Below are 57,671 nucleotides of genomic sequence, written 5' to 3'. Positions count from 1 at the left end.
GCCTAAGCAGTTACAACGACCGGCGGGCGGCCAGCGCTGATTTGAAGGCAGCCGGGGCCTCACTGCTATTAATGCGCGAGTCCGTTTCCTTCTGCAGGTGGAACCAGACGAAGCTGACCACATCCGGCTGCGCGGCCAGATAGCTGACCAGGTCGGTGTTCCACGCTGCTTTGGAGCCCCCGGCCTCCGCGGACGCGGTCTCCGCGATAAGGGACAGGGATCCCGGGCGCTAGAGCTCGTAGCTGGGCAATTACGGGAGCGAAGAGGTCCTGCGGTGAAATCCAGCTGCTCCACGACGCAGAGGTGCCCCAGTTGTACCCGTCGAGGGCCACGATGTCCACGTAGCCGGCACCCGGGAACAGCCCGGCAAGATCAGTGGAACCGAAGTACGGAACATTGGGGCTCCACAGGACGCGTTCCTGGCGCCGGTTGCCGCGTCGAAGTCGCTCGCCGCGATCCTGTCCAGACTGTACGCAGGCTGACCGAGTCCGCCGCCCCAGGCCCACGGTTCCCACGTAACAAGCGGGACCGCGCGGCGGGCACGCACGGCGTTCATCTCAGCGATGGGCGGCGCCTGCAGGAAGTCCTTGTAGAAAAGCACGCTGGACGAACTCTCGCCCGCCAGCTGTGACACTTGGTCCAGTTCGGCACTCGCCAAGGGGCCGCCGGGAGTGGCCACGCCAAAGCGCAGCGCCGCCGTGCTGACCGGAGGGAGGGAGGGAGCAGCGGCAGTTACTTCGAACACCGAAGAAGCCTTGATGGATGACGTCTTGGCCGTGACGGTCACCGAGCCAGGGGCTGTTGACGGAATGGTGACCGAGCTAGTGAAGGCACCGGCTGGACGAAGACAAATATCAAGCCCAGTCCGACGACCAGGCCAATAAAGAGGGTCCTCAAGGTCCTGAACACAGCGGTACCCGCAATCGGCTGGTGACCGTAAAGCCACAGGTCAGTTGGGTGCCTTCAGGCACTTGTCCCGATCCTAAAGGGCAGCCGGGCTAGTCCGATCAAGATTGCCACAAATTTTTCCGGAAAACGCATTCCCAGGCCGTCCGAGCCCTACTGTAAAAGGGAAAACATTGCATCCGCACCCGCCGTCGGGGTGCGCGGGCAAAAGGGAAGGGGTGTCCGATGGATGGACAGGATGGCGCAAGCCAGCCGTACGTCGACCCCTCCGTGCTGCAGACACTCCGCTACGAGCTCGAGCCCGACGCCGAGTACTGCACCGTGTTCGTGAACAGTTACATCCAGCAGTTACCGTGGCGGCTGGACCGGCTTCGCCAGGCTGTGGAGGCCAGGGATTTGGACGCCGCCATGGATGCCGTCCTGAGCGTGAAGACTTCAAGCATGATGGTCGGCGCGGCCTACCTTGGCCGGCTCGCCGATGAGCTCGAAACGATCCTGAAGCACCTGGAGTCCCATCCGGAGGCCGCAGCTGACCAGCCGCCCAGGCTTCAGTTGGCGCTCCTGGAAAGCATGGACGCGTGCACCGATCAGACCGTGGCCGGCCTCTCAGCTGCCGCGGCGGCTTAGGCCCGGCGGCTGAAGCCGGGCGCTGGACTCAGCGTTCTGCGGGAGCCAGCCGATAGCCCACGCCGCGCACCGTCTGGAGCCAGCGCGGATTCTGCGGGCTGTCGCCCAGCTTCTTGCGAAGGTTTCCCATGTGCACTTCGACGGAGCGCTCGTCCGCTTCGGAGATGTAGCCGCCCACGTCGTACGGCTCGTCCCTCAGTCGTCTCACCAGTTCAGATTTGGTCCGCACCATGCGGCCCGCCTCAAGAAGGGCGTGCAGCAGATCGAACTCGGTGCGCGTCAGGTGCAGTTCCCGCCCATCCACAGTCACGGTCCGCGCCTCATAGCTGAACTCAAGGCCGTTGTGCGTCAGCGTCCGGCCTGCGCTGCCCGCTGCGGCAGGTGCCTTGGCACCGGCGGTGACGTCCGACGTCGAACGCGGACGCCGCATCATGGCGGCAACCCGCGCTCGCAGTTCCCGGGGACGGAAGGGCTTTGTCAGGTAGTCGTCGGCTCCCGATTCCAACCCGATGAGGGTGTCCAATTCCTCGGCCCGGGCCGTCAGCATAACGATGTAAGCGTCCGAGAATTCCCTGATCTGGCGGGCGACTTCAAAGCCGTCGATGTCGGGCAGGCCCAGGTCCAGGGTGATGACTGCCGGATAGAGCTCCTTGGCCGCGATCACGCCGGCCGCCCCGCTGCTGGCCACTTGGACATCGAACCCGGCCTGGACGAGGACCACTCGAACCAGTTCACGGATGTCGTGATCATCCTCGATTACCAGACCCACACGTGATTCACTCATCGCAGCCCCCTCAGTCCGCTTGATACCGTCAGAAGTATAGCGGTCGCCCGATATCGTGGGGGTATGCGTCCAGTAAAATGCCCGTCGATAGTCGTCCGCCGATGAGCGGGAACATCACATGGGACATCGATTCCGGGCGGTTACTGTTCTTCCGCCGGCCGTTCCACCAGTACTCGCTGCGCGGCCGGGTGGTGCTGAGCCAGATGCCGCTGTCCGTCACAGCGGCGCTCACGGCCGTCCTCATCCTGTTGTTTTTCCCGGGCACCCTTGCCAATCCCCTTTACATCGCGTTCCTGGCCACGCAGGCCTTGCTCCTGGCGCTGTGCTTTTTGGTGCCCTGGGACAGGCTGCCGTACCCCAGTTTCCTGGTGATCCCGCTGCTGGACTTCGTTTCCATCGCCTTGGGTCGGGAAGGCGGCCAGGAGAGCCTGACCGGCATCAGCTTGCTGTCCGTTTTCCCGGTCATCTGGCTATGCGCGTCAGGACTGTACCCGCGTCTCGCTTTGCTGGCGTCTTTCCTCGCTCCCCTGGCCATCATCTGGGTGCCGTTGTTTATTCGCGGCGGCGTCACCGGCCAGGATCTGGCGCGCTCCCTGCTGCTGCCGGTGATGACGCTGGGGATCGGCGTTTCAGTGAGCGTGCTGACGCTCAGCATGGTCCGCCAGCAGCGTGACGTGGAGGAAAAGGATGTTCAGCTCCGCGTCGCGCTGCAGGACAGCAAACATCAGGAGGGGCTGCTGAATTCAGTGCTCGAGACCGTGCATTTGGGTGTCCTGGCCGTGGACGCACACGGGAATGACATCCTCATGAACCGGAAACAGCGCGAAAACCACAAACTCGCCGCACCGTTGGGAAACACCGACCCGAATGAATCCCAGCTCCTCGTCTTCCAGCCCGACCGGGTCACAAAAGTTCCGGTGGACCAACGGCCTGTGCGGCGAGCAATAATGGGCGAGAATTTCACCGACAACCTGGTGTGGCTCGGCAGTGGCAGTGAACAGCGGGCCATCACCACCAGCGCACGCGCCATGAAGGACCAGGACGGCGCGTTCGCCGGCTCGGTCATCGTGTTCAGTGACGTCACCGACCTGGTCAACGCCCTGGCCGCCAAGGACGACTTCGTGTCCAATGTGTCCCACGAGTTCCGGACTCCGCTGACCTCAATCCTTGGCTATGTGGAACTGCTGCTGGACGACGATGACCGGCTGCCGGAGTCCTACCGCGAACCCCTCAACATCATTCTCCGGAACTCCCAGCGGCTGCTAGGCCTGGTGTCCGACCTGCTGACCAGCCGCAGCGGGCAGCTCATCGTTAGCCCGCAGGCCGTGGATCTGGCCGAGCTTGTCCGGGCCAGCATCAGCGCGGCGCTCCCCCGTGCCGCCGCAGCCAAGGTGCGCCTCCAGGCAGACACTCCCGAGCGGATGGACGCCCACGTGGACTCGGTCCGCATGTCACAGGTGCTGGACAATCTGGTCTCCAACGCCATCAAGTACTCGCCCGACGGCGGCCACGTCGTGGTGTCCCTCGGGGCCGAAGGCAACACGCTCGTGTGTAGGGTGAGTGACACCGGTATGGGCATGAGCGAAAAGGACCAGACCGAGGTGTTTACGAAGTTCTTCCGGACCAGCAACGTGCGGAACACATCCATCCCGGGCGTGGGGCTGGGGCTGCCCATCAGCAAGGCCATTGTTGAAGCGCACGGCGGCAGCATCCAGGTTCGGAGTGCGCCGGGTGAAGGCACCACGTTCACCGTGAAGGTGCCCATCTAGGTGCCATCCAGGAGACCAAGTGCCGTCCCGGTTTGGCGGGCGCACTCACAATCTGGCGTGAGCCCCGAACTGCTAGCCCGGTGCTACGGAGCCCGGAACTGCTCAATCAGTGTCCGGGCCATCGCCTGCGCCCTCTTGGCAGCCTCTGTATCACCCTCGGTGGCGGAGATGATGGACCCCTTCATCAGGATGTGCCATGAGCGCGAGAAATCCTCGGTGTCCCGGAGTCCGGCCTCCTCGGCAAGCTGCTGAACATGGCCGCGAATTCTGGCCAGGTAGTCAATGCTCGCCCGTCCCAGCGGATGTTGGGCGCCCATTTCCAGCAGGATGTTGATGAAGGAGCATGCCTCAAAATCGTCCCGGCGGAACCAGTCGCCGAAGACGTCGAAGATGGCCAGCAACTGTTCCTCGGGAGTTCCGCCGCGGCGGCGCGCATCCCCGACAATCAACTCCACGGTCCACATCTGATCCCGCTGCTCCAGGAAAGCAAGCACCAGTTCTTCCTTGGACGCAAAGTGCCGGTAAAAGGTTGCCTTGGCCACACCCGCCCGGCTGATCAGCTCATTTACTCCCACATCACGGATTCCCCGGCGTGCGAAAAGTTCATACGCCGTATCAACGATCCGCTGCTTCGCATCAGCGGCACTGATCGCAACCTCGCCCTCTGGGGCAGGCTGTACCGGCACAGATTCTGGCGTGGGGGTCATTACAAATAGTCTAACCCAAGGGCAGACAGACCTGTCTGTCTAAGCTAAGATTTTTACATTCCGGTCGGTCGAAGTCCCAGGCGTTTGAGCCAGAGCGCTTGTGCCATAGAAGGATGCGAGATGCCGAAGAAACTGTTGTCAGCCGTTAAATCCCACCAGAGTGACTCATGGCAGGCGCGGTCCGGGATCCATGCCGCTGGGGGCCCCGTCAGCGGGCGCGTGAATCTTGAGCCGATTCGTCACCAGTCGTGGGAAATAATCAATGCGATCCTGATGGATACCGATCCGGAAGGAACCGAAGTTCGCGATCAGCTGCGCCGTTGCCTCAATCAAAACCGGGGCAACCCTGAGAGGGCTTTGCTCATGCACCTCATGTCAATGCCGGGCCGCTCCCAGCCCGGGGTCCTTGATTAAGTCCTGCCTGACGCACCACTTCGCCCCAGGACTGCTGTGCCAGGTCAGCAACAGCTGCAAGGATGTACGACGGCGGCAGGGACAGATCAAGCGGGTACTCCACCACGTCAATGTCCGTATTGAGGATGCGGCGGAGCTTCATTTCCCCCGCACCTGCGTACACCAGCCACGCGGTTGGGACGCGCAGGGCAGTGCAGTAGGCAAGCATCTGGAAGTGGTCGGCGGACAGGGACGAGCCTTGGTCTGTGGCCGCCCGGTACTTGGTGTCGTAAACCACCACGGGGCGTCCGCCGAGCAGGTGCACCGCGTCGGGACTGACAGTGAGCCTGTCGGAGTCCCGGACGGCCTCGTTCAGGAGCGAGTTGTACTGCAGCCGCATTTCGCCGGGGTAGGCCGTCATGGCTTCGCGGAGGGCTGTCCCCACGAAGTCCTCGAACACCTGCGCCATGTCCACCACGAACGACGCCGTCTGCTGCTTCCCGTCGCCGGCCTCCGCTGAGGCGTTGCGGAGGATCACCTCGGACAGCCGTAGCACCGCGTGATACCGGAGATTCATGCGGGTAGCCCGCCACGGCGGCAGCGGAGCGCCGGACTGAAGGCGCGTGACGCCGTCGAGCTTTCCCTTCAGCTGCCGCAAGCGGCTCTGAACGTCCGGGCGCACCCGGGGAACCTGCGCCATCCGCTCAAGGGCAGCCCGCAGGATGCGGTTCTCGGCGATGTCCTCGGTGAATTCGTCGTAGGACACCTCGAGGGGGACGAGCATGCCCGGCCGGCGCGAAATCTGGTCCGAGATCCGGATCCTGCCTTTCACCGTCCGCAGGGACTCGTCAACGGTCAGGTACCCCTGCAGGACTCCACGGCTCAGGGCGCGGTCTGCCAGTTGCGCCAGCGATTCGGCCAGCGCGCTCCACAGGTCCGAGTCCTCGACGGCGGCCACCGGATCGTCACGGAAGCCCTGATTCCCGGCATAGCTGAGCAGGAACAGCAGCCGGCTTAGGCCCAGGCGGTCCTTGGGCCGGACTTCCAGCTGCACCGTGGGCGTCCGCACCGAACCCACCATGCCCACCGGCTCGATCCTGAACAGGCCCATGCCCATCGGAGACGCCCTAGCCAGGCCGCTGGCATTCACAAAGGCGGCACTGGCTACATCAAGCTTGTCCACCACGCCGCCCGACAGTTCATCCAGGATGATGTGCCGGGCGGCCTTGCCGGCGCTTGAGGGCTGCCGCGCAGGCAGCGGCGGAACGGCCATGCCGGCGGGGCGCGATCCGTCGGCGGGGCGCGACCCTTTAGCCGGACGCCCTCCTTTGGCGGGGCGCACTCCGTTGGCGGGACGGGCTCCGTTGGCTGGCCGCAATTCCTTAGCGGGAAGCAAGGCGGCCCAGCAGCTGCTCAAGCCCGAAGCGCTCCTGCAACTGGGCCCGGTTCAGCTGACCGTGGTAGTGCTCCTCAAGCAGCGGCATGAGCTCGTATTTCCAGATCCGGCGCAGGCCGGAGGGCGTCTGGGCCGCCTTCTTCATGAAGTACGACGGGCCGATCATGAGGTCCCGGTCCCACTCGTCAATCGCGTCGTTGAGGGCGTCGAGGAGGAGGGCCGGGGTGGTGTCCAGGTCCCGGGCCTGCAGGAAGCGCAGCAGGGAGCCCTTCACCGGCTCGGTCTTGGGGTGCAGCTCGATGAAGGAGAAACGCCGGCGGATGGCCGCGTCCATCATGGCGATGGACCGGTCCGCGGTGTTCATGGTGCCGATGATGTACAGGTTGTCCGGGAGGGTGAACGGCTCGTTGGGGCTGTACTGGAGGTAGATGCGGTCGTCGCGGTATTCCAGCAGGAAGTACAGCTCGCCGAAAACCTTGGCGAGGTTGGCGCGGTTCATCTCATCGATGATCAGGAAGTAGGGCTTTTTTTCGTTGCCGGGCTTGGCGGCCTCTTCCGCCAGGCGGCGCAGCGGACCGGCCACCAGTTTGAAGGAAACCTGCCCCTCGTCGGTCTTGTCCGGTCGGAACCCTTCAAAGAAGTCCTCGTAGGCGTACGACGGGTGGAACTGCACCAGCTTCACCCGCTCGTCCGTGGTGTCACCGGCGAGTTCGGCGGCCAGGTGCTTGGCGAGGTACGTCTTGCCGGTTCCGGGGGGCCCGTAGAGCACCAGTTGCCGGTTCTCTTCCAGGAGTTCGGCGATTTCCTGCAGCGGTTCCAGGTCCATGTGCAGGGACGCCGCGAACTCCTCTGTCAGCGGGCGGAACCCCTCGAGAACAGGTTCGACGACGGCGTCCGGCGCGGCGGCGTCGTCGGCCTCTGCTTCGGCTTCGGCGGGCAGCAGCGCCTGCAGCGCCTGCACCACGCGGGTGACGTCCACGATGATTCCCGGCGTGGCCAGCTGGCGCTGGACGTGGCGGGGAAGGTCAGCCATGCTGTGCGCTTCGTCGAACCAGCGGACTTTGCGGCGCATCCTGCGGTTGTCCTCGTTGTGCTCCGGCTCGCCCAGCACCCCGCCCAGGCGAACGGCGCCGGCGTGCTGGTACAGGACCAGATCGCCCGGCTTCATGACTGTAAGGAAGGCAAAAACGGCGGTCTTGCTGTCCTCGCGCTCCACGTAGCCCAGGTGCTTGTAGTCCTCGTCCACGGCGTGCTGCACCAGTCCCGCCGTGACGCCGGGAGAAAGCAGGCGGAGATGCTCGACGTCGAGCGTTACCTTCTCCTCGCCATGCCACGCGGCCAGGAGGTCCTTCACGTCGTGATGCGTGCGCAGGAGCCAGGCGCGGCGGCCCGGATCCCCCACCTTCCGCCACTGGCTCACCAGCTGGCGGGCATACCAGTCGATGCGCTGCCCGGCCTGCTTGTCCAGGTAGAGGCGGATCCGGTGGATATCAGCGGTAATTTCAGCTTCGCTGTCACCCTTGGCGCCGCCCACCAGGGAGGCGAAGGCGTCCCGGATCTCCTGCCGCTCGACGTCGGCAACCACGGGTTCGAAGTAACTGGGCCAGGCAAGGTATTCGATGCTGCGCCGGATTGCCGGCTGGTCATCCGGGGTTCCGGACGCGAGCAGATGGAAGGCGAGGGGATCCTTCAACGCCTTGGTCATGGCATTCGTGGACTGCTGGTCAACGTGCCGCACAAAGCGGCACAGCCACTTCAGGTGGTCCCAGATAGTCCAGTTGAACTCCGCCGTGCGGTCGCGGATGACCCCGTGGTCGGTCATGCCTTTGTAAAGCTCGTCAGGCAGTTCCAGCGGCGGCTCCAGCCAGGACGCGGCCTCAGCCACCCGGGCGCGCTTGACCTTCAGCGACTTGACCTCGTGCGCCAGCGGCAAGGACTGGAGGAACAGCAGCTCAACGGCCAACTGTTTGACTGCCCGGGAAGCATCCGACAGGTTCTGCCGGAGGTTGGTCATCATGGGCGCTTTGGAATCCGCCACACCCCGTTCCAGCCGTTCCAGCAGCTCCGCGGCAGCGGCGGTGGTCCACGTCTGGGTCCGCCCGTCCAGCGCCGACGGCCTCCCCTGGAGGCCGGCGCCGAGGATAAACCACGCTGCGTCCTCGATCTCCTTGGAGATACCGGGGGCGCGGGTCATGGCAGGCTTCGCGGTGGGGGTCATGCCTTCAAATTTACAGGGTAAACCTGAGCGTCAGCACCAAGAAGCCCCACCAGCTACTCACCGGTAGGGGCGGAGGGCGGTTACTTCCCGGTGGCCGGCAGGTTCTTTCGCCCGAACGCGAAATAGCTTGCCGGACCGACGAAGTTGAGCAGTGTGACCATCCGCCAGATCGCCTTGTTGCCGCGGATCTGCTCGGCCGGCCGCCGGGAAATGTCCCGCTGCGCCGCGACGAGAAGCGAAAGCTGCACGACAGCTGCCATCACGGTCCCGACCCGTGCCACCGGGGGCATTTCCTTCCAGGACTTCTTCTTTTTCCTCGTGGCCATGACTGCTGCTCCCCTGGGTTTGTTGCTTGAACGGGTGGGCCGGGTGTTCGGTTGTGATGATCATAGGTACGCGGGCCCTGCACGTAGTAGGGGCTTTAGGCTCAGGCCATGAACGGGGCCAGCCGATCCTTCTGCTCCGGCGTCAGGCGCAGCACCCTGCCGGTCGCCTCATCGACGAAGGCCAGGTGGGTGGTGGCCTTGACGCAGTCTTCCCGGGTCACGGGGTCCTGCACCAGATAGTGGATGTCGAAGCTGGCGCCTTTCACGGCACCGATCCACACGTGCACCACTGCCGGCACGTTCCGGTAGTCGATCGTCTTGACGTAGCGGATCCTGTGTTCCACCACCAACGCCATGGTGCCCTCCTCAACGTCGTTGAAGAGGGACACCTGCGGTTCGACGCCGGGCAGGCCGGCGCCGCGGGGCGGCCCGAAGGCCGCGATCCGCGCTTCCTCAAGGATCCGCACGATCTGCACATTGTTGATGTGGCCGTAGGCATCCATGTCCCCCCAGCGCATGGGCACGAGGACCTCGATGCGCCGGGGGCTTGAAGCAGCCTGGTCGCTGGAAACAGCCTGGTCGTCTGAAGCAATCCGCGCGCTCAACTGTGCACCGCCGTCGCCTCATCGGCCAGCGACTGCTCCGCGTCCTCGCCGGCGAACTGGGACATGTAGAGCCGGTAGTAGGCGCCCTGGAGTTCGAGCAGGTCGCGGTGGTTGCCCTGCTCCACGATGCGCCCGGCTTCCATCACCAGGATGGTATCGGCATCGCGGATGGTGGACAGCCGGTGCGCGATCACAAAGCTGGTGCGGTCCGTCCGAAGGGCCGCCATTGCTTTCTGCACCAGCACCTCAGTGCGCGTATCAACCGAACTGGTTGCCTCGTCCAGGATGAGCAGCGACGGGTTCGCCACAAAGGCCCGCGCGATGGTGATCAGCTGCTTCTCACCGGCACTGACATTGTTGCCTTCTTCATCGATGACGGTGTTATAGCCGTCCGGCAATGCCCGGACGAACCGGTCCACGAAGGTGGCCCGTGCCGCCTCCATGATCTGCTCCTCGGTGGCGTTGAGGTTGCCGTATTTGATGTTGTCGTAGATGCTCCCACCGAACAGCCAGGCGTCCTGCAGCACCATGCCCACCTTGGCCCGCAGTTCCGAGCGGCTCAGCCGGGTGATGTCCACACCGTCCAGCGTGATGCTTCCCGAGTTGAGCTCGTAGAACCGCATCACGAGATTCACCAGGGTGGTCTTGCCTGCGCCGGTGGGGCCGACAATTGCCACGGTATGCCCTGGCTCGGCGTTGAAGGAAAGGTCCTCGATCAGGGGCTTGTCCGCCGAGTAGCTGAAGGTCACCCGCTTGAACTCGACATGCCCGTCGGTCTTGGCCGGAAGGTGCTCGATGGCGGTCTCGGCATCCTGCTCTTCCGCATCCAGGAATTCGAAGACGCGCTCGGCCGAGGCAACACCGGACTGCAGCATGTTGGCCATGCCGGCCATCTGCCCCAGCGGTTGAGTGAATTCGCGTGAGTACTGGATGAACGCTGTGGCGTCTCCAAGGCTCATGCCGCCGGAAGCCACACGCAGTCCGCCGACCACGGCGATGCCGACGTAGCTGAGGTAGGACACGAATTGCATCACCGGCATGATCATGCCCGAGACGAACTGCGCTCCGAAGCTGGCCTTGTAGAGGGCCTCGTTCCGTTCGTCGAAGCGTGCCAGGATATCCGCATCCCGGCCGAAGACGCGCACGAGGTCGTGTCCGGCGAACGATTCCTCAATCTGGCCGTTGAGTGTGCCGGTGTTCTTCCACTGGGCGGCGAACAGCTTCTGGCTTCGCGCGCCGATGATGCCGGCGGCCACCCCGGACAGCGGAAGGGCAACCAGGGCGATGAGGGCCAGCTGCCACGACACGATGAACATCATGATGACGATGCCGATCACCGTCAGCGCGGAACTGAGCAGCTGCGCGAAGGCCTGCTGCAGCGCCTGCTGAATGTTGTCGACGTCGTTGGTGACGCGGGAAAGAGTGTCTCCGCGCTGGCGGATGTCGAAGTAGTTCAACGGCAGCCGGTTCAGCTTTTTCTCCGTGTCGTCACGCAGTTTGCGGACCACGCGCATGACCAGGACGTTCAGGACGTAGCCCTGCAGCCAGGTGAAGATGTTCGCGACGAAGTACATCACCAGCACCACGCTGATCAGGAACGACAGCTTCTGGAAGTCAATTCCCGCACCCGGAACGAGTTCCATCCGGGCGATCATGTCCGCGAAGTTGTTCTCACCCTGGGCACGCAGCCCGTCGACGAACTGGTCCTTGCTCACCCCGGCGGGCAGCTGCTTTCCTACCACTCCCCCGAAAATGACGTCCATGGCCTGCCCCAGGATCCTGGGGGCGACGACGTTAAGGACGACGGCGACCGTCACCATGGCAAGCACCAGCGCAATGCCGGCCGACTCCGGCTTCAGCAGGCCCATCAGTCGCTTCGCGGACGGCCAGAAATGCTCGGCCTTCTTCGCCGGCGCGCCGCCGAACATGTCGCCGTCGGCCTCGGTGGGTTTGTATTCCTCTTCGACGAAGTCGTCGTCGTCCGCGGTAACGGTTCCCGCGCCTGCGGTGAGTTTCTCTGCAGTGATTTTCCCGGCGGGGAGTTTTTCGTTGGTGCTCATGCCACTTCCTCCGCGGTCAGCTGGGACTCCACGATCTCCTGATACGTGCTGGAACTGAGCAGCAGTTCATCATGCGTGCCCCGGTCCACAATTCGGCCGTTGTCCAGCACCAGGATCTGGTCGGCGTCGGCAATGGTGGACACCCGCTGGCCCACGATGATGACCGTGGCATCCGCCGTCTTTGCCTTGAGCGCCCGGCGAAGACGGGCATCGGTGGCGACGTCGAGGGCCGAGAAAGAGTCGTCGAACAAGTACACCTTTGGCTGGGTGACCAAAGCTCTGGCAATGCACAGGCGCTGGCGCTGCCCGCCCGAAACGTTGGTGCCGCCCTGGGCGATCCTGGACCCGAGTCCGTTCTTCTTCTCGCGGACGAAGTCTGCGGCCTGCGCCACCGTCAGCGCTTCCCACAGTTCCTGGTCGGTGGCCTCGGTCTTGCCGAAGCGCAGGTTGTGCTCGATGGTCCCGGAGAACAGGTACGGCCGCTGCGGCACCATGGCCACCCGCCCGGTGATCTCGGAACGCTCCAGATTCGTGATGGGGACGCCGTCAAGCAGTACCTCGCCGGACGCGACGTCGTAAAGCCGCGGCAGCAGCGAGACCAGGGTGGTTTTGCCGGCGCCGGTTGAGCCGACGATGGCCACCGTCTGGCCGGGCTCGGCGGTGAAGCTGATGTTGCTCAGGACCGGCTCTTCGGCCCCCGGGTAGGCGAACGAGACATTGCGGTATTCCACGCGTCCGGTCCTTTGGGCGGGCCCCACCGGCGCCGCAGGTTCATGGATGGAGGGCTCGACGTCGAGCACTTCACCGATGCGGTCAGCGCAGACCGAGGCGCGCGGAATCATCATGGCCATGAACGTGCCCATCATGACCGCCATCAGGATTTGGAGGAGGTACTGCAGGAAAGCGGTCAAGGACCCGACCTGCATCTCCCCTGCATCCACGCGCTGGCCGCCAAACCACAGCACGGCGGCCGTGGAGACGTGGAGGATCATGCCGATGGCCGGGAACATCAGCACGAACAGCGAGCCGATCTTCAGCGAGACGTCGGTGAGTTCCCGGTTGGCCGCGCCAAAACGCTCCGTCTCGTGCGGTTCCCGGACGAAGGCCCGGACCACGCGGATGCCGATGATCTGTTCGCGGAGAACGCCGTTGATGCGGTCGATTTTCGTCTGCATGGAGCGAAAGAGCGGCATCAGCCGGACCACGAGGTATCCCACCACGGCAATGAGCACCGGAACCGAGACCCACACCAGCCAGGACAGGCTCAGGTCCTCGCGCAGAGCCATGATGATCCCGCCGATGCACATGATGGGGGTGGCCACCATGAAGTTCAGCCCCATCAGGACGAGCATCTGGACCTGCTGGACGTCGTTTGTGCCGCGCGTAATGAGCGTTGGTGCGCCAAAGACATTGACGTCCTTAGCCGAAAAGCTGGTCACTTTGCGGAAGACCCCGCGCCGCAGGTCCCTGCCGAAGGCCATGGCCGCTCTGGACCCGAAATATACCCCGGCGATGGCGGTGGCCACCTGGACCAGCGCGACCCCGAGCATGAGTCCGCCCGTTCTCCAGATGTAATCCGTGTCTCCGCGTGAAACGCCCTCGTCGATGATCTGAGCGTTCAGGCTGGGAAGGTAGAGCGCCGCGATGGTCGATGCCAGCTGGAAAAGAATGACTGCTGCGATGTACGGCAGATACGGCTTGGTGTAGCGCCGTATGAGGGTGACAAGCATGCCCGGGTGTCCTTTGGGAAGAGCGCGAAGTGAGTGCAAGAAAGTAATACCAGCGGGGGCTGACACTCTCAGCCTTCCCACTCTACGAAATCCGTTGCCTATGCGAAACAACACCGGCTAAAGATCATCCGATGGGCGTACCGGCGGCATTGGCGTGGAACCAAGGGCAATGCCGCTGCTGCCCTCCGTGCCCTGTGTTACGGATGAAACGGGTGATATCTGTCGGCACAAGTGGGCCTATCTGTGAAAAACGAGTGCCCAGTCAAGTAGCGATCACTCGCGACTACGCAGTGCCCCAGGCATAGCGTGAAGTGGTCAGTTAGTTGACAACTCTGCAGGAGAGTCGCAGATGATCTGGTTATCTTCGAACAACGGTCGGCTCCTCCATGGGCCTTCCCGCTCCCGCAGTCTGGTCAGTCCAATGAATGATCCAGATGGAGAATCCCATGAAGAGAATCCTCGCAACTGCCGGCATTGCGGGCATTGCGTTAATAGGCGTCACCGCGCCCGCAAATGCCGGCGGCCAGGGTGACAACGACGAAACCGGCGACAAAAAGGTCAGCATTTGCCACGCCACCGGATCCGAATCAAACCCCTACGTGCAAATCACCGTCAGCGAAAACTCGCTCAACGGAAACGGCCATGCCCTGCATCCTGGCGACCTGATTCCAGCACCTGCGGCCGGCTGCCCCGGCGGCGGACACGGCGGAGGCGGCGGCAAGGACGACGACGACTCGGACCACGGCGCGGACAAGATCACGATCTGCCATGCCACGGGATCTGAAACGAACCCCTACGTCGTCATCACCATTTCGGAAAAGGCTTGGTGGAACGGCCACAAGGACGGACACAACGGCCACGCCGACATCTATCCGGTCCCGGCCGGTGGTTGCTGCCCCGCAGAGGAAGAGGGAGAAGAGGAAGAACAGCCGCCGGTCGTGACCCCGCCTGAGGTGACACCGCCCGTTGTCACCCCGCCCGAGGTGACCCCGCCTGAGGTGACACCGCCCGTTGTCACCCCGCCCGAGGTGACGCCGCCAGTGGTCACGCCGCCGGTACAGGCTCCTGCCGGGGCGGCAGCAGCACCCGTCGGTGCCGCCGCAGCAACAGTACCGGTGGTCAACCGGGGATTTAACGCACAGACTGCGGCCGGAAGCCAGCCCGACGCCGGAATGCCTGCCTGGTTTGGCGGCCTGGCGGCACTGCTTGGGGCAACGGGGCTGATTGCCCTCCGGCAGCGGGGACGCCTACAGGATGCGCCCGAATCCTAGTAAGGCAGATCCTGCGGTGAGGACGGGCATCAACCGCCACGGCGCGATGCCCGTCCTCACCACCTCTCTGGAGGAGTTCCAATGTCCGTACCCGGCCACAGGCCTGCAAACAGCCCGCCCCGCGGCAGCCGGCGCGCTTCACTGAGGCGCCGGGTCCTCGGCCGGCTGTCAGCGAGACGCCGTTCGCTCAACCGTGGCGATCGGCTGCTGCTGCTGGCCGGCGTTGTCGCCTTTTTCGTTCTGACGTTCCTGCCTGGAATCGTAACTGCCGGGACCACCCCCGGCGGGCCAGGACTTCACCTGTCGGCTGCTCCTTATTCACGGGCCGCCAACCCTGCCTCACCCGGCTCCGCCGTCCCGCCTGATACGTTCCCCTGGAGCGGCAAGGCCTCAGCCACGGGGGCCGGCAAGGCAACCGCTGCCGCTGCGCCTGCACCACAGCAACCGCAGACCCTTCCCAACTATCCACCGGCCGCGGCACCCACCCGGATTGTGTACCCCGCGGCCGGGCTGGACGTCACCATCCACCCGCTCACCCCGACGTCGGAGGAACTGGAATCCCAGGCGATCGTGCCGCCAATCACGGTGGACGGCTACTGGGTAACAGACTTCGGCATGCCGGGTACCGGGTCTACCAACACGACCTACATCCTCGGCCATAGCTGGGAGGGCCGCGACGCCCCGTTCAACCGGCTCAGCGCCGCGAGCGCCCCGGGGGACGTCTTCGAAGCCACCACGGCAACGGGAACAATGCGGTACCGGGTGGACTCGGTGGACACCTACGTGAAGGCCAGCCTGAAAGACAGCCCGATCTGGACAGCAGTTCCCAACCGGCTCGTCCTGATCAGCTGCTATACGGAAGATCCGTGGGGGAAGAACGTGGTGGTGGTGGCCTCCCCGCTTCCCGATCCCTGACCTACCGGAATGCCAATAATGTAAGACGACGGCGACCGGCGGCACTCAGCCGCCGTCGCCGTCGTACGTGTTACTCCGGGACGGTTACTCCTGCGGCGCGGGCGGGGCTGCGTGGCGTCCATGCGTTGCGATGTAGTCCGCTGCCGCACGCTGCAGTTTCCGTTCCTTGGCCAGCTGCCGGCGCACGGTGGTGAGCTGCTCGCTGATGCGCGACTGTTCGGCAGCGATCTCCCGCTGCTCCGCCGTCTGCTCGTGAACGGCCCGCAGTGCTTCCGCCAGTTGAAGCTGCTGTTCTGCCAGCAGCTGCTGGGTCTGCAGCAACAGGGGCACGACGTCGGCCGCTTCAGGACGGGGGTCCGCCACCATCGTCCGGGCCTGCAACCGGGAATCGTCCTGCTCGGCACTCCGGGCATCGCCGCGATTCTCGCTGACGGCCGCGCGGGGCGGACGGGCTGCCTCGGGGAAGCGGGACTCATGGGCACGCTGCCTGCTGAGGACCTCGATGAACTCCCGGTCGAGGTCAACAATGCCGGATTCCGCCGCAGGGACTGCGCTGGGATCAGCAGGACCGGCGTCGTTCCCGGCTGCCGGCGACGCCGGCACGATGTCCACCGTGCGGCGCAGCGGCTGTTCCTTGATACAGAGCACCGCTACGAGGGCGATGATGCCGATCACCGCCGAGATCAGGAAGATCTCCGCCGTGGCGTCGCCGTAGGCAGCGCGCATGATGTCCCGGATCGGAGCCGGCATGTCCTGGAGGTCCATGCTGGCTCCCGCTGATCCCCCGGTGACCGGAATCCCGGCCGCGGCCAACCCTTCAGCGGCCAGTTCCTTGACGCGGTTGGCCAGGACGGCGCCGAGCACGGACACTCCGATGGCGCCGCCCACCGAGCGGAAGAATGCCACGGAAGCACTGGCCGTGCCGATGTCGGTGGCCCGGACTGTGTTCTGCACGGCCAGCACGAGGTTCTGCATCAGCAGGCCCAGCCCAAGGCCAAGGACGGCAGTGTATAGGCCGGTCAGCCAGAGTTCGGTGGTGTGGTCGATGGTTCCGGCGAGTCCGAGGCCGCCGATCAACAGGATGGAACCGGCAATCAGGTAGCGCTTCCACTTGCCGGTGCGGCTGATCAGCTGGCCGGACAGGACCGAACCGATGAGGTTGCCGGCGATCATGGGCAGGGTCAGGAGCCCGGCCTCGGTGGGAGTGGCGCCGCGGGCCACCTGGAAGTACTGGCCCAGAAACGCGGAGGAGCCGAACATGCCGACGCCCACTGCAACGGAGGCAAGGATGGCCAGCGCCGTGGTGCGTTCGCCGATGATCTTGAGCGGGATGATGGGCTGCTCCACCTTGGACTCCACCACTACCAGGAGGGCCAGGAGCAGCACGCCGCCGCCCACCATGGCCGCGGTCTGCCAGGACCACCAGTCGTAGTACTCCGGGTTGCCGGCGAAAGAGACCCAGATCAGCAGCAGGCTGACACCGGAAGTGAGCAGGATGGAACCGAGCCAGTCGATCTTCGCGTGGCGTTTGACGTGGGGAAGCTTCAGCGTGATCTGCAGCAGGATCAGTGCGATGACGGCCAGCGGGACGCAGACGAAGAAGGTCCAGCGCCAGCCCAGCGGGCTGTCCACGATGAAGCCGCCGAGCAGCGGTCCGCCGGCGGTGCCCACGGCCATGACGCCGCCCATGTAGCCGGAATATTTTCCGCGGTCGCGCGGCGGAATGATGGAGCCGATGATGGCCTGGGCCAGCGCGGTGAGGCCGCCCATGGCGACACCCTGAATGACGCGTGCTGTCAGCAGCAGCGGGATCGTTTCGGACAGTCCCGCCATAACGGACCCGGCCACGAAGATCACAATGCTCAGCTGGACGAGCAGCTTCTTGTCGAACAGGTCGGCCAGTTTGCCCCAGATCGGCGTGGTGGCGGCGTTGGCCAGCAGGGCGGCCGTGATGACCCAGGCGAAGTCCGTCTGGGTGCCCTTGAGCTCCGCCATGATGGTCGGCAGCGCGTTGGCCACGATCGTGCTGCTGATGATCGCCGTAAAGAATGCGGCCAGCAGGCCGGTGAGGGCCTCCATGATCTGGCGGTGGCTCATCGGGGCCTGCGGCGTGTGGGCGGATGACTGCGGTGGTGTCGTTGACAGGGCCCGGGACGGACCGGTGGCTGAAGCGTGGCTTGCCATGTGCAGCTCCTAAACGGTTGGAATGGTTTCGGTGGATCCGGCCGTCTTTGCCCGGGCTGAGTCCCTGAGGGATTCAGCAAGTTTTCTCAGGATTTTCGCGGTTTCTTCGGCGTCGTTCTGGCTCCAGTCCTGCAGGTAGCCCTGGATCGTCGCCGTGCGGTGTTGCTCTATTTCACGCAGCTTTCCAGCCCCGGCCTCGGACAATGCCACCAGCTGGGCCCGCCCGTCCTCCGGGTCAGGCCTGCGGACCACCAGGCCCTGCTCTTCAAGGTCGGCGATGTGCCTGCTCAGGACGGGCGCACTGACGCCGAGCCGGGCCGCCAGGTGCGTTGCCCGGAACTCCCCCTCGCCCACGAACCGCAGCACGCCCTGCAGCGCCACCCCGGTTTCCTGGCCTCGGATGCTGGCGACGGCGACGCAGCGGACCGCCCGCTGGAGGTCGAAGATCTGGTAAACGAGATCGGCTGCGGTCTCTGGTGCAACTGCCATGTTGGATAACTCCCTTGCTTGCCCTAGGCAACTATATCCCAAAATGGTTGCTTAGGGAAACTAAGGTGTGGTTGCGGAGGAAGTGCGCGGTTAAACGACAAGCGCGAACGGACACTTGCGGCCCTTTTGGAAAGGGGCCACAAGTGTCCGTTCGCGCTGTGTGCGTGGGGTGGTTAAACGCCCAGGTGGGTCGGGCCGAACATCTTGAGCAGGGTTTCGACGACGACGACGTTCGGGCCGTCCGCGGCGAAGCCCGCCTTCAGCGCGTCCCCCACATCCTCCGGGGACACCCGGACAGCCGGGACGCCGAACGCTTCGGCGAGCTTCACGAAGTCGGGGCGGGCCAGTTCCGTGGCGGTCGCCTTGCCGAATGCACCCACCATGTACTCGCGGAGGATGCCGTACCCGCCGTCGTCCACAATCAGCCACGTGACCGGCACATTGTGCTGCCTGGCGGTGGCCAGTTCCGAGATGGAATACATGGCCGACCCGTCACCGGAGACGGCCAGCACCCGGGCGAAACCGCCGGACGTCCCGGTGGTCTCCAGGCCCACCGCCCCGCCGATCGCTGCCGGAAAGCCGAAGCCCAGGCCGCCGGCACCCTGGGCGGAGTGGAATTGGCCCTCGCGGGCGTCCCAGCAGCTCCAGCCCCAGTACGCGGAAATCGTCATGTCCCAGTACGTCTGCATGTGCGCGGGCACGGCCTCGCGGATATCCGCCATGAACTTCAGCTCTTTGGCCAGGTCCTGCGACTCCAGCCTGGCCTTGACCTTGGCCAGGGTTTCCTTGACCAGCACTTCCGGCGAAGTGCCGTGCCAAGTGGCTTGCACTCCGGGCGGGACCAGTGCGGCGTCGAGGGCAGTGAGGGCCTGGCCGGCGTCGGCACGGATGCCCAGGCCTGGCCGGTTGGACTCCAGGACCCGGGGTTCGGCGTCGATCTGGATGATCCGGCCGCGCGGCTCGAACGTGAAGTAGTTGGACGTGACTTCGCCCAGCGAGGATCCGATCACGATGAGGACGTCCGCGTCCTCGAGCAAGTCCGTCATGTGCCGGTCCTCGATCCAGGACTGCAGGGACAGCTCGTGGTTCCACGGGAAGGCCCCGTTGCCGCCGGGCGTGCAGATCACCGGTGCCCGCAGCTTCTCCGCAATGGACAGCAGCGACTTCTCGGCCCGGCCCCGGCGCGCACCGCCGCCGGCGATGATGGCCGGACGTTCCGCCGCCGCAAGCCATTTCACGGCTTCACGAATGAGTTCCACCCGCGGCGGGTTGTCCGCCGCTTCGGCGAGGGCATCCTCCACCGGCGGGACGACAATGGGATCCAGCAGCACGTTCTGCGGGATCTCCAGCCACACGGGGCCCTGCGGGGAGGAAATCGCCTCGGTCCAGGCATCCTGGATGGCCGACGGAATGCCGGATGCATGCTGGATCAGCCGCTGGCTCTTGGTGACGTTCGCAGCCGATGCCTTCTGGTCATCGAGCTGGTGCAGCATGCCCTTGCGGCGCGCGCCCAGACCGTCCAGGGGAATCTGGCTGGCCACCACCACCATGGGGACTCCTGTGGCGTACGCTTCCTGCAGCCCCGCGAGGGAAGTCAGCGCGCCCGGCCCGGTGGACAGGAACAGCACGCCCACCTCGCCCGTGGCACGGGAATACCCGTCGGCCGCGAACGCGGAATTGTTCTCCACCCGCGAGGACACGAAGTGCAGGTTCCCGCGGCCCATGGCATCAAACAGGCCCAGCGCGTGCTGGCCCGGAATGCCAAAGACCGTCTTCGCGCCCAGCGCTTCAAGGGTTTCGACGACGAGATCCCCGCCGTTGCGCTGACCGGGGGCGGCGCCTGCTCCGGCGGGTGCCGCCGTCGCCCGATCGAAATCGGTCATGCGCTACTCCTTGCCGGCCGCCGCGAAGCCCGCCGGCTGGCGGACATCCTGGCCCAGGGCCTGGCCGGCGTAGCCGTTGGCCTTGCCGAACCTGTTGCCCTCCATCGCGGAGTCGGCCATCAGGGTGACCAGTTCATACGCAACGTGGCTGGCCGCGACGCCGGTGATTTCAGCATGGTCGTAAGCCGGCGCGACCTCGACAATGTCCGCGCCCACCAGGTTCATGCCGCGGAAGCCGCGGATGATCTCCAGCAGTTCGCGGCTGGTGATGCCGCCGGCCTCCGGAGTTCCCGTGCCCGGCGCGTGCGCAGGATCCAGGACGTCGATATCCACGGAGATGTACAGCGGGCGGTTGCCGATGCGATCGCGGACCTTGGCCACGGTTTCGAGGACGCCCTGGTAGTAGACGTCGGCGGAGGTGACGATGCCGAAGCCGAAGCGGTGGTCGTCGTCGAGGTCTTTCTTGCCGTACAGGGGGCCGCGGGTTCCGATGTGGCTGATGGCTTCGGTGTCCAGGATGCCTTCCTCGACGGCGCGGCGGAACGGGGTGCCGTGGGTGTATTCGGCTCCAAAGTACGTGTCCCAGGTGTCCAGGTGGGCATCGAAATGCAGCATGGCCACGGGTCCGCCAGCGCGCTCGGCGGCGGCCCGCAGCAGCGGCAGGGCAATGGTGTGGTCTCCGCCCAGGGTGACCAGTTTGCTGCCGCCGGCCGTCAGGTCGAGGGCGTTCTGCTGGACGGTCTCGATGGCCTCGTTGATGTTGAACGGGTTGACGGCCATGTCGCCCGCGTCCGCCACCTGGACGTTTTCGAACGGGCTGACGTCCCATGCCGGGTTGTAGGGGCGCAGCAGCCGGCTGGCCTCGCGCACATGGTTGGCGCCAAAGCGGGCACCCGGGCGGTAGGAGACGCCGGAATCGAAGGGCACTCCCACTACCGTAATGTCCGCCTTGGCCACCTGGTCCAGCCGGGGCAGCCGGGCATAGGTGGCAGCCCCGGCGTAGCGGGGAATACGGGATGAATCAATGGGGCCAAGGTTGCCGTTGGCTTCGATGCGCAGCTCTTCCAAAGGAATGCCTCTCCTTCGAGGATCGGTGGTGTGACACCCATCATACACTTCGGTTTTCCGTAGTGCATCAGATGTTTACCAAGAACCCCCGGCGGTTCCTGGGAAGGAGGCTGGCTGAAGGGTTAGTCGATGGCGGCGGAACCCCTTTCCCCGGTCCGCACCCGGACAGCATCGGAAACGGTGACGGTCCAGATCTTGCCGTCCCCGAACCGTCCGGTGCTGGCGCCGGATTCGATGGCCGCCATCACCCCGTCCATGGCGTCCTCGGTCACCAGCACTTCCAGCCGCACCTTGGGCAGAAGGTCCGAGTTGTATTCAGTGCCTCGGTAGACCTCCGGATGCCCGCGCTGCTGACCGTAGCCGCTTGCTTGACTCACGGTCATGCCACTGACTCCAAACCCTTCCAACGCAGCCCGGACAGTCTCAACCTTTTCCGGCCGGACGATCGCCGTCACGAGCTTCATGTGCGCACCCGGTCGGGCTGGCGTTCCGCGGATGCTTCCGCCGGAGCTTCGTCCGCGTGAACGCCGTCTCCGTGAACGGCCTTGCCGTGGTGTTCGCCAGGGTGGAAGCTGCCGCCCACCATCAGCAGCTCGTAGGCAGTTTCGGCATGTTCGGTGACGTCGATGCCGGAGCGCTCGTTGGCTTCGGAGACCCGCATGCCCATCGTCTTGTGGATCGCGAATCCGATCAGGGCGGTCATGATAGCGCTCCAGGCGGTGACGATCAGCGCGGTGAGGATCTGCGGCCAGAACTGCGTCAGGCCCCCGCCATAGAAAAGCCCGCCCTCGGTCTTGGCCGACGGCAGGGCGAAGAACCCGAGTGAGAGCGTCCCCCACAGGCCGCCGACGAAGTGCACGGCCACCACGTCCAGCGAGTCGTCGAGGCCGATCCTGAATTTGAGTCCTACCGCGAGCGCACACACCACTCCTGCGACGGCACCGATGAGGATGGCGCCGACGGGATCCACGAAACCGCACGCGGGCGTCACGGCAACGAGGCCTGCAACGGCGCCGGATGCTGCACCAAGGGAGGTGGCGTGGCCGTCGCGGATCCGTTCGATCAGCAGCCAGCCGAGGAGTGCGGCGCTCGTGGCCAGCAAGGTGTTGGTCCAGGCCAGGGCGGCCGTGGCGTCCGCGGCGAGTTCAGAGCCTGCGTTGAAACCGAACCAGCCGAACCACAGGAGACCGGCGCCGAGCATGACGAACGGAAGGTTGTGGGGGCGGATGTTGGGATCCTTCATGAAGCCCAGGCGCTTCCCGAGCACGACGGCGAGCATCAGTCCGGCCATGCCGGCATTCATGTGCACCACGGTGCCGCCGGCGAAGTCGAGCGCGGAGATCTTGCTCCCCACGAGGCCGGTAGCGGCGAACAGGCCGCCGCCCCACACCCAGTGCGCGATCGGGGCGTAGACAAGAGTGACCCAGAGGGCAGAGAAAAGGAGCCAGGGCCCGAACCTCACCCGCTCGGCCACAGCCCCGCTGATCAGCGCGACGGTGATGATCGCGAACGTGGCCTGGAATCCGATGAAGACCATGTCCGGGAGCCCGGGCGCCTTTCCGCCGATGCTGCTGGTCAGGCCGCTGAGTCCAAGGTTGGCAAACGGGTCCCCTACGAGGCCGGCCATGGCGTCGGGCCCGAACGCCAGCCCGTAGCCCCACAGCGCCCAGACCACGGCAACGACTCCCATGGCGCCAAAACTCATCATCATGATGTTCAGGACGGATTTCATCCGCACCAGGCCGCCGTAAAAGAAGGCCAGGCCGGGGGTCATCAGCAGCACCAGGGCGGAAGCCGCTAGCATCCAGGCCGTCGCGCCGGGATCAAGTACAGCGGGATCCACGGCCAATCCCACAGAGAGTTGAGAGATGTTCATTTCGGGAGCCTTCCTCAAAGAAGTGGCGCTCCTGGGCGCCAGTTGCGGCGAGACCATTCAAAACGACGAGACCGGGATGCTAACCCAGAATCCGAAGCTACAACCCGAGTGTTTCCACCAGCGCAGCAATATTTTTCCGGCGTGTTAAACAGCCGGGGCCGGGATGAATCCTGGGTTTCCAACAGGTTTCCGGAATGTGACGTACATCTCACCATCGAGTGATCGCGGCAACATGGGCCGTAAAGGTTTCGTTAAAGCCCGCGTTCAGGCCGGTTTGCCGGGCCTAGGCTCCCATCAGGAGCAGCTCACTCGACGTCAAACGGCCGAAGGATCGCTGCATGAAAGGATACCGTGACCACGCTGACCAGGCCGCCGGCCGACCCTTCGGACAGGTTCAACCGGGAGCCCCATCAGCTAAGGAATTGGCTGCTGGAAGGCATGCCCGAAGGATCCGGTAAACGCCAGGGCCCGCACGGCCAGCCGCGGGCGAACCACACTCCGCAGCCCTGGTGGAAGGTCATGTGCCTGACTGGTGTGGACTACTTCTCAACACTCGGGTACCAGCCGGCCATTGCCGCCCTTGCCGCCGGAATGGTCTCGCCCCTGGCCACCGTGGTCCTGGTTGTGGTGACGCTCCTCGGCGCCCTGCCTGTTTACCGCAGGGTGGCCGCGGAGAGCCCCCGCGGGGAAGGGTCGATCGCCATGCTGGAACGGCTGCTGCCGCGGTGGGGCGGCAAGCTGTTCGTCCTGGCACTGCTGGGGTTTGCCGCCACTGATTTCATGATCACCATCACCCTCTCTGCCGCTGATGCCAGTGCCCACGCCATCGAAAATCCGTTCGCGCCGGCCTTCCTGCACGGCCAGGAAATCGCCATCACGCTGGCGCTGATCGCCGGCCTGGGCATCGTCTTCCTCCGCGGGTTCAAGGAAGCCATCAACGTGGCCGTGGTCCTGGTGGCGGTGTTCCTGCTGCTCAATGCCGTAGTGGTGCTGGTGGGCCTTGGCCATGTGTTCAGCGAAGCCCACGTGGTGACGGACTGGTGGGCCGCCCTCAGCCGGCAGCACGGCAACCCGCTGGTGATGATCGGCATCGCCCTGCTCGTCTTCCCCAAACTCGCCCTGGGACTCTCCGGCTTCGAAACCGGCGTGGCAGTCATGCCGCAGATCCAGGGCAGCCCGGACGATACTGAGGCGAAGCCTGCCGGCAGGATCCGTGGTGCGCACCGGCTCCTGACAACGGCAGCCCTGATCATGAGCGCGTTCCTGATTGCGTCCAGCTTCATCACCACCTTCCTGATCCCGGCAGCCGAGTTCCAGCCCGGGGGCAAAGCCAACGGCCGTGCCCTGGCGTTCCTGGCACACCAATACCTGGGCGACGGTTTCGGGACCGTGTACGACCTAAGCACCATCGCAATCCTTTGGTTCGCCGGAGCGTCCGCCATGGCCGGGCTCCTGAATCTGGTGCCTCGCTACCTGCCGCGCTTCGGCATGGCTCCGGCCTGGACCCGAGCCGTCCGGCCGCTGGTTCTTGTGTTCACCGCCGTCGCGTTCCTCATCACGGTGGTCTTCGAGGCCGACGTCGAAGCCCAGGGCGGCGCCTACGCCACCGGCGTCCTGGTGCTGATGACATCGGCGTCCATCGCCGTCACGCTGTCAGCCCGGCGCAAGGCGCAACGTGGCCGGACGGCCGCGTTCGGGACGATCGCCGTCGTCTTTCTTTACACCACAGTGGCGAACGTGGTGGAACGTCCCGACGGCCTGAAGATCGCAGCGATGTTCATCCTTGCCATCGTGGCGGTGAGCTTCGCCTCCCGCGTCCGGCGGTCCTTCGAGCTTCGTGCCACCCACATCCGGCTGGATGAACGGGCGCTGGAGTTCATGGCAGCCAGTGACGAGGGGCCCATCCGGCTCATCGCCCACGAGCCCAAGCGCCTCAGCACCGCACGGTACCGGGCCAAACTGGAGCACTCCCAGCAGGCCAATCATCTGCCGGTGGACAGCGACGCAATCTTCATCGAGATCCTGGTGGATGACTGTTCCGACTTCGAGCAGGAACTCCTGGTCGAGGGGAAGGTCCGGCACGGCTTCCGCGTCCTTGAAATCCACAGCAACAACGTGCCGAACACCCTGGCTGCGGTTCTGCTTCACCTCAGGGATGTCACCGGGCTCATGCCGCACATCTACTTCCGCTGGACCGAAGGCAATCCGCTGACCAACCTGACCCGGTTCCTGCTGTTCGGCGAAGGCGAGATCGCCCCCGTAACCCGGGAGGTCCTGCGCGAGGCGGAGCCCGATGTCACGCGGCGGCCCTGGGTCCACGTGGGCTAAGGGCTTCCGCCAGTCGACGCCGGGCCTTGACTGTGAGTCAGCGGTGACTGTGAGTCAGCGGCTGGCGGCAGGCACCAGGACCCAAAGCACCTCGACCGGGTTGTCCGTGGGGTTGATCCAGGTGTGCGGTTCCCTGCCGGGGAACGTCACCGTGTCGCCGCTGCTGAGCTCGTATTCCTCATTGGTCAGAATCAGCCGGATGCGGCCCTTGATCACATGCAGGACGTCCACGTCGCAGTCAACGGCGTAGAGTTCAGCTTCGCCCCGACCGCGGGGTTCGATCACGGCCTGGATGATCTGGACGCGGCGTTCCGAGCGGGCGGTCAGGAGGCGCTCGATGATGCCTTCGCCGCCGAGCGAAATCCGGGGCCCCTCGTCCTTCTTGGTGAGGTGCGTTTCCGGGGCCGCAAAAAGGTCCCCGATGGAGATGGACAGCACCTGGCACAGCGTGACGAGGGACGCGACCGACGGCGAAGTCAGGTCGCGCTCCACCCGGCTCAGGAATCCTTTGGTTAGTCCGGTGGCGTCTGCCACCTGTTCAATGGTGAGCCGCTGGGACTGGCGGGCAGCGCGGATGCGCGAACCGATCGCAACTGGGATGTTGCTCGGTTCAACTGGTAGAGCCTTCATTCATGAACCTTTCGCAGCCGGCCGCACGGCCCATCGCTTGAGCCATCCTAGCGGGATACCACCTTGTGACGCCGGAAGGAACCATTGGTGACGGAGCACCTTGACTGTTACCGGTGTCACACCCTACCGTAGATGCAACAAGTGTTGTCTATTAGGCAATTCGATCAGCCCGATCAGGGACCTCCCCCTGCATCAACGCCCATTTAGCAGCGGATTTCCGGCACTGCACTGACGTCCCCGCGATCCCCGCCTTGCTGCCAACACGCTCCGAGGAGCCCATTAACATGGATGCAAACTTCGTCAACATCGCCATTGTGGTGGTGTACCTGATCGCCATGCTGGCCTTCGGCTGGTGGGGCAAATCCCGCACCAAGAACAACAGCGACTTCCTGGTAGCCGGCCGCCGGCTTGGCCCCTTCCTTTACACGGGGACCATGGCGGCTGTCGTGCTCGGCGGCGCATCAACGGTGGGCGGTGTGGGCCTTGGCTACAAGTTCGGCATCTCCGGCATGTGGCTCGTCGTCGCCATCGGAGCCGGCGTACTGCTGCTGAGCCTGCTCTTTGCCGGCACCATCCAGCGGCTGAAGATCTACACGGTCTCCCAGATGCTGAGCCTGCGCTACGGCGAGCGCGCCACCCAGACCTCCGGCATCGTTATGCTGGCCTACACCCTGATGCTCTGTGCCACCTCCACGGGCGCCTACGCCACCATCTTCGTGGTCCTGTTCGACTGGGAGCGCTGGCTCGCCATCGCGGTCGGCGGCGCCATCGTGCTGGTCTACTCCACCGTCGGCGGCATGTGGTCCATCACCCTCGCCGATCAGGTGCAGTTCCTCATCAAGACCGTGGGCATCTTCTTCCTCATGCTCCCGTTCGTCCTTAACGCCGCGGGCGGCCTGGACGGCATCCGTGCCCGCGTTGACGCGAGCTTCTTCCAGCTCGACGGCATCGGCGCGCAGACCATCATTACGTACTTCGTGGTATACACACTTGGCCTGCTGATCGGCCAGGACATCTGGCAGCGCGTCTTCACCGCCAAGACCCCCACTGTGGCCCGCTGGGGCGGCGCCACCGCTGGCGTCTACTGCATCCTGTACGGCGTCGCCGGCGCCTTGATCGGACTGGCCGCCCGTGTGGCCCTGCCAGACATCGACGTCGCCAGTCTCGGCAAGGACGTTGTCTACGCCGAGGTTGCCACCCACATCCTGCCGATCGGCATCGGCGGCCTGGTCATGGCTGCAGCTGTAGCCGCCATGATGTCCACCGCCTCCGGTGCCCTCATCGCCGCTGCAACGGTGGCCCGCGCCGACGTTGTGCCGTTCGTGGCCAGCTGGTTCGGCAAGACGATCAACACCGACGACACCGAAAACCCCGAGCACGACGTCAAGGCCAACCGCTACTGGGTCCTGGGCCTGGGCATCGTGGCCGTGCTGATCTCCATGGCAGCCCAGGACGTCGTGGTGGCCCTGACCATCGCCTACGACATCCTGGTGGGCGGACTCCTGGTAGCCATCCTAGGCGGCCTGGTCTGGAAGCGCGGCACCGGCATCGCGGCCGCCTGGTCCATGGCCGTCGGCTCAGTCCTGACCCTGGCCCTGCTGATCATGTTCGCCACAGGAATCATCCCGAGCGAGGACGGCGTCTACGCCAACGATCCCATCTACTGGGGCCTCGGCGCATCTCTGCTCGTCTACGTCGTGGTCTCCCTGCTCACGCCGCCCACGGAGCCGGAGGTCCGCGAAGCCTGGGACCGCCGCGTTGCCGGAGCGGTCACAGAGGAACTCCCCCTGGATGCCCACCCGGTGGCCACCCACGCTGGCCACTGAGCTCCACAAAATTAATCACGACGGCGGTGCCTCCCCTGCCCGGGAGGCACCGCCGTCGTTCGCTTACAGCCTCGGTTTACACCCGGCGCGGCTGAATTACTCTTCTTCTACTTCCTCCGGCTCACGGAATTCTTCGGCTTCGAGGGGTACCACGGGTTTCTCGTCGCCAAGGAAATCCTCCTCGCCCAGGGGAACGAGCCGATCGGCCTCTTCGAGCAGCTCCTCCTCCTCGGACTTCACTGCATCGGTGACCGGCACGTCCTCGGGGAAATCGTAGTCGGGATCGGACTCGACGGTGTCCCGGTGCGGCAGATGGTCTGATCCGGTGGTGTTCATGGTGCAACCTCCGTGTCTGGTTGTGCGGCCCGGGGCCGGCCATTGGGAGCGCCTGCCCTGGCAATCATCACAACACCGGCATTTGGCATGGTCAATAGTCCGCGCGTTCCGTCCTCCGAAAAGCTGCCAAGCAGGGCCGCGGGAGCGGCCCTGGAACGGCCGTTTTTACGGCCCGCCTAAACTTCCTGCTAAGGAATACCAGCCGAAAATTCGCGGAAAACCGGGGTACGCTGGACCTGCAATGGGGCCGAACCATGCCCCGTCAAGCCCAGGAGCCTTCGTGTCTCAGCACGCTAAATCTGACCGAAACCACGCCCGCGCCGCCGATACCCCGGCTGCCGGCACCCCGGCAGCCCAATCCGAAGCCACTCCCAGCCCGGCCGACCTCAAACGGTGGCGCCAGTACCTCGCAGACGAACGCGCCGAGGCTGCCGTCTACCGGGACCTCGCCCAGAACCGCCGCGGTGAAGAGCGGGACATCCTGCTGGCGCTTGCCGAGGCCGAGGGGCGGCACGAGGCCCACTGGCTGAGGCTCCTCGGCGAACACGAAGGCAAACCGCGCCCCGCGTCGCTCCGCAGCCAGCTGCTGGGCTTCCTGGCCCGCCACTTCGGCTCCGTCTTTGTCCTGGCGCTGGCCCAGCGCGCCGAGGGCCGCTCCCCCTACTCTTCAGACCCCTCGGCCACACCCGCCATGGTTGCGGACGAGCAGATCCACGAAGAAGTTGTCCGGGGTCTCGCGACCCGCGGCCGGAACAGGCTGGCGGGCTCCTTCCGGGCCGCAGTTTTCGGCGCCAATGACGGCCTGGTCAGCAACCTTTCCCTGGTGATGGGCATGGCAGCGTCCGGCGTCGGAAGCCAGGTGGTGCTTCTGAGCGGCGTCGCCGGCCTGCTGGCGGGAGCCCTGTCCATGGGCGCCGGTGAGTTCATCTCGGTCCGTTCCCAGCGTGAGCTGCTGGCCGCAACGCGCCCCACCCAGATCACCTTGTCCGCAGCCCCGCGGCTGGACATCGAACACAACGAGCTGCTGCTGGTGTACCTGGCCCGCGGCATGTCCCGCGAAGCAGCCGAACACCGCGTGGCGGAACGGATGGGTCTGCTGAGCTGCGACTGCGATCCAAGCCTGTCGCTCCGGCCCGAGCTCCCCGAGGCTGAAGACCAGCATGAGGCCGTCGGGACGGCATGGAGCGCGGCGGCGTCGAGCTTCTGTTTCTTCGCCTCGGGTGCCATCGTCCCCATCATCCCGTTCCTTTTGGGCATGACCGGCGTAGCGGCGCTGGTGGTTTCCGCCGTCCTGGTGGGCCTTGCGCTCCTCGTGACAGGCGGCGTCGTCGGCCTGCTCTCGGGCACTTCCCCCGTTACCCGCGGTTTCCGGCAGCTGGCCATCGGCATGGGCGCGGCCGCCATTACTTACCTACTCGGTATGGCGTTTGGCGCGGTGGTCGCCTAGTGGAGGGCCCGCCGTCCGGGCAGCGGCGACCACGGCATTCGAGCCGGATGGGCACAACCGCCCGGATTTCCCGCAATGTGGCCCTTACCGGCCTCATCGCGGCGGCGGCCTTCACTGCTGCCGGCCTGTTTTACGGCGACCCCCGTTTTGTGGGCCTTTTTGAGTTCCGAAACAGCACTGTCCCGGACGGACAGGCCGCGGACCAGCGGCCGGGATCGGCTGCCGAAGCAGTGGGTACGGACGCTCCTCCCCCCGGGTTCGAGGAAGCGGAGCGTCCGCTGGGAACCGCGGAAGTGCCGCCGTCACCCAGTGATTCGTTCAAGTTCCTGGCCACGAACGACGACGGCACGCCCGTGGGCTACTCGCCCTGCCGGCCGCTGCACTACGTCGTCAATGCCGGGCTTGCACCGGCCGGCGCGGAAAACCTGGTGGAGGACGCGATCGGCACCATTGCCCGCGCGACGGGCATCCGTTTCATCAACGACGGCGCCACCACGGAAGCGCCGTCCGAGGACCGCGATCCCTACCAGCCTGAAACGTACGGCGAGCGCTGGGCGCCGCTGCTGATCTCGTGGACAACCCCGGAAGCCGCTCCCAAGCTGAAGGGGCAGGTGATCGGCACCGGAGGCAGCACCCACTACAGCTTCGACGGCGGCCCGAAGACCTTCGTCACCGGCAGCCTTGACCTCGATGCCCCGCAGCTCGCCGGCGAGCTTGAACGGCCGCAGGGTTCGCAGTATGCCACCGCAGTGATCCTGCACGAACTGTCCCACGTGATGGGGCTCGAGCACGTTGATGATCCCCTGCAGCTGATGTACCCGGAAATCGGCACCCCGGACGGCCTTGCCGCTGGCGACCTCAACGGCCTGTACCAGCTGGGCCGGACCGCTTGCCGCAAGGATCTCTAGCCTGCCGAAGGTCTACCCGCTATGACCTCAAGGGCTTCCTGCACACTGTCCACCAGGAAGATCCTGTCCGCCATGGCCCTGCCCGCCGCCAGGCTCCACAGCAGCGGCCAGGCCGGATAACGATGCTGCCAGTGCTCGACGCCAACGAGCACCATGGGCGTGATGGTTTCGGACGCCCCGTAGTAGTTCTCACAGGCATCCTGGAAGATTTCCTGCAGCGTGCCGGCGGACCCCGGCAGGAAGATCACGCCGCCGTTGCACAGCTCGAGCAGGATGGCCTCGCGGATGGCGTTGGCAAAGTATTTGGCGATGTGGGTGGCGAAGTAGTTGGGCGGTTCGTGGCCGTAGAACCAGGTGGGAATCCCCAGTGACGGCGTCCCGCCGGGATGGCGTTCCACGACGGCGGCTGCCGTCCGCGCCCATGCCGATACCGAGGGGCGGAACCCTGGCACTTCCGCCACTTCCTCCAGCGCCGCCAGGAAGTCCGGTTCCGGCACGTCGCTGAGGTACGCGCCCATGTTGGCGGCCTCCATGGCCCCCGGTCCCCCGCCGGTGGCCACCATCCGTCCGCTGCGGGCCAGCAGCCGTCCGGCGTTGGCCGCTTCCCGGTAACCTGGTGTTCCGCGCTGCGCAGTGTGGCCGCCCATCACCCCCACCATGGAGCGGTCTTCCCCGGAGCGGGTAAGTTCATCCAGGGCGTCGCCGATCGAATGGTCATGCAGCGCGGCGGCAAGCGTGGCGTCCAGCCGGTGACGCTGCCCGGGGCTGATGCTCCACTGGTATACCCGGGCGTCCAGGGTGTCTTCGTAGGGCGAGTCCGGCGGGCCGGCGTAGAGCTCCTGCGGAGAGTACAGGTGGCCGCGGTAGGGATTGAAGGGCACGCCGTCCAACCGGGGAAAGATCAGCGCCCCGCGCCCCCGAAGCAAATCCTCCACGCCGTCGTCGAACGTGCAGCCCAGGAAGATGGCACCCTGCGCGTCCATTGCCGCCAACTGGGCGGCACGGCCGCGCAGGTCCAGGGACTGGGCATGCCAGCCTTGCATGGTCCGGACCCCGGTGGTGACCAGCCTGTCGAAGCTGGCGAGGCTCTCAACTTCAAGTGTCCTGGGACTTGGATTCAGGCTCGTGGGAGCGTTCATGGTGCCAGCATAGTCACAGCTCCAAGCGTCGCCGGGTCTGCAACCGGCAGTGCCCCGGCAACGGGTATTGCCCCGGCGGATTCCGCCGGGGCAATACGCTCAGGTCAGGAGACCTGGAGCCCGCCGTTGATGTCGTAGGTCGCGGCCGTGATGTAGCCGGAGTCCTGGCCGAGCAGGAAGGAGATCAAGGCGGCGACTTCTTCGCGGGTTCCCACCCGTCCCATCATGATGCCCTCGGACATCTGGACCTTGCGCTCCTCGGTCAGGGTGCCGCCCATGATGTCGGTGTCGATGGGGCCCGGCGCGATCGCGTTGACGGTGACGCCGAACTCGCCCACTTCACGGGCAAGGGCGCGGGTGAAGCCGATGATGCCGGCCTTGGAAGCGCTGTAGGCAACCTTGGAGTAGGTGCCGCCGCCGCGCTGGGCCGAAATCGAGGAGATGCTCACGATGCGTCCAAGCCTGCGCTCGATCATTCCCTTGAGGACACGCTGGGACACGATGAACGTTCCGCGCATGTTGATGGCGAAAACCTTGTCCCATTCCTCCACGCTCGTCTCCATAAATGGCGTCGGCGAGCTGATGCCGGCGAGGTTGGCGAGGGCGACGATGGGCGGAAGCGTCTCTTCGATTTCGGTGATCGCCCGGTCCACGGAGGCTGCGTCGGAGACGTCGGCACCCACTCCGATGGCTTTGACGGCGCGGTTTGAGCCGATCTCGGCAGCGGCAGCCCTGGCGTCCTCGGCATTGATGTCCAGGATGGCGATGGACCAGCCTTCGCCTGCCATCCGGTCAGCCGCTGCACGGCCAATGCCGCGGGCGGAGGCGGCTCCGGTCAGTACTACGGTGCGATCTGCGGGGAATGAAGCGGTTGTCATTGCTTTTTTCTTTCGTCGGTAATGGGGTCAGGAAACTTTGGTGGTGTTCGCCTTGGCGGCCGCTGCAACTGCGGGATCAAGTGCGGCGTCACCTTCAGGCCGCTTCCGGGCGTAGAGATAGGTGGCAACGGCAGTGACGCAGAGGCAGAAGGAAAGGAACAGCAGGCCGCTCTGGTTGCTGCCCGTGGCGTCCTTGAGCAGGCCCACGGCGTATGGAGCCACGAAGCCGCCGAGGTTACCCAGGGAGTTGACCAAGGCGAGCCCGGAGGCAGCGGCTGCGCCGGTAAGTGCGGCGGAAGGCATGGACAGGAACGGGGCGATTGCTGCATAGATCCCCATGGCCGAGGCAGTGAGGGCAATCAGGGCCAGAACGGGGTTGACCGGCAGCAGGTAGCCGGCGGCGAGCAGGCCCATGCCTGCCAGCACCATGCTGACGGCGGTGTGCCAGGCGCGCTTGCCTGTCCGGTCCGCCCGCTTGCTCCAGAAGTACACGAAGACTGCGGCGATGGCGTAGGGAACCAGGACAATAAAGCCGACTTCGGCCGTGGAGAACTTGCCGAGGGCGGCAACGATGGTGGGCATCCAGAGGCCAAGGCCGTAAATTCCGCAGACCAGGCCGAAATACAGGGCCGAGTACGCCAGGGTGCGCTTGTCCTTCAAGCCGGCCAGGAAGTTGTGGCTACCGGACTTGGACTTGGCAGCCAGTTCTGCGTCCATGGTGGTGGCCAGCCATTCACGCTCCTCAACATTGAGCCACTTGGCATCCCGCGGGCGGTCGGTCATCAGGATCGGAGTCAGCAGGCCAAGCAGGATGGCCGGGATGCCTTCGATGACGTAGAGCCACTGCCAGCCTTGCAGGCCCATGATGCCGTCCATCTGCAGCAGGAGTCCGGACACCGGTGCGCCGAGTGCGTTGGAAACGGGCTGGGCAAGGATGAAGATACCGAGCACGGTGACGCGCTGTGCGGCGGGGAACCAGAGCGTCAGGTAGAAGAGGATCGCGGGGAAGAACCCGGCTTCGGCCGCGCCCAGCAGGAAGCGGACGATGTAGTAGGTGCTTTCCCCGTTCACCAAGGCCATGGCGGTGGCGAACAGGCCCCACGTAATAAGGATCCGGGCGAGCCACTTGCGGGCACCGAAGCGGTACATTCCTGCGTTGCTCGGAACCTCCAGCAGCGCGTAGCCAAGGAAGAAAATGCCGGCACCAAGCCCATAGGCAGCGGCGCTGAGGCCGATGTCCTCGCTCATGGTGAGTTTGGCGAAGCCCACGTTGTTGCGGTCGAGGTAGGCAACAAAGTAGAGCAGGACGATCAGCGGCATAACGCGGCGGCGGACTTTGCGCAGCGTGCGTTCGCCGAGCTCGCCAAGACCTGCGGATTGCATGGAGAGTGAAGTCATCATCGACCTTCTATCTGACGGATGCGGCTCCTGAACGGGCGCGATCCGATGGAAATGTTGGAGAGTTCGGTGGGGGCTAACTAAATCTGATGTCAGACATCTGACGAAAGAACATGAGTTAGATCATAGGAGCGTGATCCGGGTTACGTCAAGGGTTTTCGCAGCAGTGCTGAGTCGGAGGCGTCAGGCGTGGTGGATGTAGCGTTCGAAGTCGCGGTACGTCTGCTCCATGTGCTCGTCCATGGTTCGCCGGGCGAGCTCGGCATCGCCGCTCAGGATGCTGTCCATCACCTTCTGGTGGTACTCGATTGCGTGCACCTGAATTTCGGGCACAGCCGACGTCTCGCGCCTGGTCGCATAGAGCAACTGCCCCAACTGCGCAAAGAGTGCGCGGACAAACGGATTGCCCGAGGCCCTCAGCACTGCGTCATGAAACGCTATGTCCGCCTCGACAAAGCGGTCCAGATCCCCGGCATCATGCGAGCGCTCCATGTCAGCGATGCACTTCCGCATTTGGTCGGCATGCTCCGCAGTGTGCCGTTTGGCGGCAAGGGCGGCGGCCCCGGTTTCCACCATGCGCCGCATTTCGATCAGCCCTACGGAAACCTGGTCAGCTCCGTTCCCGTGCGAGGCGGCCTTGAAAATGGCGTCCAGCCCGGTCCAGTTGTCCGAGGGGTTCACGAAGGTGCCGCGGCCGGCCTTAACGTAGAGAATGTTCTGCGCCCGCAATGCCTTGAGTGCCTCGCGCACCGTGAGCCGGCTGACGTCATAGGTCTTCGCGATGTCCGCCTCGGGCGGGATGGCATCGTGGGGTTTCAGCCGGCCTTCGAGGATGTCGTCGAGCAGGCCGTCGACGAGGTGGTCAACGAGTGTCCTGCGGCCCATCCTGCCTCCTACCTTCGGTCCTGCCCTCTGCTCCGGCGCCTTCAACAATACTGTCGAACACTGCACGGATCAGCATCCTGGAGGTTTTGGTCGTCCCTCCGGAAAGCCCAACCGTTGCGGGCTGTTGCAAAATGAGTCATGCACACTTCTCCACTGTCACCGGGCGGCCCCCGCATCGGGATCCCGGTCCGCCTCAGCAGCTCCCTCGATCCTGATCCCAGGGTCAGGGAAGCCACCGGGCTCTTCGAATACATCGTGTCCTTGGTCCGCGACGGCGGCGGGGAGCCGGTTCTTCTCACCGCCGAAACCGGCGACGCCGGGTTGGCCGAAACGCTCAAGGGGCTCGCCGGCGTCGTACTCCCCGGCGGCGGCGACCTGGACCCGAGGCTCTACGGCGAAGAGCAGCGCGCGGAATGCTACGACGTAAACCCGGCGCAGGACGCGCTGGACCTGGCAGTTGCCCGCATAACCATCGACGAAAGCCTGCCCCTGTTCGGGATCTGCCGTGGACACCAGCTCCTGAATGTCCTTTACGGCGGCACGCTGATCCAGGACATGCCCGCGGGCGAGGTGATACACCACGAGCCTGCGTCGGCTGGCACCGACCCGGACAGCAGCGGCCCGTGGGCCTGGCACGACGTTGACGTTGTCCCCGGCTCCAAGGTGGCGGGGCTCTACAGCCCGGACAGCAAGCCGGAAGGACTGACGGTTAAGATCGCCTCGGGCCATCACCAGGCAGTGGCAAGGGTTGCGGAAGGCCTGGTGGTCACGGCGCGTGCTGCCGACGGAACCGTGGAGGCGCTCGAGGATCCGCAGCGCTGGGTTGCCTCGGTCCAATGGCACCCTGAGGCCCGTGAGCTGCCCGCCGAGGAACGCGTGGTGCCCTTCCGGGCCTTTGTTGAGGTGTGCCGCAGCAAGAAATAGCCGCGCCGCCGCTACTGGATGTGCCTGGCACTGGTGGTGCGGCTGGATCCTTGGCGCACCCAAATCCTCCTGCTATTATCGTCAAAAAGGCAGTATGTCCTATCAAGCGAACATACGCCTGATATACGCGGATAGCCCGCCACCACGGGCATGCGCGGAGCACAAGGGAGCGCTCAGTGGCGAATCAACTTAATCTCAGCATCGACCGCTCTTCGCCGGTGCCCCTCTACCACCAGGTAGTCCAGGGCATCGAGTCCGCCATCCACACCGGGGTACTCCCGCCCGGCAGCCGGCTGGACAACGAGATCGACCTGGCGGCCCAGCTGAATCTGTCCCGTCCCACCATGCGCAAGGCCATGGATGAACTGGTGCGTTCCGGACTCCTGGTCCGCAAGCGCGGTGTGGGGACGCAGGTTGTTTCCAGCCAGGTCCGCAGGCCGCTGGAACTCTCCAGCCTCTATGACGATCTCAGCAACAACGGGAGCAAGCCGACCACCGACGTGCTCAGCTTCTCCCACATCGAGGCCGACGCCGCTACGCGTGAAGCCCTCCAGCTTCCTGCTGGTGCCAAGGTCTACCACTTCACCAGGCTGCGCAAGGTGGGCGGGAAGCCGCTGGCCCTGATGGAAAACTGGGTCCGCGACGACATCACTCCCATCAACGAGGCTCAGCTCGCCGCGCAGGGCCTGTACGGGATCCTGCGCAACGGTGGCGTGAACTTCCGGCTGGCGTCGCAGCGCATCGGTGCAATGGTGGCCAACGACTACCAGGCGCCCCTGCTGGACACGCAGCCCGGTTCGGCCCTGGTGACCATGGAACGCACCGCGGTGGATGACACAGGACGCATGGTGGAAACCGGGCACCACGTCTACCGCGGTGACTCCTACAGCTTTGAAATGACCCTCGTCCAGCGCTAGTCGCCGGCCTTTAGGCGCCTGCGCTAAGCGCTGCCAGCAAACACGCACGCACGCACTCAAACGAAAGACTAAATCTATGGCCAACTGGGTATATCCGCTGGGTTCCGCCGCCGAGGGCAAATGGGACATCTCCCTGGGCACCTCCGACTCCGCGCTGGAGGTGGACGGCTGGGCCCATACGGGGCTCAAGGTGGCCACCTTGCCCGCCGGTGCCGCCGTCGAACTTCCTGCTGCAGATGAGGAACGCATTGTGGTTCCGCTCAGCGGAACCTTTAGGGTCGCCGTCGATGGCCAGGACTACCAACTGGCTGGCCGGAGCAGCGTGTTCAACGGCCCCAGCGATGTGCTCTACACGGGCACCGGGAAAGCGGTCACCATCAGCTCGGCCGACGGCGGCAGGGTTGCCGTTGCGACGGCTCCCGCCAAGGCGTCCTACCCCACGCGGCTCGTGACCGCCGCCGAGACCCCCGTGGAGCTCCGCGGCGCCGGCAACTGCTCCCGCCAGGTACACAACTTCGGCACCCCGGCCGCGCTGGAAGCCGATCGCTTCATCGTCTGCGAAGTCATCACCCCCGCCGGCAACTGGTCCTCCTATCCCCCGCACAAGCACGACGAGGAAAAGGACGGCGAAACCAGCCTCGAGGAGATCTACTACTTCGAGACCCGGGTCGCCCCGGGCTCTGGCGCTCCGCAGGACGCGGACGCGGTCGGCTACGCCCGGGTCTACGCCTCGGACGAGCGGCCGATCGACGTCGCGGCCGAGGTCCGCACCGGGGACGTCGTCCTGGTGCCCTACGGCTGGCACGGACCCGCCATGGCCGCACCGGGTTACGACCTCTACTACCTGAACGTCATGGCCGGTCCCGGCCGCGTCCGCGACTGGCTCATCAGCGACGACCCGCACCACGGCTGGATCCGGCAGACCTGGGCGGGCCAGGACGTGGACCCCAGGCTGCCGTTCACCGCGTAGTTCCCAAAGACAACTGATGCCCCTCTCCACAGGATGAGGGGCATCAGCCACATCTACGCGAAACTAGCGCGCCACCTTCTGGGCCACGCGGACCGGAAGCCCGGTTGCCAGCGATTCCTGGGCGGCGTCGGCCACCCGGGATGCAGCCACGGCGTCTTCCGGCGTGCAGGGGTTCTCACGCCTGCCCAGGATCAGCTCCACGAAGGCCTCCATCTCGGAGCGGTAGGCCTGGTCGAACCGTTCGGCAAAAGTCTTGTGGGCCTCGCCCGCTGGAAAGTCCACGCCGGCTTCGGCCGAGGCCATCGCGGTCTTGTCGTCCAGGCCCACCATCAGTGACTTGCGGGATCCCTGGATCTCCAGCCGGACGTCGTGGCCCGCCCCGTTGTAACGGGTGGCGGAGACGGTACCCACGGTCCCGTCGTCGAACGTCACCAGCGCCAGTGCCGTGTCCACGTCCCCCACTTCACCGATGGCCGGGTCGCCGTTGTTGGAGCCCTTGGCATAAACCTCGACGATTTCCCGGCCGGTCAGCCAGCGAAGAATGTCAAAATCGTGGACCGAGCAGTCCCGGAAAAGTCCGCCGGAGCCTGCCAGGAACTCCACGGGTGGGGGCGTCATGTCGCAGGTGACGGCGCGCAGGGAATGGATCCAGCCCAGCTCCCCCGCCTGGTACGCGCGCCGGGCCTCCAGGTAGCCGGCATCAAAGCGGCGCTGGTGGCCTATCTGCACAACGCCCTGCTTGTCCCGGACATCGTCGACCACCGGCAGGGCGTCCGCCACGTTCATGGCCACCGGCTTTTCGCAGAACACGGGGATCCCGGCGTCCACCCCGGCTTTGATCAGCTCCGGATGGGTCGCAGTGCCCGTTGCAATCACCAGGCCGTCGACGGCGGAGGCGATGAGGGCTTCCACGGAAGGAAGGAATTCCGCGCCGAGACCGGCTGCGACGGAGCGGGCGTGTTCTTCCGCCACGTCGGTGAGCCTGAGGCTGACGTTGATGCCCTCCGGGTTGAGGACGCCGTTGAGTGCCGTGATGTTCTTGGCATGCATCACGCCGATCCGTCCTACGCCCACCAGGCCAAGAACGACCTCGCTCATGATTTCTCCTCTGCATAGACGGTGAATGCGGCCCGGAAGGCATCAAGCGCGGCTTCGCTGTCGCCGCTGGCCCAGGCTTCCATGCCTACGGTTCCCTGGTATCGGGCTTCCGCGAGCGCCCTGGCGACCGCAGAGTAATTGATTTCCCCCGTCCCCGGTTCACAGCGGCCGGGTACATCCGCCACCTGGATCTCGCCGATGTACGGCAGGGCAGTCCGGACAAGCTCAATGAGGTTCCCCTCCCCCAGCTGTGCGTGGTACAGGTCCAGCATAAGTTTCGCGTTGGGGTGACCCGCGGCCTCCACCAATGCCAGCGTGTCCTTGGCGCGTGCCAGCGGGATGCCGGGGTGGTCGAGGATGGTGTTGAGGTTCTCGAGGCAGAAGGTCACGCCGTACTTTTCGCCAAGCCGGCCGAGTCGCTCCAACGTCTTGGCACCCGTGCTCCACATCCGGCCGGTGGACCGGTAGACGGGGCGCGCGGCGTGGCCGTCGATGAGTTCCGCAGGGTGCACCACCAACCGACTGACCCCGAGTTCCAAGGCGGTCGGGATCAGCGACTCTGCCGTGCGCACAACCTCGTCGGCAGTGTCCGGATCCACTAGGCTGCCTGAGATGTAGCCGGTCATGGAGGAAAACACGGCACCGGTGGCCTTGAGCGCGCCGATGTCCTTGCTGCGCGAGTCCCACAGCTCGACGTCGAACCCCGCCTCATGGATCCGGCGCACACGTTCAGGAAACGGAAGGTCGGTAAACACCATCTCGGCGCAAACAGCCAGGCGCATCAGGCTCCTGCCCTGCCGCCGACTGCTGCTGATGCTGCCAGTCCCGGAACGGCCACAGGCGCATTTTGCTTGACCGACTCGATGCAGGCCAGCGCCATGGCAAGCGCTCGCCTCGCGTCCGCGGCTCCCGGTGTGAGGGTGAAGGCGGACGAGGACGACGGCACACCGTCGCGCTGTGCCCGCACCGCGTCAGCGAAATCGGCGAGTTCATCCGTATAGGCCTGCCGGAAGAGTTCGACGTTGAGCCTCGGCGTATCGGCGGACATTCCCTCGGCGGTGTACCGGCGTGCGGCTGTTTCCGTAGCCCGGCCGGCCTGCACCATTCCCTTGGAGCCGAACACCTCGCCGCGGATGTCGTAACCGTACAGTGCGCTGAAGTTGGCTTCGGCCACGGCGACGGCACCGTTGCTGTAGCGGATGGTCACCACGGCGGTGTCCAGGAAGCCCTGGTCACGAAGACCGGGTTCAACCAGCGCATCGGCGACAGCATAGACCTCCACGGGTTCGGCGCCTTGGTTGAACCAGTTGAGGGTGTCGAAGTCGTGGATCAGGGTCTCCAGGAAAATGGTCCAGGCCGGAACCCTGGCCGCATGCGGGATGCTTCCGTTGCCGGGGTCGCGGGTCAGCGAGCGCAGGAGCTGCGGTGTCCCGGCCACGCCGGCGGCCAGGTCCTTCTTGGCAGCCTGGAAGTCGTCAGCGTAGCGGCGGTTGAAGCCAATCTGGAAGTGCACTCCCGCTGCCTCCACCGCGGCGAGGGCGGCGTCCAGCTCCTCGAGCCCCTGGCCGGCCGGCTTCTCGCAGAACACGTGTTTCCCGGCGGCAGCAGCCTGGGCGATAAGTGAAGAGTGGAAGCGCACGGGGCTGGCGATGACCACGGCGTCGATCTCCGGATCAGCCAGGATGTCTTCGGCGTTTCCCGTCACTTTCGCTGTGCCCAAGGAGCGGGCAAGTGCCTCCGCGGACTCAACATTGGGGTCCGCTATGGCTGCAAGGACTGCACCCGGGACGCGGCGGGCGATACTTTCGGCATGGAACGCGCCCATCCAGCCGGAGCCGATGAGGCCGATCCGTACGGGCGCCGGAAGTCCTGAAAAGTTTTGGGTGATGTAAGCCAAGGGCTCGTCCTTTCAATTGGTCAAAACTACTGTCCGGCCCCACGGGCCTGGCTGCGGCATGGCTGCGCGGGGCTGGGCAGCAGCCCGGCCCCGTTCGTCAGCGGCTGCTACGTATATGCCTTGCCTGTCGAGTGCTCCACTCCTGCCATTTCACCTTGGACTTCCTTTACAACGTCACCGTGGCCGCCAAGTTGTTCGAGCTCGTGGGCGAGTTCGGCAAGTTCGGCACCGCCGGCCATCTGGGCGGTGAGTTCATCGAGGGTGATGTCCTTCTTGTCGTAGTAGCCGATCGATTTGCCGCGCTTGAGCAGCAGGAACCGGTCACCGACGGGGAAGGCGTGGTGAGGGTTGTGGGTGATGAAGATGACGCCCAGTCCGCGGTCGCGGGCCTGCAGAATGTAGCGCAGGACGACGCCGGACTGCTTGACGCCAAGGGCTGCGGTGGGTTCGTCCAGGATCAGGACCTTGGCGCCGAAGTAGACGGCGCGGGCGATCGCGACGCACTGGCGTTCACCGCCGGAGAGCTGGCCGATGGGCTGCTCGACGTCGCGAAGGTCGATGCCCATGTCGGCAAGTTCCTTCTTGGTGATGTCCTTCATCTTCTGGACGTCCATGCTCTTGAACGGGCCGACGCCGGTGGTCAGTTCCGAGCCGAGGAAGAAGTTGCGCCAAATGGGCATCAGGGGGACGACGGCGAGGTCCTGGTAGACGGTGGCGATGCCGGCGTCCAGGGCGTCTCGGGGTGAACCGAATTTCCGTTCGGCGCCCATGACGTGCAGGACGCCCTCGTCGTGCTGGTGCAGCCCGGCGATGATCTTGATCAGAGTGGACTTGCCGGCGCCGTTGTCCCCCAGGACGCAGGTGACGCGGCCGTTGTCGACTGCCATGGTGACGTCGGTGAGCGCCACGATGTTGCCGTAGTGTTTGCCGACGTTTTCCAGCGAGAGGAGGTGCACCGGGGTATGGGTCAGCGGGTCCTTCTCGTCCCTGAGGAGCTGCTGCTGGTCGATCTGTTTGGCGTTCATGGTGTTCAGCCCTTACTTGAGTCTGCGCGGCGCTTGACGATCAGGTTCACGATGGTGGCCAGGAGCAGCATCAGGCCCAGGAAGAACTTGAACCAGTCCGGGTTCCACTGGGCGTAGACGATGCCTTTGTTGGCCATGCCGAAGATGAACGCGCCGATCGCACCGCCCACGGCCGAGCCGTAGCCGCCGGTGAGGAGGCATCCGCCGATGACGGCGGCGATGATGTAGAGGAATTCGTTGCCCACGCCTTCGCCGGACTGGACGGCGTCGAATGCGAAGAGGTTGTGCATGCCCAGGATCCAGCCGCAGAAACCGACCGCCATGAACAGCCCGATCTTGGTCGCCTTAACGGGGACACCCACGGCGCGGGCCGCGTTGGCGTCGCCGCCGACTGCGAAGATCCAGTTGCCCACCTTGGTACGCAAGAGCACCCAGGAGGCCGCTGCCACGAGGACGATCCAGATGAAGACGGTGTTCTTCACGTCGACGCCGCCGATGTTCACGGAGGACGAAAAGACCGCCTGCGCCGACGTGTAGCCGTCCATGGTGGAGATTGACGGGGAGGACACGCCGCCGCCGATCATGCGGGTCAGGCCCAGGTTCAGCCCTGTCAGCATAAGGAAGGTGGCCAGCGTAACGATGAAGCTGGGCAGTTTGGTCTTCATCAGGATCCAGCCGTTGATGAAGCCGATGGTCAGGGAGACGGCCAGTGCCAGGAGCACGCCGACCCAGACGTTCGTGCTGAAGTACCAGCTGAACATCGACGCCGTCAGCGCGGAGCTGATGACGGCCACACCGGTGGAGAGGTCAAACTCGCCGCCGATCATCAGCAAGGACACACCCACCGCCATGATGCCGATGGTGGAGCTGCCGTATAGCACTGTGGCGAACGACGCCGGCTGAATAAAGGTCTGCGAGACAGAAGCAAAAAAGATAAAGAGCACGATGGCGCCCACCAGGGCGCCCACTTCGGGCCGGCCGAGAAGTTGCTGGAGCGGGTTGCGCTTCGCAACGCGCTCATCGGGCGCTTTGAGCTGTACGGCTACTTGAGTCATGGTGTTTTCTCCTACTCGGGACGGGTTCCGGGGCGGCCAAGCCCCGGAACCCGACTCAAGGAATCCTTAGCGGATGCCTTCCTTGGCGAATTTGAGCACGTCTGGAGCGGCGGCTTTATCGATGATGGACGGGCCGGTCAGCACCGGAAGGCCGCCGCCGACGTGGATGCCCGCCCGTTTAACCTGCCAGAGCGCGTCGATGGAGCCGTAGCCCTGCAGCCACGGCTGCTGGTCCACCGTGAACGCAACCTTGCCGTCGATGATGGCCTGGGCCAGGTCACCGTTCATGTCGAAGGAAGCCACCTTGACCTTGCTCTGCATGTTCAGCGACTCCACCGCCTTGTTGATGGTCAGTGTGAACGGTGCGCCGAGTCCGATGATGGCGTCGGCATCGGGCGTGGCCTGGAGCTTGGCGGTCACGGTGGAGGACACCTGTGTCATATCAGTGCCCTGGACAAACAGGTTCTCCGTGCCGGGGATCTTCGACTTGACGCCGGCACACCGGGAGTCGAGGGCCACGTTACCCTGCTCCATGATCACGCAGATGGGGTGCTTGGCGCCCAGGGAGGACAGCTTTTCGCCGACGGCGGCACCGGCCAGGTTCTCGTCCGAGCCGAAGTGGGTGAACGCGCCCACCTTCTTCCAGACATCAGCGCCGGAGTTCAGGCTGACAACCGGAATACCTGCGTCCGTAGCTTTCTTCAGTACATCCTTGAGCGCATCCGGCTTGGCGAGGGTGACGGCAATCCCGTCCACTTTCTGGTCGATAGCCTGCTGGATCAGCTGGGCCTGGCGCCCGCCTTCGGGGTCCGAGGTGTAGAGCAGTTCCACGTTGTCCTTGGCTGCAGCCTCTTCGGCCCCCTTGCGGAGGATGTCCCAGAAAGTGTCGCCGGGAGCGGCGTGGGTGACGAGGGCGATCTTGATCCGGGGCGTGCTGGCCACCTGGCCGCCGGCGCCGGCATTTCCACTTTCTGCAGGCTTGCCTCCGGTGCTGGAGCAGGCGCTCAGCGCCATCATCGGAACGACCGCGGCTACGAGCGCTGCCTTCCGCCAGGAAAACTTCTTCACGATTAATCTCCTTTGATCTCAGGTTCCGGGCTGCCTCTCTGCAGCCGCCGGAGCACTGTCTACCTCGATCATGGTGACTCAGCTCACCAATGTCAATAGTTTGTCCTGACATTAGGATGTTTTAACTTGAAGTACGGCTCAAATGGCATAAAAAGCGCCGGGAATGGCGGCCGATTCCGTCATCCCCGGCGCTCCGAACGCGCCTATACTGCGCCTCAGCGGCCAGCTGCGGCCGGCTGGACGGCGGGAGCACCGGCGGCGGGCGGGCCGACGGTGGCAGGCACTTCCGCCGTCGTCCGTCCGGCGCCGTGGCGCCTGGCATTGAAGGCCGCGAACGCCATCACGCCGAGGCCGAGGAGGGTGATGCCGGCGCCTGCCCAGATAGGTGAGGTGTAGCCGAGGCCGGCCGTGATGGTCACGCCGCCGAGCCAGGCACCGAGGGCGTTGCCGACGTTGAAGGCGCCGATGTTGGCCCCCGACGCAAGGGTGGGTGCGTTGTTGGCGTACTTCATGACCCGCAGCTGCAGTCCCGGCACAGTGGCGAAACCGAAGCCGCCCATCAGAACGATGGAGGCAACGGTGAGGGGCTGGTTGCCGGCCGTCTGGGCGAAAGCCGCCAGGACCACCACCAGCACAGCAAGGACCACCAGCAGCGTCCGGTCCACGTTGCGGTCGGCAGCCTTGCCGCCAACAGTGTTCCCGATGAACAGTCCGACGCCGAAGAGGATCAGGAGCCAGGGCACGGTCGACGCTGCAAAGCCGGTCACTTCGGTGAGGGTGAAGGCAATGTAGGTGAAGGCGCCGAACATGCCACCGTAGCCGAGGATGGTCACGAGGATGGACAGCCAGACCTGGGCGGAGCGGAAGGCGCCGAGTTCGCTCCGGAGCCCACCGGGGGCAGACTTCGCGGCGCCGCCGCGTCCGGTGCGGGGCACCAGCATCAGGATGCCGGCCAGAGCCAGGACGCCGACGCCCGTGATGGCCCAGAAGGTGGAGCGCCAGCCGGCCGCCTGGCCGAGCATGGTGCCGAAAGGGACACCGAGGACATTAGCGGCGGTCAGGCCGGTGAACATGATGGCGATGGCACCCGCCTTTTTGGTGGGCGCCACCATATCGGCGGCCACCACGGCCCCGACACCAAAGAAGGCACCGTGGGCCAGGGCGGCAACGACCCGGCCGATCATCATCAGCGGGTAGTCGGGGGCCACGGCGGAGATCAGGTTGCCGGCGATGAACAGCACCAGCAGGAGCGCGAGCACGGGCTTGCGCTCGAAGCGCGTCACGGCCGCGGTGAGCAGCAGGGCGCCGACGACGACGGCGAGGGCGTAGCCGGAGATCAGCCAGCCGGCGGTGGCCTCGCTGACGTTGAAGTCGGCGGCCACTTCGGGCAGCAGGCCCATGATCACAAACTCGGTGAGTCCGATCCCGAACCCGCCAAGGGCGAGGGCTAGGAGGCCAATAGGCATGGGAATGCTCCTTCGAGGCTGTACGGGTGGATATACGGGGAACTGTACGGGGAGGGGTAGCGCGCCTAAGCTAGTAGTTGCAGACGCGTTATTTATTGTTGCATAAGCAGATACCACGCGCAAGCAACTATTAATTGTTGTGCCCCGGTACACGTCCGGCTGGTACACGATCCGAAGGGAAACACAAGATGGGCATCAAGGACGACGCCGTTGAAGTCCGCGCGCAGGGGTGGCGCACCCTGGCGGCCTTGCACGGGCTCATTGAGTCGGAGCTGGAACGCTCGCTCCAGGCAGAGGCCCAACTGTCTGTCGTGGAGTACACGGTGCTGGATGCCCTCAGCAGGCAGGACGGCTGGCATATGCGCATGCAGCAGCTGGCACGCGCCACGGCGCTGAGCGCGAGCGCCACCACCAGGCTGGTGAACAGGCTCGAGGACCGGGGCCTGCTGACCCGCGTTCTGTGCGCGGACGACCGGCGCGGCATCTACACGGAGCTCACGCCGAGCGGCATCAGCCTGCTGGAGACGGCGCGGCCCGTCCACGACGCCACGCTGGAACGCGCCCTCGCCGAGGCCCACGAGATCCCCGAGCTCGCCCCGCTGGTGGACGCCCTCCCGAAGCTCCACGCGCACGCGTAGCGCGTCCAGGTCTGGTGCGAACGTAAGGCCGGCGCCGCCGTCGTAGGGTAAGCGTCGCCGTCGGACGCTGCTCTTGACGAGTTTTTGTGCAGATAAAGGCCCCTTGAGCGACTCAAGGGGCCTTTATCTGCACAAAAACTCTATTGGTGGTGCTTACTTCGCTTGCGCTCCGTGCCCGGCGGCGGTGCTCTCCCCCGCGGCGTTCTTGAAGTAGTGCTCCAGGTCCTCAAGGCTCTTGTCCTTGGTTTCCGGCACCACGCGCTTCACCCAGACGATGGCTGCCACTTGGAGGGCGACGAAGATGAAGAACGTCGTTGAAACGCCGATCCAGGCGGCCATCTGCGGGAAGAAGAAGCCGATCAGGAAGTTGATCATCCACAGCACGAACACGCAGATGCCCATGCCGATGCCGCGGACGTGCAGCGGGAAGATCTCGGACATCGTCAGCCACGTCACCGTGCCGATGCAGGACTGCATGGACGCCAGGAACGTCACCATGAACAGCAGCACCAGATAGCCCCGAAGCGTGCCTTCCGGGATCAGCATCGAAGTCAGGCCGATCGCCAGCAGCGAGGACGCAGTGCCCGCCAGGCCCACGATCAGCATGGACTTCCGTCGGACCCGGGTCATCAGGGACATTCCGACGACGACGGCCACCACGGACGTGACGCCGTTGACGACGTTGGCCAGCAGGGCGCCCTGGTCCCCGAAGCCGGAACTGGAGAGGATCGAGGTGCCGTAGTACATGATCGCGTTGACGCCGCTGATCTGGTTGATCACGGCCATGCCGAGCCCCACAACAAAGATGCGGCGGATCCACGGAACGGTGAGGTCCCGCCAAGTGCCAAGCTTGGACTGATAGTCCTCCCTGGCAGCCTGCCGCACTTCGTCGAATTCGGTGGAGATGTCCGCTGCTGCACGGGTCTTGCGCAGCACGTCGAGGACCTCGCCGAAGCGTCCGGCCGAGGCCAGCCAGCGCGGGCTCTCCGGCAGGACCAGCATTCCGAACCAAAGCACGACGGCGGGCAGCGTGGCGATCACCAGCATCCACCGCCACACATGGGAAGCCTCGGGGAAGGTGTTGCCCAGGACGGCGTTGAAGGTGAACGCCAGGAACTGGCCCGTGACGATCATGAGCTCGTTCTGCGTCACGATCCGGCCGCGCTGGGCCGCGGGTGACATTTCCGCGAGGTACACCGGCACGATCACCGATGCCCCGCCGACCGCCAAACCAAGGACCGTCCGGGCCAGGACCAGCAGCCCAGTGGTGGGTGCGATGGAACAGGCAATAGTGGACACGGCGAAGATGAGCGCCAGCACCATGATGGTCCTGCGGCGGCCAAAACGGTCCGACAGCCTGCCGGCGGTGATGGCACCGAAGGCGGCACCGAACAGCAGGGTGGAAGTGACCAGCCCTTCCGTCAGCGGCGTCAGCCCGAGGTCCCGCTGCATGAACGGGAGTGCACCGTTGATGACCCCGGTGTCATAGCCGAACAGGAGTCCGCCGAAGGTTGAGAACAGGGCCACCCGGCGCATGAATCCCTTGGGATTCGCCGCGCCGCCGGCGGGTCCGGCCAGGGACTGCGAGGGGGTACTGGTGAGTGTGTGTTCCGGTTCCTTCATAGGGCAGCCGCTACCGCGCTTTGGCGATGTAGTTGTTCATCGTGTCCAGCTGGTAGCGGGAAATCTCCTCCGCGTTCTCGTCTTCGGCGAAAACGCTGGAGACCATGACGGTGTCTTCGCGGTCAAGGAAGCCGATCTCCTGCAGCCCGCCGAAGAATTCCTCCCAATTGACGTCGCCGTCGCCGACCTTCAGGTGCTGGTGCACGCGGACCGGGTTGCCGGGCGGGTTGGTGATGTAGCGCAGTCCATGCGAGGCGTGGTGGTTCATGGTGTCGGCGACGTGGACCAGCCGGAGCTTGTCCCCCGCTGCGCGCATAATGTCCAGGGGCGCGTCCTTCATGTGGAAGCTGTGCGAGGCCACGTAGACCAGGCCCACGTTCTTCGAGTTCAGGCCGCGGATGACGCGGATGGCGGCCAGGCCTTCCTCCACAAAGTCGTCCGGGTGCGGGTCGATGAGCAGGTCGATGCCCTCGCGTTCGATGATGGGCAGCAACTCTTCCATGGAGCGGTAGAAGGCACGCTCTGATTCTTCGGCCTTCTCCGGGCGTCCGCTGAATTCGGTGTTCATGGTGCTGACGCCGAGGTCCACCGTGATCTGGATGGCGCGCTTCCAGTAGCGGACGGCAGCCTCCCGGGCGTCCTCGTCCGGTCCCGACCAGCGGAGGACGGGCAGGACGGAGGCGATTTCGATCCCGGCATCCTTGCAGGCCTTATTGAGCTGGCCCACCAGTTCGTCGTCGGCCTTCGGGTGGTTGTAGAACGGGATGAAGTCGGCGTGCGGGGTCATCTGCATGTACTTGTAGCCGAGGTCCGCCACCACCCTGGGGAATTCGAGCAGGCTGTGCGAGTGGTGGAACGGCGTTGGATCAAGGGCGATTTTCACGTGGAACACTCCATTGTGGATCAGTCAGGTATCGAAGGGAGTTTTTGTCCAGATAGAGCGGCCCGGAGGGGCTTAAGGGCGCTCCATCTGGACAAAAACTCCTATTGCGGCGGGCCTAGCTGTAGAGGGCAGGCTTGGCGTTCAGCTTCACGGCGACCTTCTCGCCGTTCTTCTGTGCCTCGACGCCGGCCTCGCAGCAGGCTGCGGTGGCGTAGCCGTCCCAGGCCGTGGGACCGCCGACTTCGCCGCGGAGGGCGGCGTCCACCCAGGACTGGATCTCGACGTCGTACGCCGCACCGAAGCGCTCTTCGAAACCGGGGGTGACGTTGCCGCCCCAGCGGCCGGCGCTGCGGGTGTAGGGGCCCTTGTCACCGCCGATGCTGACGATGCCCTCCTCGAAGGAGGCCTGCGTTGCCACTTCGTAGCCGAACTTGGCGTTGACGTAGATCTCGACGTCGGCCAGGACGCCGGACTCGGTTTCGATTAGGACGTGCTGGGGATCGTGCTGGCCGGCCGGGGCGTTCTTCGTGGCCTTGCCCAGCCGCACCTGGACGGACGTGATTTCCTCGCCGGTGAAGAACCGGATGGCGTCGAACTCGTGGACCACGGAGTCGTTGATCAGCATCTCGTTGGTGAAGCCGGCCGGGGTTGTCGGGTTGCGGTGCTGGTGGTGCAGCATCAGCAGTTCGCCCAGTTCGTGGTCGCGGATGACCTGGCCCAGGGCTGCGTATTCGGCGTCGAACCGGCGCATAAAGCCCACCTGGATCCGCTTGCGGCCCAGCTTCTGCTCGGCCTGGACGATCTTCCAGGAGGATTCAGCGTCAGGTGTCAGCGGCTTTTCGCAGAGGATGGGGATGTCCTTCTCGATGACCTTGAGCAGGATGTCCTCGTGCAGGAAGCCGGGGGTGGCAATCAGCACGGCGTTGACGTCGCCGTTGTTGAGGGCCTCTTCGGCGTCGGCCAGGGCCACTGCGCCGGGGATGCCTTCGATGGCGGCCTGCGCGCGGGCCAGGTCAACGTCGACGACGGCGGCGACTTCTGCGCCGTGGATGCGCTTGCTGAGGCGCTGGATGTGGTCCGCGCCCATGCGGCCGGCGCCGATGACGGCGACGCGAAGGGTTTCAGTCATTATTCTTTCCTTACGTTTTCGGGTGCCTGGGCGGCCGTTAGTTGACTGCCGTGCGGGAGCCGCAGGACAGCAGGTAGTTGCGCGTGCGCTTGGCGATCGGCATGGGGACGTCGAAGGCCACGGGGTACATGTCCTGCTCGACGATGCCGAAGATGGGCCGGTTCAGGGCTTCCACGGCTTCGATGACGGCGCGCAGGTCGGGCAGGCCGTTCGGCGGCTCGGTCATGACGCCGGCCAGGTTAGCGGCGGCCCAGGTCATGTTTTCCTCGTTGACCTTCTTGAGGATGTCCGGATTGATCTGCTTTAGGTGCAGGTAGCCGATGCGGTCCGGGTAGTTCTTGATCAGCTCGAGGCTGGAGGCGCCGCAGTATTCGGCGTGGCCGGTGTCCAGGCACAGGTTCAGGTATTTCGAATCCGTGGCAGCCAGGAGGGTTTCAATGTCCTCCTGGGCCCCGACGTGGGAATCGGCGTGCGAGTGGAACTGCTGCTTCAGGCCGAAGTCCTCCAGCAGGGTCTTGCCCAGGCGGTTGTGGCCGGCGAACAGGTCGCTCCAGGCCTTCTCGGTGAGCTGGCCGCTTTCCACGGCCTCACCGGTGACGTCATCGCGCCACATGGCCGGGATGACCACGATGTGCTCGCCGCCCATCGCTGCCGTGAGTTCGGCGACCTTGCGGGCGGGTTCCCAGGCGGTTTCCCACTGGTCCAGCCCGCGGTGGAAAGCGGTGAAGACCGTTCCCGCCGTGACCTTCAGGTCGCGCTGCTTGAGTTCCTCGGCCAGCCGGGCGGGGTCGTTCGGCAGGTAGCCGTAGGGGCCGAGTTCGATCCACTTGTAGCCGGATTCGGCAACCTCGTCCAGGAACCGCTCCCACGGGGTCTGCTTGGGGTCATCCGGGAACCAGACACCCCAGGAATCCGGCGCCGTACCGATGATCAGCTTGTTCTCTACTTCAGTCATGACTGCTTTGTCTTTCTCTTGTCGACTTGCACTGGCGATATTGGAGTCCGTAGGAACAGGGCTCAGTCTCGCCGCCCGCGGCCTTCTGTGCCGTCGTCGGCGCGCCCGGGAACGGTGTCCTGTCCTTCCAGGACTTCGTCGGGCAGGCCCTCTGCGATGCCGTCGTGGCGCACGGTGTGGGAGTCGTCGGCGTGGGAGGGGAAGTTGTAGGAGGCGCCCGAGGCGTGGGTGGGCTCGGGCCAGCGGGAGGTGACGACCTTGCCGCGGGTGTAGAAGGAAACGCCTTCGGGTCCATAGATGTGCTTGTCGCCGAACAGCGAGGCCTTCCAGCCGCCGAAGGAGTGGTAGGCCACCGGGACGGGCAGCGGCACGTTGATGCCGATCATGCCCACGGTGACGGACCGCTGGAACTTCCGGGCGTTGGCGCCGGAGGAGGTGAAGATGGCGGTGCCGTTGCCGTACGGGTTGGAGTTGATCAGCTTGATGCCGGCGTCCAGGTCGTCGACCCGGACCACCACGAGGACGGGTCCGAAGATTTCCTCGGTGTAGGCGGTCATTTCGGTCTTGACGTGGTCAATGACCGTGGGGCCGACCCAGAAGCCTTCCTCGTGGCCGGGGACCACCAGGTCGCGGCCGTCCACCACCATGGCGGCGCCGGCGGCTTCGGCTTCGGTGACGATCTTGACGATGCGTTCCTTGGAAGCGGGGGTGATGACCGGGCCCATTTCGGCGCCGGGGGCGGTGCCGTTGTCGACCTTGACGGCGAGGGCGCGCTCTTCGACTTTCTTGACCAGCAGTTCGGCGGCGTCGCCGACGGCGACGGCGACGGAGATGGCCATGCAGCGTTCCCCGGCCGAGCCGAAGGCGGCGGCGGCGAGGTGGTCGGCGGCGTTGTCGAGGTCGGCGTCGGGCAGGATGATGGCGTGGTTCTTCGCCCCGCCCAGGGCCTGGACGCGCTTGCCGTGCTTGGTGGCGGTCTCGTGGACGTACTGGGCGATCGGGGTGGAGCCGACGAAGGAGATGCCGTCCACGTCCGGGTGGGTCAGCAGGCCGTCGACGGTTTCCTTGTCCCCGTGCAGGACCTGGAAGACGCCGTCGGGCAGGCCGGCCTGCTTCCACAGCTTGGCCAGCAGCATCGAGGCGGAGGGGTCGCGCTCGGAGGGCTTGAGGATGAAGGCGTTGCCGGTGGCGATGGCCATCGGTGCCATCCACAGCGGGACCATGACCGGGAAGTTGAACGGGGTGATGCCGGCGACGACGCCGAGCGGCTCGCGGAAGGAGAAGACGTCGATGCCGGTGGAGACCTGGTCGGAGTACTCACCCTTGAGCAGGGTCGGGATGCCGCAGGCGAACTCGATGACTTCCAGGCCGCGGCCGATCTCGCCCTTCGCGTCGGAGAGGACCTTGCCGTGCTCGGCAGTGATCAGTTCGGCGAGGTCGTCCACGTGGGACGCGACGAGTTCACGGAACTTGAACAGCACCGCAGTGCGCTTGGCCAAGGAAATGTCGCCCCAGGTGTCGGCAGCGGCGCGGGCCGCGGCGACGGTGGCATCAAGGTCCGCCCGGTTGGCCAGCCGCAGCTCCGCGGACACGGCGCCGGTGGCGGGGTTGTAGACAGGTTGGGTGCGGCTGCCTTCGCCGGCGGTCTCGGCCCCGTTGATGAAGTGGTTGATGGTGGTGGTGACGGTCGTCGTTGACATGGTGAGGACTTCCTTGGTCTCTGGGGGAAGGGGTTCAGCCGAGCAGCTTGCGCTGGCGGTTCTTGTGGCCGGTGTAAGTCTTGAACGCCTGCTGGGTGGACTCGAGGTCGGAGACCTGCGAGACGGGAACATCCCACCAGGATTCGGAGCTCGGAGCGTCTAGGAGCGGGTCGGACTCGACGTGGATCAGGATCGGTCCGCCGCGCTCCGGGGCGGCCTTGGCGTCCCGGATGGCCTGTTCGAGTTCGGCGATGACCTTCTCCCCCGGTTCGATCCGGATGACCTTCACACCGAGGCTTTCGGCGTTCAGGGCCAGGTCCACCGGGAGGGTCTCGCCCTCGTCGAAGCTGTGCTGTTCCTCGTTCAGCGCCCGGTACTGGGTGCCGAAACGCTGCGAACCCAGCATTTCGGAGAGGGAGCCGATGGAGGCGTAGCCGTGGTTCTGGATCAGGACCACGATCAGTTTGATCCGTTCGGCGACGGCGGTGACCAGTTCGGTGTGCATCATCAGGTAGGAGCCGTCCCCCACCATCACGACGACGTCGCGCTGCGCCCCGCCCACTGCGGCTTCGGCCAGCGCGGCGCGCTTGACGCCGAGCCCGCCGGGGATCTCGTAGCCCATGCAGGAGTACGCGTATTCGACGTGGTAGCCGAACGGGTCGCGGACGCGCCACATCTTGTGCAGGTCGCCGGGCAGCGAGCCGGCTGCACAGATGACCACGTCCTGCGCGTCCATGGCACGGCTGGTGGCGCCGATGATCTCGTTCTGGGCCGGCAACGGCGTGAACCGGGTATCGAACGCATCGTCGACGGTGGCGTCCCAGCGCTTCTTTTCGGCCGCGACCTGCTGTTCCAGGTCAGCCCCCACGCGGTAGCCTCCGAGTGCCTGGTTGAGCTTGACCAGGGCCTTTCGGGCGTCTGCCACGATCGGCAGCGTGGTGCCGTGCTTGTACGCGTCGATGGCGGCGACGTTGATGTTGATGAACTTGACGTCGGGGTTCTGGAATGCGGTGCGCGAGGCGGTGGTGAAGTCCTCGTAGCGCGTGCCGATGCCGATGATCAGGTCCGCCTCGGCGGCGATGGCGTTCGCCGCCGTCGTGCCCGTGGAGCCGATGGCTCCGAGGGAGAACTTGTGGTCCCACGGCAGGACGCCGACGCCGGCCTGGGTGTTGCCCACCGGAATGCCGGTGAGTTCGACGAACCCCGCCAGTTCGTCGTTGGCGTAGGCGTAGAGGACGCCGCCGCCGGCGATGATCAGCGGGCGCTTGGCGGCGCGGATGGCTTCGGCGGCACGGCGGATGTCCTCGTCGTCGGCGTCGGGGCGGCGGATGCGCCATTCGCGTTCGGCCAGGAACTCCTCGGGCACGTCGAAGGCTTCAGCCTGGACGTCCTGCGGGAGGGAAATGGTGACGGCACCGGTCTCGGCCGGGTCCGTCAGGACCCGGAGTCCGTGGTGGAACGCCGAAAACAACTGCTCGGGCCGGGAGACCCGGTCGAAGAACTTGGACAGCGGCCGGAACGCGTCGTTGACGGTGATGTCGTAGGCGTACGGCTGCTCAAGCTGCTGCAGGACGGGATCGGCGGCGCGGGTGGCGAAGGTGTCACTCGGCAGCAGCAGCACCGGCAGGCGGTTGGTGGTGGCCAGCGCCGCGCCGGTCAGGAGGTTGGAGGAACCGGGACCGATGGAGGTGCTGATCGCGAAGGTCTGGCGGCGCCGGGTGTGGCGTGCGTAGCCCACGGCCTGGTGCGCCTGTGCCTGCTCGTTGCGGCCCTGGTAGTAGGGCATGATCGTCGAGTCGGCGGCCTGGTACTGCTTGAGGGCCTGGCCGACGCCGGCAACGTTGCCGTGCCCGAAGATGCCGAAGGTTCCGGGGATCAGGCGTTCCCGGTAATCCTGGCTGCCGATGCGGTCAACGGTGTACTGCTTGGAAAGGTATTCGACGACGGCCTGCGCCACCGTCATTCTGCGCGTTGCCATGATTCTTACTCCGGAATTTCTGATGTGTGGTTCAGCAGGGAGGCTGCACTGGCCACTGCGCCGGCAACGTCGCCGTCCTGCGGGTACAGGAGGGTCCGGCCGACTGTGAGGCCCTGCACGCCGGGGAGGGCCAGGGCGGCTTCCCAGGTGGCGAAGACTTCGTCCTGGGTTCCTTCCGGGTCTCCCCCCAGCAGCACGGTGGGCATGGTGGTGGCGGCCATGACGCGCTCCATGTCGGCCACCACGGGCAGCTTCATCCAGGTGTAGGCGCTGGTGGAGCCCAGGCCTTCGGCGATCGCGATCGACTTGATCACGGCATTGGTGGACAAGTCGTTGCGGACCTTGCCGTTCTCGCGCACGGACAGGAAGGGTTCCACCATCGCGATCAGCTTGCGTTCGGCGAGGGAGTCGATGGCCTTGGCCGTCGCTTCCAGCATGGCTACTGTGTCCGGGTCGCCGAGGCAGATGCGCGTCAGCATCTTGCCGCCGTCGGCTCCCAGTGCCTCCAGCGCTGCGGCGGTGTGGCCGGTGAAGCGGTCGTCGAATTCGTTCACCAGGCCGGCGAGCCCGCCGCGGTTCATCGAACCGAAAATCAGTTTTCCTTCGAGTGCGCCCAGCAGGAGCAGGTCGTCCATGATGTCCGGCGAGGCGAGGACGCCGTCCACGTCGGGGTTCGCCAGGGCGATCTGCAGGCGGTCCAGCAGCTGCCGGCGGTCCGCCATGGCCACGGGATCATTCCCTACGGCGAGGGCGCCGCGGGCGGGGTGGTCGGCGGCGACAATGAAGTTCTGCCGGCCGTACTTGAGGCCGGGGTGGCGGCGGCGCGCCTTGGCTGCACGGGCGACGGCGCCCGGGTCTTCCAGACGGAGGGTACTCAAATGGGCGTAGCGGCGGGGATCGTCGTCCACCGCGAGGGTGGCGGTGCCAAGATTGATGCTCACAGTGCTGCTCCTTCGGTGGCAAACCGGCCGGGAACCAGGCGACCGCGCTCGGCCAGCAGCGAGGTGACCTCTTCCGGCGTCGGCATGGCGTCAGCGCAGGACAGGCGGGACGCGACGATCGCTCCCGAGGCGTTGGCGTAATCGAGAACCTCGGCGAGGGGCCAGCCAGACAGCAGCCCGTGGCAGAAGGCTCCGCCGAAGGAGTCGCCGGCACCGAGGCCGTTGACGGTCTCCACCGGAACGGGGGCGGACACCACACGCTCGGTGCGGGTCTTGGCCATCACGCCTTCGGGGCCGAGCTTGACGACGGCGATTTCGACGCCGGCGTCCAGGAGGCGGTCTGCCTGCTCGTCCGGGGTTCCCTCACCCACGGCAACGGCGCATTCCTTGTCGTTGCCGATTGCCACCGTGACGTGCGGCAGGATCTTGGCGACCTGGGCGCGGGCTTCCTCTTCGGAGGCCCAGAACATGGGGCGGTAGTCCAGGTCCAGGATGGTGTACTGACCGTCTTTGAGGCCGGTGCGCGGGCGGGCTTCGTGCGCCTTGATGTGCGCGTCACGGCTGGGTTCCTGGCACAAGCCGGTGACGGTGGACCAGAAGATTCCTGCATCGCGGATGGCGTCCAGGTCCAGCTCTACGGCCTTGATCTGCAGGTCCGGGGCCGTGGGGAAACGTCCATAGAAGTAGAGCGGGAAGTCTTCCGGCGGCTTGATGGCGCAGAACGTGACAGCGGTGGGCCATTCCTTGACCGGGGAAACGAAGGCATCGTCCACGTTGAACTTGTGCAGTTCGCGGTGTAGGTAGGTACCGAAGGCGTCGTCGCCGGTGCGTGTGATCACGCCGGCCCGGCGGCCATGCCGGGCAGCTGCCACGGCCACGTTGGAAGGTGATCCACCAAGGTACTTTCCGAAGGACGTGACGTCCTCCAGATCCACCCCGATGTCGTTCGGGTAAATATCAACGCTGATGCGCCCGATCGTGAGCAGTTCGTGGGTCACGTTAATCGCGGACCTTTCTGGTTTGAACTCTGTACCTCTGAACAGATAGAGCTCCGGTTCCTGGCAGGCCCCCGTGAGCGGGGCCACAACCACTACTTTGCCCTAGAATCATTGTCCTGTCAAAGGTTTGTACTGACATATTTACAACTTGGCATGGCCCTTGGTATTGCGCCCTTCCGGACCCCTCGGTCAGGGCCGTTGGCCCGCTATTTTCGGGGAACAGCCAGCTCCCCGGTCACATACTGGGCCCGGCCGAAACCGAAGGACCAGTCTCCGGCAGTGTTCTCCACATAGCCGATAAACACGTCCTCACCACCCACCCCCAGCTCCGACAACCTGCCGGCGATTGCGGCGAAGAGGGACTGCTTCGCCTCCTGAGTCCGGCCACCTTGGGTGAAGATCTGGATCATGACCACGTCAGGCGTGCGTTCGAAGCCAAGGCCGGCATCCTGGGCAAAGATCTGCCCGCGGGGGTGCTCGGTGAGGACATGGAAGTAGTCGCGCTCCGGAATGCCGTACTCGGCCAGGATGGCATCGTGGATTCCCCCGCTCAACCGGGATAAGTCCTCCGGGCTGCGGCCTTCATTTACATCGATTCGCACGAGCGGCACGTGTAGCTCCTTCAAGTAGTTTGTCCTGACATACTAACAAAGTTCAAGACCTGTCTACAAGAGCTCGAGCGGGATAAACAGGGCAACTCTTGCGATCCACAGGGGGCGGGTGTAGCCTTAAACAACCGAAAGGTTGATCAATAACTCAGTTGACTACAACGAATGAACTACGGGACGGGTTGATTGGCAGCCATGGACACGGGTGATGACGAACTGCTCGACTCAGCCTTCCTTGCCCTCGCCGATCCAGTCCGGCGCCGCATCATCGCCCGGCTGAGCCGGGGCCCGGCCACCGTAAACGAATTGGCGGAACCCTTCGCGATCACCAAGCAGGCGGTCTCGAAGCACATCCAGGTCCTCGAGCAGGCACAACTGGTCACGCGGACGCGTGACGCCCAACGCAGGCCCGTCCACCTGAATCCCGCACGGCTTGAGGCTCTCACCGCATGGATCGACCAGTACAGGCTGGTCCGCGAGGAGCAGTTCCGCAGCCTTGATGCCGTGCTTCGTTCCAACGCCGCGGCAAGCGGCAAGCAGGCAAAGGACCCATCATGAGCAACGCCCTGAAACTCACTGTTCCCGAAGGGAAGCCCTACATAGATTTTGAGCGGGACTTCGACTTCTCGGTGGCGGACGTGTTCCGCGCCCACAAGGAGCCCGGGATGGTTTCCCAATGGCTCGGTCCGCGCGGAATGAAAGCGGAGATGGACCACTACGATTTCCGGACCGGCGGCAGCTACCGGTACACCCACATCGGACCTGACGGCTCAAGGTACGGCTTCAACGGGATCTTCCACACGGTCCGGGAAAACG

General features: G+C 65.2%; 49 protein-coding genes and 1 pseudogene (1 of these 50 cut by a window edge). 14 read left to right on the top strand and 36 right to left on the bottom strand.

Annotated elements, in window-relative coordinates:
• Positions 1–1,131 precede the first annotated feature (1,131 nt).
• Entirely contained in the window at positions 1,132–1,533 is a 402-nt protein-coding gene (locus J7I92_RS12720) for an Hpt domain-containing protein (RefSeq protein ID WP_214841015.1), read from the top strand.
• Between the two features lie 28 nt (positions 1,534–1,561).
• Here the strand turns inward: J7I92_RS12720 and J7I92_RS12715 are convergent, their stop codons facing one another.
• Entirely contained in the window at positions 1,562–2,317 is a 756-nt protein-coding gene (locus tag J7I92_RS12715; protein ID WP_214841013.1) for a response regulator transcription factor, read from the bottom strand.
• Positions 2,318–2,418: 101 nt separating this feature from the next.
• Between J7I92_RS12715 and J7I92_RS12710 the strand changes: the two genes are divergently transcribed.
• Entirely contained in the window at positions 2,419–4,086 is a 1,668-nt protein-coding gene (locus J7I92_RS12710; protein WP_214841012.1) for a cell wall metabolism sensor histidine kinase WalK, read from the top strand.
• Positions 4,087–4,169: 83 nt separating this feature from the next.
• Here the strand turns inward: J7I92_RS12710 and J7I92_RS12705 are convergent, their stop codons facing one another.
• From J7I92_RS12705 to J7I92_RS12675, 7 genes are all read right to left on the bottom strand, one after another.
• On the bottom strand, positions 4,170–4,793 hold the full coding sequence (locus J7I92_RS12705) for a TetR/AcrR family transcriptional regulator (protein ID WP_214841010.1): 624 nt from the start codon (positions 4,791–4,793) through the stop codon (positions 4,170–4,172).
• 370 nt (positions 4,794–5,163) lie between these two features.
• Complete coding sequence (locus tag J7I92_RS12700; RefSeq protein WP_251039865.1) at positions 5,164–6,459, bottom strand: McrC family protein; 1,296 nt, start codon at positions 6,457–6,459, stop codon at positions 5,164–5,166.
• 109 nt (positions 6,460–6,568) lie between these two features.
• On the bottom strand, positions 6,569–8,800 hold the full coding sequence (locus tag J7I92_RS12695; RefSeq protein WP_214841009.1) for an McrB family protein: 2,232 nt from the start codon (positions 8,798–8,800) through the stop codon (positions 6,569–6,571).
• An 80-nt stretch (positions 8,801–8,880) separates the two neighbouring features.
• Positions 8,881–9,126 (bottom strand): PLDc N-terminal domain-containing protein, encoded by a 246-nt coding sequence (locus tag J7I92_RS12690; RefSeq protein ID WP_214841008.1) that lies wholly within the window; start codon positions 9,124–9,126, stop codon positions 8,881–8,883.
• Between the two features lie 101 nt (positions 9,127–9,227).
• Positions 9,228–9,644, bottom strand: coding sequence for a thioesterase family protein (locus J7I92_RS12685; RefSeq protein ID WP_214841326.1), 417 nt, complete (start codon positions 9,642–9,644; stop codon positions 9,228–9,230).
• A gap of 83 nt (positions 9,645–9,727) precedes the next feature.
• Positions 9,728–11,791: an ABC transporter ATP-binding protein gene (locus J7I92_RS12680; protein ID WP_396020380.1), complete on the bottom strand. Its 2,064-nt coding sequence runs from the start codon at positions 11,789–11,791 to the stop codon at positions 9,728–9,730.
• Positions 11,788–13,521 (bottom strand): ABC transporter ATP-binding protein, encoded by a 1,734-nt coding sequence (locus tag J7I92_RS12675; RefSeq protein ID WP_214841007.1) that lies wholly within the window; start codon positions 13,519–13,521, stop codon positions 11,788–11,790. The genes J7I92_RS12680 and J7I92_RS12675 overlap by 4 nt, the downstream gene beginning before the upstream one ends.
• Positions 13,522–13,967: 446 nt before the next feature.
• Between J7I92_RS12675 and J7I92_RS12670 the strand changes: the two genes are divergently transcribed.
• Positions 13,968–14,792, top strand: a complete 825-nt coding sequence (locus tag J7I92_RS12670; RefSeq protein ID WP_214841006.1) for a hypothetical protein — start codon at positions 13,968–13,970, stop codon at positions 14,790–14,792.
• A gap of 81 nt (positions 14,793–14,873) precedes the next feature.
• The gene (locus J7I92_RS12665; RefSeq protein ID WP_214841005.1) at positions 14,874–15,707 is read left to right on the top strand and encodes a class F sortase; all 834 of its coding nucleotides are present in this window, start codon (positions 14,874–14,876) and stop codon (positions 15,705–15,707) included.
• Positions 15,708–15,791: 84 nt separating this feature from the next.
• Here J7I92_RS12665 and J7I92_RS12660 read toward each other — a convergent pair whose 3' ends face one another.
• The 6 genes from J7I92_RS12660 to J7I92_RS12635 all read right to left on the bottom strand — a co-directional run bounded on the left by J7I92_RS12660 (position 15,792) and on the right by J7I92_RS12635 (position 23,207).
• Positions 15,792–17,891 (bottom strand): MFS transporter, encoded by a 2,100-nt coding sequence (locus J7I92_RS12660; RefSeq protein ID WP_214841004.1) that lies wholly within the window; start codon positions 17,889–17,891, stop codon positions 15,792–15,794.
• A gap of 9 nt (positions 17,892–17,900) precedes the next feature.
• Entirely contained in the window at positions 17,901–18,380 is a 480-nt protein-coding gene (locus J7I92_RS12655; protein WP_214841002.1) for a MarR family winged helix-turn-helix transcriptional regulator, read from the bottom strand.
• A gap of 173 nt (positions 18,381–18,553) precedes the next feature.
• Entirely contained in the window at positions 18,554–20,263 is a 1,710-nt protein-coding gene (locus tag J7I92_RS12650; RefSeq protein ID WP_214841000.1) for a thiamine pyrophosphate-binding protein, read from the bottom strand.
• 3 nt (positions 20,264–20,266) lie between these two features.
• Positions 20,267–21,331 carry an agmatinase gene (gene speB, locus J7I92_RS12645; protein ID WP_214840998.1) on the bottom strand — a complete coding sequence of 355 codons (1,065 nt, stop codon included), beginning with the start codon at positions 21,329–21,331 and terminating at the stop codon, positions 20,267–20,269.
• A gap of 122 nt (positions 21,332–21,453) precedes the next feature.
• A complete protein-coding gene (locus J7I92_RS12640) occupies positions 21,454–21,795 on the bottom strand; it encodes a P-II family nitrogen regulator (protein ID WP_214840996.1) in 342 nt (113 codons plus the stop codon).
• The gene (locus tag J7I92_RS12635) at positions 21,792–23,207 is read right to left on the bottom strand and encodes an ammonium transporter (RefSeq protein WP_251039864.1); all 1,416 of its coding nucleotides are present in this window, start codon (positions 23,205–23,207) and stop codon (positions 21,792–21,794) included. Before J7I92_RS12635 ends, J7I92_RS12640 begins: the two co-directional genes overlap by 4 nt.
• 351 nt (positions 23,208–23,558) lie before the next feature.
• Here J7I92_RS12635 and J7I92_RS12630 point away from each other — a divergent pair, with 351 nt between their 5' ends.
• Positions 23,559–25,535 carry an amino acid transporter gene (locus J7I92_RS12630; RefSeq protein WP_214840994.1) on the top strand — a complete coding sequence of 659 codons (1,977 nt, stop codon included), beginning with the start codon at positions 23,559–23,561 and terminating at the stop codon, positions 25,533–25,535.
• Between the two features lie 54 nt (positions 25,536–25,589).
• Here J7I92_RS12630 and J7I92_RS12625 read toward each other — a convergent pair whose 3' ends face one another.
• Positions 25,590–26,165 carry a helix-turn-helix domain-containing protein gene (locus tag J7I92_RS12625; protein WP_214840992.1) on the bottom strand — a complete coding sequence of 192 codons (576 nt, stop codon included), beginning with the start codon at positions 26,163–26,165 and terminating at the stop codon, positions 25,590–25,592.
• 284 nt (positions 26,166–26,449) lie between these two features.
• Here J7I92_RS12625 and J7I92_RS12620 point away from each other — a divergent pair, with 284 nt between their 5' ends.
• Complete coding sequence (locus J7I92_RS12620; RefSeq protein ID WP_214840990.1) at positions 26,450–27,991, top strand: sodium:solute symporter; 1,542 nt, start codon at positions 26,450–26,452, stop codon at positions 27,989–27,991.
• Between the two features lie 96 nt (positions 27,992–28,087).
• On the opposite strand, the gene J7I92_RS12615 is transcribed toward J7I92_RS12620, so the two are convergent.
• Entirely contained in the window at positions 28,088–28,327 is a 240-nt protein-coding gene (locus tag J7I92_RS12615) for a hypothetical protein (RefSeq protein ID WP_214840988.1), read from the bottom strand.
• 280 nt (positions 28,328–28,607) lie between these two features.
• On the opposite strand from J7I92_RS12615, the gene J7I92_RS12610 reads away from it, so the two are divergent.
• Together J7I92_RS12610 and J7I92_RS12605 are read left to right on the top strand one after the other, a co-directional pair.
• Positions 28,608–29,774 carry a VIT1/CCC1 transporter family protein gene (locus J7I92_RS12610; protein ID WP_214840986.1) on the top strand — a complete coding sequence of 389 codons (1,167 nt, stop codon included), beginning with the start codon at positions 28,608–28,610 and terminating at the stop codon, positions 29,772–29,774.
• Positions 29,775–29,821: 47 nt separating this feature from the next.
• Complete coding sequence (locus tag J7I92_RS12605) at positions 29,822–30,682, top strand: matrixin family metalloprotease (RefSeq protein ID WP_251039863.1); 861 nt, start codon at positions 29,822–29,824, stop codon at positions 30,680–30,682.
• Here J7I92_RS12605 and J7I92_RS12600 read toward each other — a convergent pair.
• The 4 genes from J7I92_RS12600 to J7I92_RS12585 form a co-directional block, all read right to left on the bottom strand.
• Positions 30,679–31,821, bottom strand: a complete 1,143-nt coding sequence (locus J7I92_RS12600) for an LOG family protein (protein ID WP_214840982.1) — start codon at positions 31,819–31,821, stop codon at positions 30,679–30,681. The genes J7I92_RS12605 and J7I92_RS12600 overlap by 4 nt on opposite strands.
• A 104-nt stretch (positions 31,822–31,925) precedes the next feature.
• Positions 31,926–32,699 (bottom strand): SDR family NAD(P)-dependent oxidoreductase, encoded by a 774-nt coding sequence (locus tag J7I92_RS12595; RefSeq protein WP_214840981.1) that lies wholly within the window; start codon positions 32,697–32,699, stop codon positions 31,926–31,928.
• Between the two features lie 27 nt (positions 32,700–32,726).
• Positions 32,727–34,100: an MFS transporter gene (locus tag J7I92_RS12590; RefSeq protein WP_396020379.1), complete on the bottom strand. Its 1,374-nt coding sequence runs from the start codon at positions 34,098–34,100 to the stop codon at positions 32,727–32,729.
• Positions 34,101–34,280: 180 nt separating this feature from the next.
• Entirely contained in the window at positions 34,281–34,982 is a 702-nt protein-coding gene (locus J7I92_RS12585; protein ID WP_214840979.1) for a FadR/GntR family transcriptional regulator, read from the bottom strand.
• Between the two features lie 138 nt (positions 34,983–35,120).
• Here J7I92_RS12585 and J7I92_RS12580 point away from each other — a divergent pair, with 138 nt between their 5' ends.
• The 3 genes from J7I92_RS12580 (at position 35,121) to iolB (ending at position 37,793) form a co-directional block, all read left to right on the top strand.
• A complete protein-coding gene (locus J7I92_RS12580; protein ID WP_214840978.1) occupies positions 35,121–35,906 on the top strand; it encodes a gamma-glutamyl-gamma-aminobutyrate hydrolase family protein in 786 nt (261 codons plus the stop codon).
• 176 nt (positions 35,907–36,082) lie between these two features.
• Positions 36,083–36,823, top strand: a complete 741-nt coding sequence (locus J7I92_RS12575; protein ID WP_214840977.1) for a GntR family transcriptional regulator — start codon at positions 36,083–36,085, stop codon at positions 36,821–36,823.
• 76 nt (positions 36,824–36,899) lie between these two features.
• On the top strand, positions 36,900–37,793 hold the full coding sequence (gene iolB / locus J7I92_RS12570; protein ID WP_214840976.1) for a 5-deoxy-glucuronate isomerase: 894 nt from the start codon (positions 36,900–36,902) through the stop codon (positions 37,791–37,793).
• A 63-nt stretch (positions 37,794–37,856) separates the two neighbouring features.
• Here the strand turns inward: iolB and J7I92_RS12565 are convergent, their stop codons facing one another.
• The 7 genes from J7I92_RS12565 to J7I92_RS12535 form a co-directional block, all read right to left on the bottom strand.
• Entirely contained in the window at positions 37,857–38,891 is a 1,035-nt protein-coding gene (locus J7I92_RS12565) for a Gfo/Idh/MocA family oxidoreductase (RefSeq protein WP_214840975.1), read from the bottom strand.
• Complete coding sequence (locus J7I92_RS12560) at positions 38,888–39,673, bottom strand: TIM barrel protein (RefSeq protein WP_214840973.1); 786 nt, start codon at positions 39,671–39,673, stop codon at positions 38,888–38,890. Before J7I92_RS12560 ends, J7I92_RS12565 begins: the two co-directional genes overlap by 4 nt.
• Entirely contained in the window at positions 39,673–40,788 is a 1,116-nt protein-coding gene (locus tag J7I92_RS12555; protein ID WP_214840971.1) for a Gfo/Idh/MocA family oxidoreductase, read from the bottom strand. The genes J7I92_RS12560 and J7I92_RS12555 overlap by 1 nt, the downstream gene beginning before the upstream one ends.
• 107 nt (positions 40,789–40,895) lie before the next feature.
• Entirely contained in the window at positions 40,896–41,813 is a 918-nt protein-coding gene (locus J7I92_RS12550; protein ID WP_214840969.1) for an ATP-binding cassette domain-containing protein, read from the bottom strand.
• 5 nt (positions 41,814–41,818) lie between these two features.
• Complete coding sequence (locus J7I92_RS12545; protein WP_214840967.1) at positions 41,819–42,868, bottom strand: ABC transporter permease; 1,050 nt, start codon at positions 42,866–42,868, stop codon at positions 41,819–41,821.
• A gap of 66 nt (positions 42,869–42,934) precedes the next feature.
• On the bottom strand, positions 42,935–43,936 hold the full coding sequence (locus J7I92_RS12540; protein ID WP_214840966.1) for a substrate-binding domain-containing protein: 1,002 nt from the start codon (positions 43,934–43,936) through the stop codon (positions 42,935–42,937).
• Positions 43,937–44,151: 215 nt separating this feature from the next.
• Entirely contained in the window at positions 44,152–45,402 is a 1,251-nt protein-coding gene (locus tag J7I92_RS12535; protein ID WP_251039862.1) for an MFS transporter, read from the bottom strand.
• A gap of 188 nt (positions 45,403–45,590) precedes the next feature.
• Here J7I92_RS12535 and J7I92_RS12530 point away from each other — a divergent pair, with 188 nt between their 5' ends.
• Positions 45,591–46,040, top strand: coding sequence for a MarR family winged helix-turn-helix transcriptional regulator (locus J7I92_RS12530; protein ID WP_214840965.1), 450 nt, complete (start codon positions 45,591–45,593; stop codon positions 46,038–46,040).
• A gap of 153 nt (positions 46,041–46,193) precedes the next feature.
• On the opposite strand, the gene J7I92_RS12525 is transcribed toward J7I92_RS12530, so the two are convergent.
• From J7I92_RS12525 to J7I92_RS12485, 9 genes and pseudogenes are all read right to left on the bottom strand, one after another.
• Positions 46,194–47,663 carry a sugar porter family MFS transporter gene (locus tag J7I92_RS12525; RefSeq protein ID WP_285290097.1) on the bottom strand — a complete coding sequence of 490 codons (1,470 nt, stop codon included), beginning with the start codon at positions 47,661–47,663 and terminating at the stop codon, positions 46,194–46,196.
• A 10-nt stretch (positions 47,664–47,673) separates the two neighbouring features.
• Positions 47,674–48,546, bottom strand: coding sequence for a sugar phosphate isomerase/epimerase family protein (locus J7I92_RS12520; protein WP_214840964.1), 873 nt, complete (start codon positions 48,544–48,546; stop codon positions 47,674–47,676).
• A gap of 115 nt (positions 48,547–48,661) precedes the next feature.
• The gene (locus J7I92_RS12515) at positions 48,662–49,675 is read right to left on the bottom strand and encodes a Gfo/Idh/MocA family protein (RefSeq protein ID WP_214840963.1); all 1,014 of its coding nucleotides are present in this window, start codon (positions 49,673–49,675) and stop codon (positions 48,662–48,664) included.
• A gap of 37 nt (positions 49,676–49,712) precedes the next feature.
• Complete coding sequence (locus tag J7I92_RS12510; RefSeq protein WP_214840961.1) at positions 49,713–50,630, bottom strand: sugar phosphate isomerase/epimerase; 918 nt, start codon at positions 50,628–50,630, stop codon at positions 49,713–49,715.
• A 191-nt stretch (positions 50,631–50,821) separates the two neighbouring features.
• Positions 50,822–52,330: pseudogene (locus J7I92_RS12505) on the bottom strand (CoA-acylating methylmalonate-semialdehyde dehydrogenase); the annotation flags it as partial.
• A 34-nt stretch (positions 52,331–52,364) separates the two neighbouring features.
• A complete protein-coding gene (iolD, locus tag J7I92_RS12500) occupies positions 52,365–54,293 on the bottom strand; it encodes a 3D-(3,5/4)-trihydroxycyclohexane-1,2-dione acylhydrolase (decyclizing) (RefSeq protein WP_214841320.1) in 1,929 nt (642 codons plus the stop codon).
• A 20-nt stretch (positions 54,294–54,313) separates the two neighbouring features.
• The gene (locus tag J7I92_RS12495) at positions 54,314–55,249 is read right to left on the bottom strand and encodes a deoxyribose-phosphate aldolase (RefSeq protein ID WP_214840959.1); all 936 of its coding nucleotides are present in this window, start codon (positions 55,247–55,249) and stop codon (positions 54,314–54,316) included.
• Positions 55,246–56,247, bottom strand: a complete 1,002-nt coding sequence (iolC, locus tag J7I92_RS12490) for a 5-dehydro-2-deoxygluconokinase (protein ID WP_214840957.1) — start codon at positions 56,245–56,247, stop codon at positions 55,246–55,248. Before iolC ends, J7I92_RS12495 begins: the two co-directional genes overlap by 4 nt.
• A gap of 206 nt (positions 56,248–56,453) precedes the next feature.
• Positions 56,454–56,858 carry a tautomerase family protein gene (locus J7I92_RS12485; protein ID WP_214840955.1) on the bottom strand — a complete coding sequence of 135 codons (405 nt, stop codon included), beginning with the start codon at positions 56,856–56,858 and terminating at the stop codon, positions 56,454–56,456.
• Positions 56,859–57,050: 192 nt separating this feature from the next.
• Between J7I92_RS12485 and J7I92_RS12480 the strand changes: the two genes are divergently transcribed.
• Positions 57,051–57,413, top strand: a complete 363-nt coding sequence (locus J7I92_RS12480; protein WP_214840952.1) for a helix-turn-helix transcriptional regulator — start codon at positions 57,051–57,053, stop codon at positions 57,411–57,413.
• A protein-coding gene (locus tag J7I92_RS12475; protein WP_214840937.1) for an SRPBCC family protein crosses the window boundary here: on the top strand, positions 57,410–57,671 show its 5' portion. Its footprint extends 212 nt past the window's final position; only the first 262 of its 474 coding nucleotides appear in the window; the start codon lies at positions 57,410–57,412; its stop codon lies beyond the right edge, outside the window. The genes J7I92_RS12480 and J7I92_RS12475 overlap by 4 nt, the downstream gene beginning before the upstream one ends.

Source organism: Arthrobacter sp. ISL-72 (assembly GCF_018613755.1).
GTDB lineage: Bacteria > Actinomycetota > Actinomycetes > Actinomycetales > Micrococcaceae > Arthrobacter.
Note: the sequence above shows the minus strand (reverse complement) of the source record. Positions and strands in the feature narration are given on the sequence as shown.

Coding starts and splice junctions, on each gene's coding strand:
- J7I92_RS12550 (WP_214840969.1), bottom strand. CDS start 41,813: ATGAACGCCAAACAGATCGACCAGCAGCAGCTCCTCAGGGACGAGAAG.
- J7I92_RS12670 (WP_214841006.1), top strand. CDS start 13,968: ATGAAGAGAATCCTCGCAACTGCCGGCATTGCGGGCATTGCGTTAATA.
- J7I92_RS12525 (WP_285290097.1), bottom strand. CDS start 47,663: ATGAAGGAACCGGAACACACACTCACCAGTACCCCCTCGCAGTCCCTG.
- iolD (WP_214841320.1), bottom strand. CDS start 54,293: ATGACGGTGGCGCAGGCCGTCGTCGAATACCTTTCCAAGCAGTACACC.
- J7I92_RS12700 (WP_251039865.1), bottom strand. CDS start 6,459: ATGGCCGTTCCGCCGCTGCCTGCGCGGCAGCCCTCAAGCGCCGGCAAG.
- J7I92_RS12615 (WP_214840988.1), bottom strand. CDS start 28,327: ATGAACACCACCGGATCAGACCATCTGCCGCACCGGGACACCGTCGAG.
- J7I92_RS12635 (WP_251039864.1), bottom strand. CDS start 23,207: ATGAACATCTCTCAACTCTCTGTGGGATTGGCCGTGGATCCCGCTGTA.
- J7I92_RS12480 (WP_214840952.1), top strand. CDS start 57,051: ATGGACACGGGTGATGACGAACTGCTCGACTCAGCCTTCCTTGCCCTC.
- iolB (WP_214840976.1), top strand. CDS start 36,900: ATGGCCAACTGGGTATATCCGCTGGGTTCCGCCGCCGAGGGCAAATGG.
- J7I92_RS12515 (WP_214840963.1), bottom strand. CDS start 49,675: ATGACTGAAACCCTTCGCGTCGCCGTCATCGGCGCCGGCCGCATGGGC.
- J7I92_RS12640 (WP_214840996.1), bottom strand. CDS start 21,795: ATGAAGCTCGTGACGGCGATCGTCCGGCCGGAAAAGGTTGAGACTGTC.
- J7I92_RS12530 (WP_214840965.1), top strand. CDS start 45,591: ATGGGCATCAAGGACGACGCCGTTGAAGTCCGCGCGCAGGGGTGGCGC.
- J7I92_RS12625 (WP_214840992.1), bottom strand. CDS start 26,165: ATGAAGGCTCTACCAGTTGAACCGAGCAACATCCCAGTTGCGATCGGT.
- J7I92_RS12690 (WP_214841008.1), bottom strand. CDS start 9,126: ATGGCCACGAGGAAAAAGAAGAAGTCCTGGAAGGAAATGCCCCCGGTG.
- J7I92_RS12705 (WP_214841010.1), bottom strand. CDS start 4,793: ATGACCCCCACGCCAGAATCTGTGCCGGTACAGCCTGCCCCAGAGGGC.
- J7I92_RS12590 (WP_396020379.1), bottom strand. CDS start 34,100: ATGATGACTTCACTCTCCATGCAATCCGCAGGTCTTGGCGAGCTCGGC.
- J7I92_RS12660 (WP_214841004.1), bottom strand. CDS start 17,891: ATGGCAAGCCACGCTTCAGCCACCGGTCCGTCCCGGGCCCTGTCAACG.
- J7I92_RS12710 (WP_214841012.1), top strand. CDS start 2,419: ATGAGCGGGAACATCACATGGGACATCGATTCCGGGCGGTTACTGTTC.
- J7I92_RS12580 (WP_214840978.1), top strand. CDS start 35,121: ATGCACACTTCTCCACTGTCACCGGGCGGCCCCCGCATCGGGATCCCG.
- J7I92_RS12510 (WP_214840961.1), bottom strand. CDS start 50,630: ATGACTGAAGTAGAGAACAAGCTGATCATCGGTACGGCGCCGGATTCC.
- J7I92_RS12585 (WP_214840979.1), bottom strand. CDS start 34,982: ATGGGCCGCAGGACACTCGTTGACCACCTCGTCGACGGCCTGCTCGAC.
- J7I92_RS12695 (WP_214841009.1), bottom strand. CDS start 8,800: ATGACCCCCACCGCGAAGCCTGCCATGACCCGCGCCCCCGGTATCTCC.
- J7I92_RS12665 (WP_214841005.1), top strand. CDS start 14,874: ATGTCCGTACCCGGCCACAGGCCTGCAAACAGCCCGCCCCGCGGCAGC.
- J7I92_RS12655 (WP_214841002.1), bottom strand. CDS start 18,380: ATGGCAGTTGCACCAGAGACCGCAGCCGATCTCGTTTACCAGATCTTC.
- J7I92_RS12685 (WP_214841326.1), bottom strand. CDS start 9,644: ATGCGCTGGGGGGACATGGATGCCTACGGCCACATCAACAATGTGCAG.
- J7I92_RS12595 (WP_214840981.1), bottom strand. CDS start 32,699: ATGACAACCGCTTCATTCCCCGCAGATCGCACCGTAGTACTGACCGGA.
- J7I92_RS12605 (WP_251039863.1), top strand. CDS start 29,822: ATGGGCACAACCGCCCGGATTTCCCGCAATGTGGCCCTTACCGGCCTC.
- J7I92_RS12535 (WP_251039862.1), bottom strand. CDS start 45,402: ATGCCTATTGGCCTCCTAGCCCTCGCCCTTGGCGGGTTCGGGATCGGA.
- J7I92_RS12560 (WP_214840973.1), bottom strand. CDS start 39,673: ATGCGCCTGGCTGTTTGCGCCGAGATGGTGTTTACCGACCTTCCGTTT.
- J7I92_RS12715 (WP_214841013.1), bottom strand. CDS start 2,317: ATGAGTGAATCACGTGTGGGTCTGGTAATCGAGGATGATCACGACATC.
- J7I92_RS12545 (WP_214840967.1), bottom strand. CDS start 42,868: ATGACTCAAGTAGCCGTACAGCTCAAAGCGCCCGATGAGCGCGTTGCG.
- J7I92_RS12720 (WP_214841015.1), top strand. CDS start 1,132: ATGGATGGACAGGATGGCGCAAGCCAGCCGTACGTCGACCCCTCCGTG.
- J7I92_RS12620 (WP_214840990.1), top strand. CDS start 26,450: ATGGATGCAAACTTCGTCAACATCGCCATTGTGGTGGTGTACCTGATC.
- J7I92_RS12680 (WP_396020380.1), bottom strand. CDS start 11,791: ATGAGCACCAACGAAAAACTCCCCGCCGGGAAAATCACTGCAGAGAAA.
- J7I92_RS12675 (WP_214841007.1), bottom strand. CDS start 13,521: ATGCTTGTCACCCTCATACGGCGCTACACCAAGCCGTATCTGCCGTAC.
- J7I92_RS12600 (WP_214840982.1), bottom strand. CDS start 31,821: ATGAACGCTCCCACGAGCCTGAATCCAAGTCCCAGGACACTTGAAGTT.
- J7I92_RS12650 (WP_214841000.1), bottom strand. CDS start 20,263: ATGACCGATTTCGATCGGGCGACGGCGGCACCCGCCGGAGCAGGCGCC.
- J7I92_RS12565 (WP_214840975.1), bottom strand. CDS start 38,891: ATGAGCGAGGTCGTTCTTGGCCTGGTGGGCGTAGGACGGATCGGCGTG.